This window comes from Brevibacillus sp. FSL L8-0520, from assembly GCF_037963895.1.
Classification (GTDB): domain Bacteria; phylum Bacillota; class Bacilli; order Brevibacillales; family Brevibacillaceae; genus Brevibacillus; species Brevibacillus borstelensis.
In genome coordinates this window covers 201,637-254,729 of sequence record NZ_CP150171.1, presented here as the reverse complement: position 1 = coordinate 254,729, position 53,093 = coordinate 201,637, and the positions used below count along the sequence as shown (strand labels likewise).

Here is a 53,093-nt window from a genome sequence, read left to right as displayed (position 1 = left end):
CAGCAGCAATAAGTGCGATTACGGCGGCTATCACCAAGAGGATCGGCCATAGAGCTGAAAGTGAAGCTATTCCGAACCCACCCATGGCAGCGGACATGGCTGCAAATCCAGTTTGTACCGGCATCCATATTCCAGCAAGGAATACAAGTGGAGCAGCTAACAATGCAAGTGCTGCAACAACCATCAAAAATCCAACTGCTATTTTAGTTATTAACGGATGTTCCTTAGAAAAATCTCCGATGCCCTTTGTAATGTCTGCTAAAAGTTTTACGATAGGCTTGGCAATGTCAAGGACAGCGTCCCCTACTGGTTTAAAGGCAAGCTGCATTTCATTAGCCATGGCCAGCCAATCACTTGCCACTTGGTCGGCAATCACTTCTGACTTTCCAGCGAAATCCTCAAGTGGGCCTGCATTAAGCATTGCCATTAATGCATCACGACCGACATCTTCATATTGTGTGCCAAACACTTTGGATAAGACGTCGTCCTGTAACCCTTGGTCTTTAATTGATGCTATACCAGTTGTTATCGCAATAATAGCCTGCTCCGCTTCTTTACCGCCTGCTTTAATTTGATCGAGCATCTTGAACAGTTTATCCTTACCGAATATTCCCTCAAGTGCACCCAATGCGTTTTCATCTAAGGCCTTATTCAAGCGGATACCAAAGGATTCTTTGAAGGCATCCCCGAGTTTGTCAAAATTAAACGCCTTATCAGCACCCGCCACGAACATCCCCATCATTTTCTCTGCACTGATACCAGCCTCTTTAAATTGCGGCGAGTATTCCCATATGGTATCAAGTAGATCGTCAGCCCTATCATTTGCAACATCATATGTTTTTGCAATCATATCGAGGCCCTTAACTGCGTCAGTTCCCCATTGATTTTGCATCATATCAAGTGCCTTAGCGATACTGTCTTGATCGAGGTCCCCTAACGAGATTTTTTCAAGAGATACCGCGCCTTCAGCAACTTTCCGAATATCATCATCGGTTCCCTTTAATAAATCACGAAACCTCCCGAATGACTCCGCGGCCTCCTGTGGTGTTTCCACCAATCCCGATGTAAAAAGCTGTTCTACGGACTTGGACATAGAAACCATTTCGGCGTCTGTAGCTCCGACACGTGCCTGCAGAAGATCGAGAGAGTGATCCATATCGTATGCGGATACAGCAGCAGCAGAAAGTCCGGCTGTCACGACGGCGCCTCCCGCAGCCATTAGACCACCAATTTCCTCCATGTGCCCGGCAACCTTGTCGACGTATTCAAGCGACTCTGCTGCTTCGTCCCCTGCTTTCGCTGCCTCACGAAGCGCCTTTTCTAGACGGCTAATTTCTTTGGAGTCAACAGCATCAACTGCACCCTCAACGAGGTCCACTTTTTTTGCCGCCTTGGCTGCTTCATCGTGAACATCAGAGAATGCATCGAACAGGTCAACCACCGGGATGTGGTCAAGATGGTCCAGTGCCTGCTCGAAATCCGAAGCAGCATCTTCTACTTCATCCAAGGAGTCAAGAACACTGCCCAGATACTTTGTAATCGAGGAGAGTTGCTTGGTCATCCTTTCTTGAAACGCCAGCGTAGTGGTTAAAGCCATTTGCTATCTCCTCCTTCCTCTTGTTCGGCGCCCGGTGTTCCGCTGGATTTTTTTCGCTTGTTCCGCCTTACGTTCCATTTCCATGACAGTGGAAACCATGACAAACTGTTTTTCGCGTTCAGGAAGGCTTAGGATCTCAGAGGGCAGTTTGTTTTTTTCCTGCCAGATGTAAGAAAAGAGAGCCAGCTCAGGGCTCTCTTTTATGAGTTTTTTACCTCTTCCTCCGCCTCCTCGTCTTCGGCGAAGTCGCTGATTTCGGCAATAGCCTCATACAACGAATCAATTTCATTTGGTCGGAAGATGCACGGAACAACATCTACAGCAGCAAGCTTGCCAAACTTCGCCAGAACCTGCGGAGAGTCGATTCGAAAGTTTGTCCGGTCAGTATCGATACCGGCGATGATAATGTCGGACTTATACCGCAAATCGTCAAATTCAACTTTACGTTCCGATTTGTTCTTCTTACCTGCTACAGAAACCTTCAGCGCAGCTTTCCTGGCCTTGTAGTAAATATCACCCGGTACAGACCGGATCGGGAGCTTAACGTTGTTTCGTTTCCACTCCCACTCCCCCTTTTCGGCAGCCTGTGTATTCATCCCCAAAAATTCTTCCATGGTCAAAAATTCACTCATTTGAGATACCTCCTGCGGGTCCGGAACCCCTGTTTTAGATGAATTCGTAATCGTCAACTGTTCCTTCCAGGCTTGTGTCCTCGTCAATCTCACCGTGTGCCCACTTTGCAAGGGCCAAGGAGTCTGGAGAGAAGCCCTTGACGGCAACACGGTACTTTCCGGCCACTGGGTCATCCAGTTCTCCGATAAAATTGACTTTCTTCTCTGGATTTGAAGCCAGTTCCTGAATGAGGGCTTGTACATTAGATGTTCGCTCGAATGTTGCCGTCATACTTACCGTAGAACTGACAACTCGATGCCCCTTCCGGAGTCGGCCAGCCCTTTTGCTCTCCGCCTTGTCAAATTCCTCGTTCAGTTCGAAGCCAATGCACTCGTTCAACTCATTCCCGTTCTTGTCGTAGAAATGACCATGTGTACCAGAATAGGTTTGTGCGTCCTTGTTCACGTCGCGTCACCTCACTTCGCTTTGTTGTAGGTGTAAATTTTCTCAAGTGCATCTTGATGACGGAATCCTGCGATAAAGTGCCCCGCATTACGGGCCGGTGTATAGATCGGATCGGGACCGTGATATTCAGGATCTTCGATGTATTCGTAATCGGGTGCAATCACTTCAATTGCTGCTAGTGGCCTTAGTACCTCATCCTTGATCATTTGGCAAAAGGCTGCTCGTTTGGCCGCGCTATTGCTGTTCGGTTGCTGGCGTACCCACTCTTTGCCCGCCTCCTCTTCCGCATACATGATCGAATGGAAGGTATCCACCACACGGATTTTCCCGAAGTCCTTGGATTGATCGGGTCCCGGAGTAGAGAGCGTATTTACCGGCTCCTGGATGATTACCTTGCCATTGTCCATGTTGAGCATCAGCGTACCGGACTGAACCAGTTCGATCAGATCAGTTTCGTCCCACTCTTTGGTGAGTGCTTCAAACTTGGTCACATAGAGGGCCATTGTGTAGTTAAGAGGCATAGCAGCCATCAGCGAGCCAATAAACACGGCTGTTTTTGCGCTTGGGTAGGTCTTGCCTCTCCACTTGAAGCCGCTGCCGACATTCACCACAACCATGTTGTTTGCATCAGTTGCTGCCTTTTTGATCGCCGCTTTGTCCTGATCACGTGTGGAATCTCCGCCGAATACAAACTTGATGTAATTCCCGAGCACGTTCTGCTGATCCGCCCAATCCTGAGCGGCTGCATTCAATGCTGCATCGGCAATCCCCAATGTGAAGACGCCAAACTTCCCTTTTTGGGTAGCCAGAGCGTTTTGATAAGCGGTATATTTGGTGGCTTCCACACTCTTCCCGCTGTCTCCGCCGATTAAATTCGTCCCCGCGGTTGAATCGGGCATCTGATCCGCCAGTTTGGTCAGTACGATGTAATCGCTGAAAGCATACGCAGCGACCAGCTCGTCGACTGTTCCGCCTGTCTGACTGTCCACCAGCTCCGCGTCTTTATAAACCAGCAAATCGCGCTTGGTGTTGTCCAAAAGGTTCGGCTGAACGACTACTTTCAGACTGTTGCCAAGCTCGCCTTTATACTTCGCATCAATTTTCAGGACGTCAGTTGCACCGTTTTTCAATGTAGCACTCGCAGCCTTCGCGCTTTCGCCCGTCACACGATAAAGCAGCACCTCGGTTGGCTGCGGGTCTGCCGCCCATACCAAGTCAAAGTCATCGACCTGGCCGAATATCTTCTCTGCGGCCGTTTTGTTGCGGACCGTGATAAACTCTCCGACCGGGCCCCAATCAGACACGATCGGCAGCGCGAATTTTCCACGCAATCCGGCTGTGGTTTGCTCCTCGATAAACGATTTGAGGAAAGAGTAGGCGCCAGAAAGCACCTTCTCATCCCCCGGTTGGTATTTGCCAGACATCTATTCCACCGTCCTTTCCTTGAACTGCTTTACAAACTGTTCCGCCTCCTCGACCGTCATATCGTCAGGGGCATTAAAAAAGGCAGCAATTGCTTCCGTCCGATTCAAGCCGAACTTCTGCTCTGCCACCTTCACGATTTGCTCCTTCGCGTATTTTACTGCTTGTTGGTCGCTATCTTGATCAGTGCCTGTTCTACGTGCCACTTGGCTTCCCTCCTTCCTTCAAGGTAGGATCATATCGGTTATGAATCACTTCCAGCGGGTCATATTCGATCGGCGTGTAAGGGATGTAAACCAGATACTTCAACTCCACTGAGCGATCCAAGCCGTCAGGCCTACTCATTGTCAGGCGACATTCCCGTAGGTACCCAACAAGCGTTCTGGCGGAGTTGTAGAGGGGCAACGTCCACCGTCTGTCAGCGAGATCCTGTCTGATCTGTTCTGATATCTCCGCCAGTTGGATATGGTCTTTGGCGAGAAGGACAAAGTTCATCGTCCCCTTCTCCCGGTAGAAATCAGCCCGCCGTGGTTCGGGAATGCGCTGCGGTTCCTCAACAAACCACATGGGGCGGATGAAATCTTTCGGCTTTCGGAGCACGTCCGTCTCGATGCCGGTCAATGAATATAGCCAGTGACGCACGGAGAGAACATCATCACCCATCGGGAAACAACCTCCTCGCCAAGTTTTCCAGTTCCTCAGCAACCAGTTCGTCCATTATAGACTCAACCTCTGCCTCCGAACGAGCCAGGTATCTCACACCAGGAATGCGTTTCCCCTTGAGCACCATACCGGCAGGGTATCCTGGAACATAGACGAACTTCTCATCGTCCCAGTAGCCAGGCACAAACTGTCCTGGACGTTGTGTGAAGCCCTCTTCAACGTACCGGGCGTATTCCAGACTGGTACCCACCGTGATTTCTGCACGCATTCCTCGCAGAACCAAATCGAATATGTTGTGTTTGTTGCCGATAATCAATGATGCCTGAAGCAGACCACCACCCGGACTGGCTGGCGCCCTATCTTGAGCTCCGCGTAAAACTTGCAAACCAGCTGCGCGGGCAACACGATCCATAGAAGCCTCTACTTCTTGCCTGCTTTGTTTTTTTAAACGGCGGTACTGACGCTCCAAGTCTTTTTTGTTTACCTTGGCCATCAGATTTCCGGATCCTCCCCCGTTGCTGTATCGATCAGGCTAATCACCACCTCATAGTGATGCAGGCCAGCGGCACCGTAAACGGGATAAGGCAATCCAACTTGATAGACAAGCCCGGAAAACTCAGGCTGTTCAAGTTGAATTCGCATGCCAGCTCTTATCCCTCCATGAAGGGTATGCAGAAGGAAGTCCTGAGACGTAGCCTGTCGCCCTGTAAGCCACTGAATTCTTCCGGGGGAACCAGATACCCTGCAAGGCACGTTCTGGGCTACTGTGCGCCATTCTGGGCGGTCTTTACCTCCTGTAAATGGGTCAGCCTCTCCTCCGACATCCAGAAGGGTAAATGAGTGGCACAGAAGCTGTTTGTATTCACTCAAATCATCCACAGCTTCTGCCCCCGTTTCTTACTGTATTTCAAGAGAATATCCTGTACCTTCGGATCGTTTGACGAGTAAGATATTGACTCCTGATAGTCCCCTTGCTTCACGCTGGTTACACGCTTTTCCTGCGCCATATCCTTCGCAACCATGGCCGTAGCCAATCGCAATTCGTCAGGCACCGGGTCAGGAAGATTCACCTGACCCAGCACATAAATGTTTGCATTTATGACGATGGAACTCAGCTTGTCCGACGACAAATACGCCAGTTCAGGAAAATGAGCCAGCAGCTGCTCGTTACTGAGAATTGTCATCGGTCGTCACAGCCTGACTGCCGCCTTGGTCATCTCCGGATGGGTCATCCACAATCTTGTATTCATGCTGGGAGTAGATGACCTCATATGCTTTGCGACTGACTTTCAGTTTTTCTTTACCCTTGCTGATCACAAGGATGTCATTCGGCTTTTTCATTGTGGAGCAACTCCTTTCTCACTGAAATGATTAACTTACGAAGCCGGCAGGACGCAGCACGCCAAATGCAGCTTCCTTGACTACCAGGAATGCTACTTGGAACGTAGCTTTCAGCGCAACCATGTCCTGTTCAGCAAGAGAAAGAGGCTTACCATCTGCAGCATTGACGCTTTGCAAGGTAGCCTCTTTCAGGATTTCGTATTCGATTTGTTGCAGAATGCCGACCTTGGACTTTTTGTAGTCTCCGGCGATGAGATCCGCTTTTGTTTTGTCCCATGCTCCATTGCGGCAGTATTCGATCGGCAGAGCGTACAGGGAATCTTCGGCAACCCCTTCACGGACGGAAGTGAGATAGAGCGGATCGCCCTGGCTGTTTTTCAGACCGCGCAGAGAGGATTTCAAGCCAAAGTGGGCAGCGAATGCGCGCGGCTCTTGATCATCAGCTTCAATCAAGGCCATAACGCTGTTCACGTCATCCGCAAGGTTTTGCCCAGCTACCGATCCACGGGTAAAGGTATTGCCGGAGTTTACCGCAGCGGACAGGATGTTGGTTGCAAACGGCGACTCCGTACCGATGAAGGCGGCTGCATCCAGCTTGGTGTAGAACGCTTCGGCGATGTAAGGCTTCAATTCCTCGAAAACGTCGATACGCGGGCGGTTGAGTGCTTCCTTCGACATCGGAATGATGACACCCAATTTTTTCGCCTGCAGCGTTACCTGTGCCCAAGTTGCTTTGGATGTTTTGATTCGCTCTCCTTCACCGACCCAGTAGGCACCCGGGCCATCGAGCAGGACGGGAATCTTCTTTGTGGCCGTGGTCATTGGTTCCAAATCGGCAAGTTTCATGATCGCAGAGCCGCGAACCACGTCCTTGACGATGTCCGTTGCGGTTTCATCAGGAATCAAGCCGGTCAGTTCCGTGCTGAGGGTAGCCCCTTCGGCAAATTTTTGAATGTCAAACGAAAAGGCTGCGGTCATAGCCATTACCTGCATAACGCTCATTTGTTTTTTCATCATGGATAGGTTCCTCCTTAGATACGCTGCATTTTTCGCAGGTCAGTAATGTTTGGAATGGTTGATTTTTGTTGCGTTGGCGGTTTGGCCTGTGGCGTGGTGCCCCGCGTGGTACCGTCTGATTTGAGCCAAGGTTTCGATGTGATCAACTCAGACACATGCTTGTCGATGTTCTTGATCTTTCCGCTGTCGGTGACTTCGACTTTGGTCAGCTCAGCCAACCGGATCGCATCAGCTAGTTTGTCAGGATCAACGCCTTGTTTAATGGCTTCCACGATAAAGGCATTTTCAATGCGCAGGGATTGAATGGTCCCATTGGCAGTTTTCAGGTCGGTTTCTCGCTCTGCCAGCTTTTGCTCCGCGGTCTTTTGAGCTTCCTGCTGCTGTTTATGGGCATCAACAATCCCTTTCAGATCATCCGCTTTCTCAATGCCCAAGCCTTTCAAGAAATCGCTGACTGCTCCTTGCAGAGCGGAATCGTATTCCTCTTTTGAGGAAAAGGCTACCGCAGGTTTACTCCCTTCCCCTCCCTTATCGCCTCCTGCAGCAGCTTGACCGCCTCCTCCATTGGAACCAGCATCTGCTCCGGTACCACCACCACCATTGTTCCCGGCCTGTCCACCTTGACCACCTCCATTCCCGCCGTCACCGCCGCCGGCAACACCACCTCCTTCGTTGAAGCGTTGAATTTTAAAGCTCCATTGTATCTTTTTCATGTTCACGTTCTCCTTCCTCAGATTGAATTTCCAAAAAAACATATTCGGGATATTGCTGTGCAACAGCTTGGATACCCAACAATGCTGTTTGCATAATGGTGGAGATTGCAGCACAGACGATGTCCTTCCCATGCTCTGCATAACCCGCATGGCCCTCAGCATGAATCTTCATTTCGCCATTATCCAGGTACGCTTTGATCTTGATCACATCGATGCCCCCTCCTTTCAAGGCAACAAAAAAACACCTGATAATTATTAGGTGCGTTTAGGTTGCTATTCCCTTTGCTTTTGCCCATTCTTCGTAGTTGCGAGCCGATGTATAGCCGCGCTCGTTCCCGATTCGATATGCACGCTCCCGTTCCAACTTCTCCAGCACCTTCGACTTCATGACAGGGCGCCAATATGATCGGCAGTTAGGGTGATTCGGGATACGCTCTCCGTCTCGACCGGGGGAATTGGCGGTATCGTAATCCAAAGGAAATCGCTTCCCGTCCAGCTTTCGGCACTGAGAGGAGGTTCGCTTGTCCAAAGTGGCACAAAATTCTTTCTCACTGACGATGTCCGAATTGGCTTGATAGGCTATCGTTTGCCCTTGCGCTGCTGCCCGGTTTAATTCTGTTCTGGCCAATCGAAGCGCGCTTGACCAACTCTCAGACGTGCGCATGGTGATTTCCTTGGCTGTTCGAGATACACCCCAGCCCTGTACGGCAGCCTGGGTTATGACATCTTCCATGGATGCTGCGAGCAAATCTGTTCGCATCCGTATCCTTTTGGAGAAGTGCCTACCTTCCCACGGCCTTTCGATTGCGGACACTATCATGTTCGGATTAACCTGCGGTAGGGTAACACTAACCTTCAGATCCTGCTCTAGGAAATACAGGTGATTGTATACGCTCAGCTTAAACTCTTCCGTCCAGGTGCTCCGCAGTTCCTGTTCTTCTTCCTGCCCCAACTCGCGCAAAATCCCCCGGATGGTTCCCATGATGATATCAAGACGGGAAGCGTTATAGATCAACGAGACCAAATCCTCACCACTCTCGGCAAACCTGGCATACAAGTCGTTAATCTCGCCAATGATTCGGGCATTCGAACGATTAAACAGGCCGCGCAGTTTCTTTCCGTGCTTGGCTATTCGCTGCTCGAGTTCTTCCTGGTAGCGTTCCTCCCTACTCATGAAGCATCACCTTCGTGTGAATCTCCACCCTCAACCGGTAAATTCTCCTCGGGCAGTTCGTCATCGGGTTCTATGGCATCAGGGTCCAGCATCCTCATTCTGCGGGCAGCCTCTTCTTCTTGTTCGGCCAGCAGTTTTTCGCGTGAGGCTTTCGGGTCATCCACAAATGGCAGCAATGCCAGCCTTTCTTCGTGGGAGAGTTGGCCAATCAGTTTGCCCACGATCTCGACCATTTCAACCAGATTGACTGGCATGTTTTTGCTGAACTTTACATCGACAACCTGGTAATCCCACTGTTTTCGATACTTCTGATTCAGCATGCCTGTCAGAATCCGAATTCGATTCCGAAAACCTTTTCCGTACTGGCGCATTTTGATACCGGCCTTAATGTCGGCGTGGTAGAAGATGATCTTGAGTGCAATACCCGACGGCGCCGTCCCGACCTGATCCGGTCTGAGGTGTGGTGTGCCTGTTTGATCCAGGAGAGATTCGATCAGCCGATTGATGGTGTTTTCCTCATGTGTATCTTGAAGGTCCCACGTGATCGGGACTGCCTTACCACCAATAAGGATTTGAGAGGTTGCCCACATTTTTGCAAGATACTGTTTTTTCCTCTCTGTGTCGGTGATCAGATTCCCCTCTTCGTCATAAAGTAGTAACTCGTCTAAATCGAGGCCCTCAAACAACACCTTCGGATTCTTGAAATACTCCTGTACATCTACTTTTCCAGTGACAGCTTTGTTGATCGCGTCCATCAACGACTTCAGATCAGCCAGATCTCCCGTTCCTTCAATTAATCCATCATCGCGGTTCGCTTGGTGTTTCCGCCTCCGATTCACGTAATGTGTCCAAGGGACTACGGGTTTCTGAATGAACTTCCCGTCTTGATCCTTCGCGTGAACTGTGATTTTATGCGGAACGGGGTTTAACTCGCGGCTCGTATCCAGAACGAGCCGCGCCCCCTCTTGGCGGAGATACGTAATATCATGATCGTCATACACCTCGACGATCATGGTCTTTTGGTTACGAGAGACATCTGTCAACGTGTAGTACCGTATAACCGCGATCAGTTTGGCTTTTACAGTCGTGTCGTACACGGCGATGCATTCGTCTGCCTTGAATTCTGTAATACAGATTTGACCGTCCTCATCAAAGTAGTAGTATTCAAACACTTCGCCATCAATCGATCCGTCCTCGATGATGTCATAAGACAAACTTTCCTCATCGTTGTCCACCAGAACCGTTTGTAGTTTTTTGATGAACTCATCCGCTTCCTCCCCTGCTTCATTTGCCGAGTAACGGATTGGGTTACTCGCGATGTATGAGGTGCCAAAGTCGATGATCTTCCGTGCAAAGTTTAGTGCGATTTTGTTATTGGGTTTCCCTTTCTCCTCTGCCTTACGGAGAATATCCTGGTCTCCGTCCACGTACTTTCGCATCAATGTGTAGTCCCGGTTTTTGTGCTTGGAGATCAGATCCAATACCCACCGCCACGAATTATTGGCTTTGTTCTCTTCAAAGAACTGCTCCAATAGCATCGTTTGCATGCTTTTCACCTCCTTCTACTGGGTCCCGATAACATGTATTATGTTAAGTAGCGTTCAAAACTTGATTTTCGGCCAAATTCAGCCATTTTCGGAGATTATTCCTCTTTCGTTACCTGCAGAATGTCCACCACCCGAAGACAAAACAGCATTTTTAGGTAATATGCACGATCTCCATTTTGCTCAGAATTACTCCGTTTTTCTTACGCTGCTTTGTCAGCTATTTTCCAAGGAATTACCTTGAATCTGCCGATCAGCAGTTGATGGAAAACCTTACTGTTCCACACTAGGTAACGAAGCGCATCCATTGAGTGATCGTTTTCCTTCATTGGAACCTCTGCTCGGTCACCAGTTACCCCTTCAGGGTACCGATAATTGGTCAATTCTTGGATGATTTCTTTTAGGTGATCCGAAATGAAGATATTTGGCCTGCCGTTGTCACTCTTCACTTTGAAAAGCGTAGCGACTGCACGGATACCTTCCCTCAAATGCTTCTGAGCAGCCTTTGCTGGCAGCCCATTTGTCTGATACGTCTTGATGTTGCTGGCATCTTCCGAATCACACCAAAACAGCTTAATCTTCCACTTTTTCATGAGGTCCTTGTCCTTAGCCACCCAACAATCAGGACTGCCGGGCACAAGAATCTCCATCTGTGCCTTATATATGGCATCGACGATCCACAGTTCTCCATTGGCTGTCATGGCTCCTACCAAGGTAACGCCCGGATTGGTGAAGCCCCAATCTTTCCCCGCCTCAACGTGTACGAAATGACCATCGGCAAATTTTTGTTCACACAACGCCCGTGGCACCACATGTATTGAGCGGTCAAATTCTTCGTAGACCTGCCCGAAAAACACATCAAACCGGGCAAAAATCTCCCGGTCAACATATCGCTTCGGCATTGTATCAATCATGCGCTGTATATTCTTCTGCAGCTCCGGTAAAGGATTATCCTTGCTGGTCCAATAGAAATTCTGCCATTCGGGATCGTCTCGGTACTCGTCAGGATGACCACCTGCTTGGGTATGTTGGCCGTTTAGAACGATATCGTGATAGAACCAGTTCATACCTTCGGGCGTGGTCGTCCAAACGCTCCAGCCGCCTTTATCCGCGAGAGCATAGGAGAGATATCCACTCCATGTTTGCTCCTTCATCTTGGACGCCTCATCAAGCCACACGCCGTCCAGCCCTTTACCAACGAGCGTTTTCGGATTGTCCGCTGATTTAAACTGGATAAGCACCCAGCCCTTCAGCCAGATACGGTTCTTCGACGCGTCCCAGCTCTCGATCATTTCCTCCGGGATGACCGCCGCCAGCTCTTCCTGCTGAATCTCGGACATGGCATACGTTGGCGACACACACCAATATTCAAGGCGCGGCTTCGGCTTTTTCATGACTTTCAGATTGCGCGGCGGTTTGTATGGAAGGCCCTTGCCTCGCTCCAAATCAGCCAGTATGTTGTCAAAGAATTTTCGCGCGCCTACATTGGTTTTTCCACCGCGCCGACCGCAGTTCATGACGATGTTTCTCGCGTCGCACTGCATGACTTCGACTTGTTTATCGTGTGGTGTCCATCCCTCGAATGGATCAACGTACACAGTTTTCATGTCGACCACCTCCTCACCGCAACCTCTGTCGGACGCTCGTCATCGCCGGACTGGAGCTTACCTACCTCCATCTTCAACTTCTCCACCCGCAGGCGCTGCTCTTCGGTCATGAAGCCGAGGTACTTTTCGAGCTTCTCCAGCGCCTTCATTTTGTCGTGGAGTTTGACGCTCACGCCGTCTTTGCCTTGCTTGACTTCGCTGATGATTGTGCCGTCGATACTCTCGCTGTCCTTGAAGTCTACATAGTTCACCACTTTGGTTACCGGATTTCCTGCATCATCTGTCATCGGCCCGAACATGGTCATGACCGGGACTTCTTTTTGTCCGAACTCCAACAAATCAGTAATATCAGCGAAGGCGATCTTCATGTACTCCGCAATGATGCGTTGCACACTCACGCCAAGCTCATCGGCCATCGCTTCCTTCTGGCGCTTGATTTCGGCCTGAATCTGAGGTTTTCTCAAGTTCTCCCAGCCGATGGCGTACGCTGTTTTCTTGCTGTAGCCGACAGCCATAGCAGCGCGGGTCGCGTTAAAGTCCCGGAGATACTCCAAAACAAAAAGCCTCTGCTTTTCAGTCAGAGACCCGTCTTCGTTATCTATTTCTGGAGGCGGATCTTTCCGTTCCTCTTTCTGTTTGGAACGTTCCGTAACTTTTGGAACGTTTGGAGCGTTCCGTTCCGATTGATTGGAACGTTCCGTTGGTTTTGGGGAAGTATATTGACTTTTTGGCGGAGGATTGGGTGCTTCCTTCAAGAACACTTTTCGCGGAGCGCTATCCTCGAAAGGACCAACGACGCCGTTCCGCTCCATCTGCTCAATCAGCCTTGCTGCGCGTGTGTACCCAATACGCATGCGGCGCTGCAACAGACTGACTGTAGCCATTTGTGCTTCCACAACGATGCCTACTGCCTGATCGTACAACTCGTCGACTTCCGGCTCATCCTCAACAGCCAGAGCTTCTTGCGGATTATCTACCGACAATGACCATTTGTCCTTGTTTTTCCAGCCCCGGACCGTGCCTTCTGAGATACCGAGCTGATCCGCAATATCCTTCAGCTTCGTTTCGCCGTTGGAACGCTGCCATATCTCGAATGCTTTATCGCGGTTGGGGTCTCTTGCTCGCGCCATCTACATCATCACCACCACCTATTGAGTTTGTTTTGGAAAAGAAAAAGCACCGCGTGGGTGCCTATACTTGCGCTATTCTTGCTTCTATTGTGGTTAACAAGCGCTCAATTTCATTTACTCTTGCTTGAATTTCTCTATTTTTTATTTTGAAATCTGCTTCTTTTTGCTCTAGCGTCGCCCTTGCTCCACTCGCTTGTTTGCTAAAAGATTCGGCTGCTTTGGGGTCGCTAATCCTCCAAGACCAAGATGCAACTTCTAACGTGTCAAGACGGATTTTTAATCGTTCAACCTCTTCCTTAACCTCATTATTTATTTTTTCCAATTCCTCTTTTTCTACTTTTAATTCAACCTTCCATTTTTGCAATTCGTTGAGTTCCACTGACATAGTAACACCTCCTTTCACCTACATAGTTCGGCAAAAGGAAGGTATTCCCTGTTACTTTCTTACTAATTTTCAGGACTCTTTCTCCGATAACTTAAAGAGGGGGAGTGAAAATATGCCGGAAATAGAATTACTTACTGATAAGCTTGTTGGTGAACTTTTAACCTTTGTTTTATGGACTCTAGTCCCTCTTTTTGTAACAATGTTTGCGCTTGTGATCTTTTATCCACGCATCAACAAACGCCTTGCTACGCTGGTATCATTTTTGGTTGCTTTTGTGTTTTTCTTTATTCGGTTTGGAAGCTAGTAAAAATGCCCGCCCCGTTTCCGAGGCGGTAATGGAGGGGTGCGTGAATCTCGAATATGAGATGCACGGAAAGAGGCGCGACCTACCTCTTGCTTCGCGTCCCCTTGCGCTGCATCTCCTGTTTGCGTAACCACTTTCGTCTTTCTTTCTCTCTGTGTCTTTGCACGCAGTCTTCCCAGTCGACTAACTTTCCTTCGGGTGTTGAAGGCATCGTGATCTTGACTAAAGTCATTCCCATGGTTTCACCCCACGTAAAAAGCCACCCAGTTTCCCGAGTGGCTCGTCCTTTTATTTTACACTACCATCGTATCACCGGATTAACCAAACAACACGCCAATATCCCGCCAAAAAACCGCCATTTTGCCGCCACGATTTTTACGCACTCTCTTGCTCGACCACCTCAAGCCGCAACATTAGCGCCAGCATATAGAAAGCCCTGGCCTTCTCGCGCTCGTATGTCCGCTTGCTCATGTTCAGTTCACCGCATATGACGTAATCTACGGCATCCTCAGACTCCAAATAGCGTTTTCTTATGATTTCCCTTTGCTTGCTCGCAAGACGGCTCACCGCCCATTCTACGCGCTCTGTGAGCGTTTTAATTCTCTCCTCTTGGTCAACGTTCCAGGTTGCGCATGCTTCGGCTGGTGTGCTTGTTTTATTGGTCTGGCCGTGGAACCTTGGTTCATACGATGGTGTGCTGCCGATTTCCCGTCTTACAAACCCGATCTGGTTGTATACTCGCGCAGTCTCCAGGGCTTCCTCAACCCTTCTCTGTGTCTCTTTACGGTCGATTTTCGGCAGGAATGACATTTGTGTGCTCATCTTCGCTCCCCCTTCGCAGGTTGCCCATGGTATAATTTTCTTGGCGTAGAAAACGTTTGGGCTCCCTGAAATGGGGGGCTATTTTTTTGTTTTTATACTCGCGAAATATTATGTTAAATCTCCTAACGTTTGTTATCTTTGCTAACGTCACTTCTTTTGATTGTTATCCACTCATCAAGTCGCTTTTCTTCTTCCCGCAATCGATCCACTTTTGTTTCGCGTTCGGCAACCTCGTTTTGCATGTATACCAGCTTTGCACGTTGTTGTTCAACTTGATGTTCGAGAGACTTGGAAGCATCGTTCAAAGCTTGATTTTGTTTCTGCATTTTCTGTAACTCATCCTGTAGGGTCCTGAGGTGATTTTTCATGCTGTTTATCTCGGCTTGCAGCGCACCTTTAGTCTCTGGTGTGTTTTGGACAACAGACCTATGGATCTCACTCAAGACTTCTTGATTGACCGCCCATCCACGCTCAGCGGCCGTAAACAGGATGTCCTCAAGATTCCAAAGCCTACCACAAGACAGAACTTGCACGGGGTCAGGCAGGATGTTTCTGCTCGCATAGACGCCTGCCTTCCCCTTTTTCCACCCGAGTAACTTTTCGATCTCAGCATTGCTCACCATGATCATGATCATCTCTCCCTGTCGTTATCTTTGATAACATTATAATTCAAACTGTTATCAATTTCAACTATGGGGATGATCACAATTTCTCTTATGTTAAATCACCGCAGCCGCTTGTGCCCCGACAGGTCCTTGAGACAATGTTTACACAACTGAACCCCGGTCTTTTCGGCGTATAACGGCGGAATTGCGTTGTCGTATGCAAACTGAATGGTCATCTTGCTCTTATGGCACCAAGAACATTTTCCTCGTCCGATCAACCCTTTCATACAGACACACCCTTCGCCTTCAAATACGCCAGGCATATAGCGTGCGGAGCTGTCGGTACAGCTTCTACTGCTTCATGATGAATCTGATACTCACCGTTTTTAAAGATACAACTAACGCCATAATAGCCACCGTTCAACGCATGAGAATATTCAAGATAAATCTCTTCTTTCCGAGCCTCCTCCACCAATTCTCCCATCTTCCTCCAATCAGTGGAATAATTCCGAATAAGGATCCATCCATCGTTTTCTTTCAAGTGCTCGATGAACCCGGGCTCCCATCCTTTGAGCGCTCCAGCAACTAAGGCATCCAACTCACGTCCTGCTTGCATCAGATTCACCTTCCCCAGCGTTATGACTTGCAATCAGCCCTGTAATAGTTCCGTCCGTTCCTTCTGCTACCCATTCATCGCAGGAATCGTTTGGTCCGGTATCTCGCCAACCTGCTTCACTCATCTGGCCATTCTTCCAGCAGCCGCCTCCGATTAACCAATGTCCGCAACTCCAGCAGTTCTCGCCCTGGGCATTATCTTCTTCTGACCGAAATCCCCGGTGCGTTTCTTCAGTCACTTCAAGTCCTGCTTGCATCCCGTTCCCCTCCTACTTGACTTGCTTAATCAAGAACCCATACATCTCCATGTAGCCGTGAAAGATGTGTTTTTCTCCGTCTGCCATGGTCAAGTTGATTCCATTTCGCGTTCTTCGGATCTTGGCCCCGATATCCTTTGCGACCGCCCGGCATTCCCTTTGCGTTAGCTTGATCTGCATAAGATGAGCTTGACTAAGGTTTGCAATCACTATTTTCCCTCCCGTTGTCTATTCGATGCCAACGATTAATGTTGTTCTCTATATTCTGGATCATCGTGCAGATTGACAGGTAAACCATGATTGCCATGTATTCCTCGATGCGTTTCAATTCGAATCGTTTTGAGTAGATCGGGCCCAGACGCTTTTTCTCAGCTTTTAATCTCCCTAGTGACATGCTTGCCAAGTCGTCCAGTACTGGGATGTCTTGTCCGTCAATCCGGATGTACATCTGGTCATCCCTCTTCTCACAAGTAATGATGTGTTAAACACCCATCTTTTCTTTCAGCCTGGTCAATTGGGTGATAACCGCATCAATTGACTTAGGATTGGAAAAAGTCAGGTGTCCAAGCGTGCCGTTTTCAATTTCTTCATCCGTAACATCACAATCAACATCCACTGCTACAGGATAAGTTACGTTCCTTTTCACAAAAGCAATTCCGTTCTGCTGCTTATCCTCTCGATCCGAGCAAAACATAACCGCGATGTCACCTTTGCCCATGGAAATTAGCATTTTTATTTCCTCCCTTTTGCAAATCGTGTGTTTTGTTCAGTCATTCATGCCAGCAAAGTAACACGGGCCTTTCATAAACAAAGTCGTCACCCAACATTTCATCGACAAACTGCCCGAATGTCATGGTTTTGTAGTCGCCTGACTCAGTTTCAAAGCGCCCAACTTCATCCATTGCGACTACACTCACCTCTTCGATAGTCGCGTGAAATTCTTCATCGACGCGAGAATTGTGGTCTTGCAACGCCTCTTCTGGAGTGCGTGCAATGATATACTCCGCATAATCCTCTTTAACTTGGAACAGTTTGTATTCCATTCGCTTTTCCTCCCCGTTTTTCATAATTACCGTTAATCATCCGAATCTGCACCCCAGACCTTCAATTCACCTGTTTTGTGGTCTACATAGATGCGGACATATACTTGTTCATCCCACGAGATGCTTTCACCAACTAGCGTCATTTCACAATGCGGGCAAGAATCTAATTCGTGCCCATCGATCTCATGAAAAGGCTCATCACAACGTGGGCAGAACGATTTGTTCACTTCAATCAGTGTATTACTGGTCTTGTACCAGTCGATTTCAGGCTTAACAACGCTCTCAAACCGTTCCAACTCTTTCAGAAGCCTCTCGGCATCCAGTGCCGTTCCCTCGCCGTTCAGGACCCGGTGGCGCAACTCATCGTCTATCGGCCCCCACTGTACAAACTTTCCACTTTCGTAGTTATCTGCGTACCCTTCGTGAAATGCCAAAGCTAGGATGCAAATGAACTCATCGTCACCACCGTATTTACGAATCGTTTCGTCCGAGACACCAACGTCATTCAGTTTCTTGCGGTTTTCCTCGTTGTTAGCGACCAGGATATAAGCGTCTTCCCCACCGTTAATTTCCGCTACTTCCAGGCTGTTCAGAACGGCCAAAACTGCTTGTTTATTCATCGTTCTTTCCTCCCTTTTCTGAGTAACTATTGTGGTTAATTATTTTTGAAGAAGTACCTATTGCAACGTCTGCAAAAATTAAAGGATGGGTACTTCACCAACTCATGTCCTTTTACAGAACAACGAAGTAAGATAAACCAATATCTTAAGAGCAGGAACGGATACAGAATAATGACCATTATTGTGAATCTCTTTCCACCAAAATCGTTCCAACCGATCATCTAACGCACCTCCCTCTTATCTGAATAACTATTTGTTAAGACCGCCATAACCCGAGTTCTTTCAACGTGTTGCGGGCAAGTTCCCAATCACTCAATCCGATCTCTCTTCCGTCACTAGCGTACCACCGTAAAGCATGGACAAGTTTCTCGTATCCGGCTCCCGCAGCAGCTACCACCCGAACGTTCTCAGCTTTCAGGCGTTCGTTTTCAGCACTCAACTGCTTAATCTTATTCAAAAAACGTTCGCAGTCAGCTTCCATGTCCTTCTCGATCTGCATGTAAGACTCGATCGCTTTTACCAGGGCTTCGTTTTGTTCGTTTGCTGCCTTTTCGGCGCACAGTAAACGCATTAACGCCCTGTGTACTGAGCCATGCGGATTGTGATACGGCAAAAGAGTCTCGATATCCTTACGCTCCTCTTCTCTGAGCGGTCGATCCCACCCAAATGCCTTTCCTTCAGAATAGATGCTCATCCTTTCCCCTCCTGATAATCAAACTGAGCATTTTGTTAAGCCGGGCGGTCTGGACCGCCCGTTTACTTTGCAGGAAATACTGCGACTATCGAACACAGTTTCTTGTTATGAACTTTTGGCGATCCGATCTTCCCGTTATTCCACAAGGTTAGGTCTGTCGTCTCTACCCAAATTCGTTTGCCTTTCTCATCAAGCATCAGAACATACCATTTTTCCATATCTCATTACCTCCAACCGTCTCGTTTTGCGAGTCATTTATTGTCTTAATAATACAATGTCTCGTTTTGCGAGTCAATATCCTTTTGACACTTTTTCCGAGACAGTTTATACTTCCTATAAAAGGGGGGTTGGCCAATGAGATTATGTTCGAATCTGAAAACACTTGCTGAAACAAAAGGAGTTTCCATTCGTGCGATCGCGCGCGATATAGATTATCGTCTGGAATCCGTCCGCCTCTTGTACAACGACGAGATGGAGCGATATCCGCGCGATTTGCTCACAAAGCTTTGCACTTATTTCCAATGCAGCATTAGTGATATTTTGATTTTTGAAGATAATTCAGTAGATCAGGTTTCAGCCGAGGCAGGTCAGTAATGGCCTGCTATTTTACATAATTGAGATTGTGAAACTATAAGCTGAATCCATCCACGGCCTCGTCAATCAAATCCTGCGTGATTCCTATATAGCGCAGCGTGATCGCCGGGTGGCTGTGATTGAATATCATCTGCAGCGTCGCTATGTCCCTTGTCCGCTGATAGAAGTGGTACCCAAACGTCTTCCGCAGAGTGTGTGTGCCAACTTCGCTCAGCCCGATCTTACGGGCAGTTCCGTTCAGAATCTGGTAGGCCCGAACCCTCGTTATCGGCTGAGGCCTCTTTGACGACGCGAACAAGAACTCCTCATCGTCCATTCCCTGGGTGTAGCTTCTGATTGCTTCTTGTAACTGCTGGTTTAACTTGAATCGTTTTCGCTTTCCAGTCTTCTTTTCTGTAATCAACAGGTGTGACTTGTTACGCACATCCTCAACCTTCAAAGGCAGAATATCCGAAATCCGTAGCCCTGTGTTGATGCCGAACATCAGCAAAAATCCGTTCCTTGCCGATTGCTTTTTCAATAGTGCTTTCAGCTCTTCCAGTTTTGCTTTATCTCTGATTGGCTCAACAAAGTTCATACTGATCCCTCTTTTCTTGTCTCATCGGCCTGTGCTAAGCTTCCTGCAGGAGTGTGATCACATGGAAAAGTCTTTTTACTTTCCGGTACCTTGGGGAGACGTAACTTTTTTGAAAGAAGCTTTGAATACAATGGAGCTGCCTTTCTCTATAGAGCAGCCTTCCGATCGCTTGGAGTTAGCCGCTGGTGAAGTGGGGATTGTCTTCCCAGACCTCCATGTTCGTCAATACAATGCTGTCCGTGAGCTGTTTGGAGAGCATGGAAAACGGTATCCAGGGTGAACTACCTCCGTCCATTCCAAGACGGCCGGCCGCCGCCCACTTTGTAATTGTTTAGGCGACCGATTCCGCTTTCGTTCCTTGCCCATTCAGCTATTTTCCTTGGGACAATTACAGGTGCCTGACGCTTTGGCTTTTGTGGATTGCTCATCTTCCACACGCTCCCTCTTTTACGCCGCCTCGCCTATTAGCTTGTCTACCCATAGCAGGTAATCCAGCGCGGCCCTTTTTGTGTTTTGTACGGCATATGCGTAGTACTCGAAATCGTCTTTTGGAATGCTTTTGCGTCCGCCAGTTTGGGCGTGAAGCATGTAGTGCCGAATCGTTGACAAGGGGACAAAGAATACTTCTTGTGATTTCGCGAACTCAATTAGGAAGAAGCAAATAGCCCCCTGTTGTTCGGCCCTTTCCAAGTGAGTGATTTGATGATGCTCAATATTATCCAGGGGGAAACGAGTCTCTTCTCGGGTAGATTTAGCCTCGAAGTAAATTGCTTTTCCTCGGTACACCCCGTCATAATCCACTGTCGATTTTTTCTCAAAGGTTGCAATGAAGTGGAATCCCTGTTTGCGGAGGGGCTTCATAGGTGTAGGGCGTTTGTGAATAAGCGCGATACCGGCCCGTTCGTACTGGAGATTCGTGAAGTTCAAGAGTTGTTCAAATGCTTGTCCACGGTTCGCTTGGCTTGTCCGAATTCCCATGCTTTTCCCTCCTATGCTGTCCGTCGTGGCATCCACGCATCTACGTAGCGTAGTACTTGTTGCAGTTCCGTCCTACGTACATCCCGGTAACTTGCCACTGCCCACCGATCCTTGATTTCCCGATGCAGTTGACGGAATAGTTCACGGCGTCGCTGCTGATCGCTCTCGATCTCATACACTCGACGAGCAACTGCCTTTTGAAGCGCTCGCTGTTCACCGTGATCGATGGTGATCTGCTCATCCACTTTTTGCTCAAGCTCAATGATTTTTTGGCTATGTGTTTGTGCGATCGTTTTGACTTCCTCAACCTCTTCAGCCAGCTCCGCGGTCAACTTGAGTGATTGAATCAACGCCTGGCGTTCGCTGAGGGGGACGACTTTGTTTTGATCGACAGCGTATGCCCCAGTCTTACGAATAGCAGGGATAACATCGTCAAAAATCCATCTTTCAAAACGCTCTGCCTTTTCTTTGATCTCGGTATTTCTGCTTTGATCCGCAGCTTTTACTATAAGCCTGTATATATCGCCTTCCGGAATCGCTTTTACTTCCTGCTCCCCGCCATCTGTAAGGACACGGTAAGTTACCGCCCCCTTGCAGTGAGTAGTAACTGCTTCATATGGCCTTGCATATCCAAGCGACTTTGCAACGTCATTGCCGACAGCATGAGGTTTGCCATTTATTTCGATCATTCTGATTTGGCCGAACTCAGAGTTATCAAAGATCCGAAGTTGTTTCATTGTTTCATCCCACCTTTATCCGATTTTCAGTTCAATGAATGATATGTTAGTAGGCAGTTCCACAGTGAGCCGACCAGCAACTGCTAGTCCCCGTTGCGCATCATAAGCTTTCATGTAGCGCATTAGCTGCCTTAGAGCCTTATTGTCAAAGGCATCCAATTTGACCTCAACTGGTATGACTTCATCTCCCAACTTAACAAATGAATCTGGCCAATGCTTTTTTAACCTCGGAACGCTAACGATCTCTGCCTCTGGTGATATGAGTTCCTTGACGCGCGATTTAAACAGATCCTGCAGAGCAAATTCATTTGTGGAAATATCAGAAATCCATGTGAGATGAGTGGCCATCGCTCCGTAAAGATTATTGAAAGTAGTTATGTTTTTTGGTCCCTTCCAAGAGTGGTACATTGTTGATGCAAGCTTCATGCATTCCCAAGCTTTTTTCTTGTTCTCCCTGGAATATTCGCTGATGATTTCTCCCGCAAGAGACAAAATGTCAAAAACATGGACATATAACTTGTCATCAAAACTTTTGCTGATCTCCAGAACCTCGCACACATCGCGCGCCACAAACCATGGTTCTCCATCCTTCACGACAACCCGTACCTGCTTTTCTTGAAAACTGAAAACGTTTTGAAGTGCTTGCATGATCGCTCCTCCTATCGGGCTTGTTTTTGTTTTTGGCGAAGTTGCTCAAGCATGGCCTTTAACTCGGGATAATCTTCGATCGTCTTAGGTTCTTCGGGGCCCATATGCTGCTGTACGCTTTGTTGCTCAAGCTGCCATTGAACGGACGCTGGAAGCTTGTCCACCATTGGTACGACATTGTTTCGTCTCTGTCTTGGCTGAGGATGACTACGAACAGGCATTGCTTGCGCGTCTTTTCCATTCCCGATCGCTCTGCTTCGTTCTAGCTTTTTCCATGCAAATGTTAGGCAATAGTTGATCGACGTTATCTTGTCATTTGGATACCGTGGCTGATACTGTTCAAAAGCTTCGTCTATAGCAGCGAGGAGCATGTCCACTGTTCCTCCGCTGAGAAGGAACGAATGGATATTTTTGGGTTCCTCGCCTTTCAAGTAGTACATGCGCCCTGTTTTCGCGATCATCTTTTCTTCCACACGCCTAAATGCCAATTCCATTTCATTCAGTTCAGGCTCTTCTTCCGAAACGGTGTCATTAATGCCGATCTCGGTATGTATCTCGTTCGTAGAAGAAGATATTTTAAAAGATTTATTTAAAAGACTTTCTTTAGACCCCTCTTTACTCTTAGAGCCACAAGAGTTTGAAGAGTTATCCCCATCATATTTTTCATTGTCACTTGTCATATTTTTTGTTGTTTCCGACAATGATTCGTTGTTCGCATCAATGTTTTGTAGTAGCGTCGACAACAAAACATTGGTGACTTCAATGTTTTGTAAGCTGTTGTTAACCAGCTTTTTCATGTGTTCCGATGATGTTTTTTTCTTGCGTGCTATCGTCCAATCGTCAAAATGTTTGTTGAACATGATGATTCGATGTTCTGGAAACCACTTAATAACTCGGTTCCTTTCCAGATACTGCAGCTCTTCGCTCACTACATTTCGATACACGCCAACAGCCTCAAAATCTGCGTATCCGTCATACATCCATGCTTTTTTACCGCACCCCCAACTCAACCTCAGCACCAAGTCAATGATGCTTCGCTGACGCTTTGAGAAGTCTCGCATGGCGATCTCTTCGAAGAGTGAGTGTGCTAATCTAAGGTGTGCGTCTGTGGGTTGTGGACTAACCATTTTGCAAAAACGCCTCCTCCCGTTGAACTTTCATCACCAATTGTTATCCGGATATATCTTTTGGAGATAAGCGATTTCTTCGTCATGGATGCCTGTTATTTTCTCCACAATCTTGAGTGCATCATAAGCACACTTCGATGGTCGATCCCAAATCTCCGAACCAGTAAAACGAAGCACCCGGTATTCCATGGATTGCAAGTCTCTATCTCGTTGCTTATCTCTTGCCGCTTGTTCTTTCGTCTTTTCGTGGAAATTATGACCATCACATTCAATAGCAAAGCTGTGCTTTTTCCCCTTAAACGAGCAATCTAAAGCAATGTCTATTCGATATTTTTTCTTTCCTCGTTCTACCGTTCTTTGTGGCTCGATGGTTATTAGAGGGAAGTTATCCCACTGTTTGTATTCCTGCTCACGCGCCTGAAAATAGTGCCTTAACCACATAAGCAGGATTGACTCGATCGGAGATTCGCACTTCGATATTTCCATCACGTGTAGGTATGCAGCGTCAGTCAGTATTACCTCTAATTCCTCGCGGACTTTGTCATCCAATTTCGAGAGTAGATTTAGAGCCATCTCCTTGTATCGCTCAATATCAAAACGGTTATGACTCATCCATCCCCCTCCTCTCCGCCAAAACTCTGTAATGTTTGATCTTGATTGGTTCCCATCCCGGGTAGTACCGCAGCATGTAAGCTGCGGCAAATCGCTTTAGCGTTTCTGGATCGTTTAGCGTGCGGTACAGATCCGGGAGGAGAAACCATTGAGTCCGTTCGTTCATCTCGATCCAAACAATGAGTCGATCTCAGCAGGATCAAATTCTGTCGATTCTTGATGATCTTCTCGGCTTTCTTCTGATGGTTCATTTGTTTCAGAATCTGGCCCCGATTCGTCGTCGATAACTTGGAAATCCGTATCGATCACGACGGAATTCGTTTCAGCGGCCATATTCTCTTGTGGCTCGGATTCTTCGGTATATGCTTGCTGCATCTCTATGGAGAGAATGCCCCACTTGGAAAGCATGTTGCGGATGACGGTCTTTTTAGCCATCGCGTCGTAATCGTTTTTCCAACCGAAATCACTCTTGGAAAACTTCTTTCGGTGGGCTTCAATCTGTTCTTTTGTCCAATACACCGTCTTGCGAAATCCGTTGATAAGCTCGAAATATCCGGCGTAACCGATTATTGATTCCGACTTTTTCTTTTCAAAGTCGATTACCAGTTCTTCCGTCAGCGGATTCCACTTTTGCAACTCGCCCTCATGAACCTCAATTACGTTGATCGCTTTGTATTTTGCGGTTCGTAATGCCAGTTGGATGTATCCTTTGTAGCCCAACTGAAACTGTGCGATCTGCCTACCGGACTTGTCTTTGTACGGGACCACCCAGGCGTAGCCAAGGTTTTTGTCAATAGGTAAGTCCAACGTTGCGGCTACCATTGCCGATGAAATAACGCTCATCGGCTCGCATTTTTGAAGGTAACCATCAGACGCATAAAGATTCACAATACTACTCATGAACTGCGGCGCCCGTTTGTCCATGATTTCTTCAAAGCGCTTCTTGATGCTCGGAGAATCCAGGAACGATTTGATCGTGGCTGCAGGTGACGGTTGTTTCGTTGTGCTGCCCTGCAGTTGGGTTTTCAGACTTGCGTTTGTTGCCATGCACTCTATCCTCCTTATGCAGTTGGCTTTATGCCGAACCGGCGCGATACGGATGGTTTGAGATACTGCCGATATATTTCTGGTTGCTCTTTCGCTAGTCGTTTGCTGTCGACTCGCTCTGATGTTACGGTTCTCCATGTCACGACGTGCGTTCTGGAAACACCGACTTCATTCTCACCCAGCAAAGCCTTGAGCCTGTTTTCTAACTCGGTGACTCGTTCCTCCGCTGTCTTCAGGTTGGCCTTCGCCACTTCCCACTCGGTGATTAGAAGTTCGGCATCAGAGGGCAAATGTATTTCACTACCGGCCACCGCGACCGGGTACATCTTTTTCAGCAGCTCTGTCGATGCTTCCGTACCGTCTACCATCGGGGGAACCTGAGGCACCACGTGGTTGTTCCAGAAGTCTGATTCCAGACCGATCAGGAACTGGATGATCTCCTCGTCTCGTTCGATCTTTTTGTAAACAAACTTGTTGCCGCCAATCAGGACGGCGATCCACCAGGCATCGTACCCGGTTACCGCCATATAGTGCTGGCATTGAAGTAGATAAGGAGCAGGTATCTCTTCTCCTTCCCATTCGCTCTTTAGGTATTCACTGGCCGTTTTGCACTCCAGGCCGACACGCTCTCCGACAATCAGCCGGTCAACGTTTGCCAGCATAAAGGGATAGTCAGGATGCTGGAGGATGGCATTTCGCCGCTTTACTTTCAAACCTGTACGCCTACTGAACTCTTGGGCAACCACGTCCTCCAGGATCGTACCGAAATGAGCTGCTTCACTTTGAGCCTCTTCGAGTGGAGCTTGTCCCGTCTTTTCGAGATAAACTGCCACTGGTGACTTCCATTTGCTCAGTCCGGCGATTGCAGCAGCGTCGCTACCGCCAATTCCCTTCCGGCGGAACTGGAGCCATTGTTCGCGGCCCATTTCCTTTGTCGAGGTAACTGCTAAAGCCATCAAAATCACTCCCTATTGATTTGTGAGGGCTGATAAGCTACGATTGAAGTAGATTCCCAATCGTGATTTATCAACCAAAGATCCCGTTGCCGCGGGGTCTTTTCTTTTACCGAGACGATCTCTCCCATTCCTCCTTCCTTTAGTCACGAGGCTGCCAGCAGGCCTTCCCACATCTGCCGGCCGTTGCAACCCTCTGTTGCTCCACGATCTTTTGCCTCGTTATGTATGTAGCGACGTGCCGAACAACCGTGGTCTGCCACGCCGCCACCATTGCTGGAGGTTCGATCCTCCGTGCAAAACCAGCAGTACTGATCCTGCACGCAGGGCCGAAGCCCTGTTACCTCAACAAGCGTTTTGCCTGCTCTCGTACTTCCTCGTGGAAATCTTCTGGCGTCATCGTTGCCCGTAAATCAACCAAATACTCCAGTTCTTCGATTACATCCCGAACGGTCCACTCCAGGTTGTCATCGTCTATATCAAATACCAGAGGTTTCTGCAGCTTTTGTCTGGTTGGCTCAGTTTGCTCGACGTACTCGGGGAAGTCAGGCAGTTGCGGCATGTCGTGTCGCCTCCTGCAGCGCAGCCAGTTCCCTGGTACGCCACTCGATCTCGTGAGACAGCTCGCGTTTATGGACATCCAATTCCTCGCGTTGTCGTTTAAGCCGGACGTATTCAGCATCAACTCTACGCCAATCGTCATCTGCTTCGCGGCGCTCGCGTTCCAGGTTGTTAAGTTCACGCTGTAGATCAGCTATCTGAGAAGAAAGAAGTTTCATATGCTTGTCCTCCTTAAAGCCGTGTGATAACCTATCTGTAGGTGATTTTTTTAAGCGTCTACTTTAGGCGCTTTTTTCTTTTTGTCTGATCTCGTCTGTGATCCGGCGAGTGATCTGCTTGTATACTTCGTGAGCCACCAAGTCGCCGGCCGTTTTGGCAACCATCATCATCCTCTGGTAAAAGTGCAACTGCATTCGAAGCGTTTGTTCTCTCATGCTGTTACCTCCCTCCCCCTACCTAAAATCAGCTTCATCCATGACTCCTCACGCTGCCGTTTGATTTCCATTACCTTTTGTGCTGTTATCCGCTTCTTCCGAGCATCTAGTACCATCCCTTGCTGCTCGCTTCGTTTGGCAGTATCCAGTAGAGCATCGATAATGTGGATCAGCTGTTCCTCGTCCAGACATCCCAGACAATCTGTCATAGCAACGTCCCTCCCATCATCAGAGCCTCTTGTCTCTCTCGGCGAATTAACTCACGCGGATCACTGACGACAATTTCCAACGCCTTCGCTTCTGCAAGCCAGTTGTGTTGATGTACAACCGGGTCGATCCCGTATCGCTCGTCCATCAAGATATGTACATCGTCACCAGCCTGAAAAAGATCCTCGATTTGCTTCCCAAGATGTTGCAGTGTTCGTTCGTCGTCAGATGTGACTGCCTGCCATGGACGCCGCGTTCGTTCCCACTCAATCACTACCTCTGCTTCCTGGATTACATCCCGACACTGTTTGATCAGATTGTTGAGTGAGACCGTCAAACTGCCCATCAATCGAGGATCAGTTGGCGGTGGAGCGTCTCCGTAGAGGTGTTTGATCATCCTGATAGCGTAGTGATTGCCGCAGGCTTGTACAAAATCCTCGGCATCCTCCCTCATCGGGGTGGCTCGTCCGTTTATGACATCTGAAACCCATCTGGCCGATCGTCCGATCTTCTTTCCAAGTGTTTCGTACGTCAGGTGTTCGCCTGTACGCTGATGCTTGAACGCATACTCGCATATATCACTTATCCGTGATCGTGAGTATAAAGAGACTTGCGTGCTACTGTTCCCCATGTGTTCCCCTCTTCTCTATTTGGTTATCAAGGTATGATTGGTACATGCTCATCTTCCAGACTCTCCCTCGGTCACGACGGGGAGTTTTCTTTTACATGAACACGAAGTTGGTTAAAAATCGCGTTATCCTGCATCAACACGCTTCGCATAAGCTGATCGGTCTGCCCCTTTAGTTCGGGTGCAATCTTAGTCACTTCATGGCAGTAGTTGACCAAGGCTTGCTTCAGTTCATCAGCAGCTTGTACATAGTCCGGATGACGACTGATCGACATCATGTGTCACCTCGCTTTCGCTCACACAACTGCATGCAGCGTCGAGTCCTGGCAGTGACCCTACCTTGACCTTGTTCTCCTTACCCGGCAGAACTGGTGGTATGTATTACGGCGCGGCTCCCTGCTTTTGCAGATCAATCGCTCGCTCCCGCTCTTCGGCGCTCTATGCAGTTGTGTGACATGGATATTAAAGCGGTATTACAGCATCACCAGCAGGAACGTGTAACGACCGTTTCGCTTCTCGATGTCGTACAACGTCCATCCCTTCTGGAGTAGGTCGTTTGCTTCTTTTGCACTGTTGGTTTCGTGAAGACCGTTGATTTCTGAGTAGTCCACTGGATCAACTCCCTTCTATATCAGGCTGGATACGGTATATGTCCGCGATGATCGGAGCCAACTTCCGGGTCATTTCTTCCCGGGGGACTAACTTCACATAAACCCGGATATTGGCTGGATCAGAACGACCGATGTGGAACGTGTAGTCCTGTTCCTTGTGAGCCAGGTTGCTTCTCAATGGTCATCTTCCTTTCAGGGTTGTAGGATTTTCTACCTTATCTACCGAATCTGTTTGTCGGAAGAACGTGAACTTTGGCGAGTGGCGTTCTTCAGAAGATAGAAAAGGAAGGTGGTGAATTTATGTTTGATACAATTAAACCCATCCGAGTTAGCGACTATAAACTTGCTGATCGTCAGTACGAGATTCTCATGGAGTCCATTCGGGAGTTTGAGTCTGACCTAGACGAAAAGCACGAAGTTGGAGTTAGACTCGCATCGTTTGGGCAATCGATCCTCATGCATGTAACCGGAATAGGTTACAGCAATCCTTCCCTGATTCATTTTTATGGACAGGTAAATGGAAAGGATGCAGAACTAATCCAGCATGTTAATCAGTTGAACTTTCTTTTAATGGCAGTTCCTGTTGAAGACGGGCGCTCTCCGCGTCGCATAGGTTTCTCAGTAGATCATGATGAAGACGAAGATGAGGCATAATCACTTCTTCGATGTATCGAATAATCTGTGATTGCTGAGGATCCACCACCGTGCGAATTTGCAATTGAGGTGGCTGTACCTTGTGTGCAGCCAACTCCTCCTGCACAATTTCGCGGATGCGTTGCTCAGTCAGTTCCATAGGTTCACCTCCTTTCATCGTCCTTTCAGGCTGTCTGTGGTTCGTCATCCACATCCGAATGATACGTTTCGTCGCAATCATTCTCAAAAAAATTTAGATCTGGTTTGACTTTAAGAGCCTTTGCGATCTCCTTCATTTGTTCGATACTCGGGTTGTGTCTCCCGCGCTCAATGTGAGCGTAGTTAGCTCTTGTCATTCCTGCACGTTTCGCAACATCTTCTTGCGTAAGTTTCAAAGCTTTGCGACGCATAAGCATCTGTGTTCGCATCTACATCACCTCTCTTGCGACGTTTTGTATCACTGTTAACCTAATCATACGATACACATCGTAGCAAGTCAATAGAATGCGATACATTTTGTTGCAAATATTTTTATGATACATTTTGTAGAGTAGAATGGTTCATAGGTGGTGATAACATTGGCGTACGGAGAACGCATTTCTGAACTTAGAACCAAAATGAAACTTACCCAAGATGATCTCGCAAAGCGTCTTGGTATTACCCGTGCAGCCCTATCCCACTATGAAAAAGATAGGCGAGAACCGGATTATGAAACTCTTGAAAGAATCGCCGATTTTTTCGATGTGCAAGTCGATTACCTTCTCGGGCGGACGAATGATCCCTCCCCTTCCGTTAAAAAGGAAAAGCCCGTGAACCGAGCTTTCCTGGAACTTCCAGAGGATGTAAGTGAGGAAGAGAAGGAGTTTCTCCAGGCTCAGTTGGATCTGCAGTTGGAGATTTTCAGGAAGTTGAAAGAGAAAAACAGTAAACAATGACACCACGACACAACATCACGACACACTTTGTAGTGGTGTTTTTGTTTTTTCTAAGGTTTTAGAATAATCACAAAATTGTCACTAAACTATAGCCTTTTAGCATAAATGGAGGGAATTTCATGACATGGGAAATGCCAGCACATACACGTGCTAAGCACGTAATCTTAAGAAATTATTTGAATGCTTGGTTTCCGATCATGGCTTTTACAAACCCGAGAATTGTATATATCGATGGTTTTGCTGGTCCGGGACGTTACACAGGCGGTGAAGATGGTTCACCCATAATGGCCTTAAATATCGCCAATGATATTTACAACACGCATAAAGCGAAACTACAGAACAAAGAATTCGTATTTTTGTTTACAGAGGCCAGTAAGTCCAATTACGAATCTTTGATTGAAGAAATTGATGACCTAACGCTTCCGAATAATTTTAAAGTTATGGTTGAACATGGTGAGTTCGCTGATGTATTAAGTGATGGATTGGACAAACTTGGCAAAAATAGTCTGGCTCCCACATTTGCATTTATTGATCCTTTCGGAACAAAAGGAGTACCATTTGACTTGGTAAAAAGAATCATGTCGTATAAAAGTTGTGAAGTATTCTTTAATCACATGTATTCTGGAGTTGTTCGTTCAGTACATACAACTGACCATACTGAACTCTATGGTACAGATGAGTGGAAGGAATTTGTAGATCTCACTGGGCCTGACAAACATGAAGCTTTTACTGGCTTGTATGCTAATCAGCTTAATACTGAAGCGAAAGTTAAATATGTAAGAACTTTTGATATCAGAAACACAAGAAATGCAACTATATTTGATCTTATTTACGCCACTAACAATGAGATAGGGTTAGATAAAATGAAGACCGCCATGTGGAAAGCTGATCCGCAAGGAAACTTCACCTTTAGGGATACAACCAACAAAGGGCAAATGGTCCTTTTTGAAGATGAACCGGATTTATCTCCACTTCGACGTGAACTTCTTGAGAATTTTGCAGGAAAAACTGTAAGTATAGAGACCATTGAACAATTTGTTATCACCGAAACTGCTTACTTAACTTCGCACATCCGACGAAAAACCCTGACTCCTCTCGAAAAAGAAGGTATAATTTCTGTAAATCGTACAGGTAAATCAGGATTCCCGTCAGGAACAAAAATCTCGTTCCCATCATGATGTAGAACGAATGTTCCCTGTGTGGTATAATGGTAACCGAAGGAGGGATGTTCAAATGGCCACCAACTCAACAATTGAGTGGACAGAGGCAACATGGAATCCCGTAACTGGATGCACTAAAATTTCCGAAGGTTGCCGTCACTGCTACGCCGCAGCTATGGCAAAAAGATTAGTCGCTATGAATAATCCTCGTTATAAGAACGGGTTTAACGTGACGTTACACCATGATCTGATAGAGCTGCCTCTTAAATGGAAAAAGCCTAAACGGATCTTTGTAAACTCAATGTCTGACCTGTTCCATAAGGATGTGCCTGATGATTTTATCCTTCAGGTATTTGAAACAATGGAAAAGGCATCTTGGCATACGTTCCAGATACTTACGAAAAGATCTGATCGTCTTGCTGAACTGGCTCCTCACCTCCCTTGGCCTAAAAATGTTTGGCAAGGCGTAAGTGTGGAAAACGAAAGCGTATCATTCCGTATCGAGGACTTAAGAAAAGTTCCGTCGCATGTTCGTTTTTTATCACTAGAACCTCTTCTGGGTCCGTTAGATCATCTTGACCTGACAGACATTCATTGGGTTATCGTGGGCGGTGAATCCGGTGCAGGAGCTCGGCCAATGCAAGAAGAATGGGTAAGAAGTATAAGAAACCAATGTGACGAGCAAAAAGTTGCTTTCTTCTTTAAGCAATGGGGCGGGGTTCAAAAACACAGAACCGGACGTTTGCTAGATAATAGGACATATGATGAATATCCAGACGAGATATTGATGGTTAGATAAGCCCATAAAGGGCTTTTCTATTGCACATCTTTTCGAACGTATGTTTGTATATATGGAGGTATTTATGTTCGAATTTTACCAAACCACCCCACTTGAGCAATGGATCCAAACTCGATACAAGTCAATTGGAATCCAATCTCCTGCCGACCTCGTTATGGACGTGATTGCGCATTCTTTTGGTATTGATCTGTTTTACTTACCAAACGCCAAAGAAGAAGCGATTTGGAATGACGACAATGCTGCAATTTTCCTTAATCCAAACAAATCAATCGAGGAAATTCGAGAAGTCTTTTTTCATGAATTATGCCATCCGCTACGCCATGCTGGTGATCAGTTGATGCTTCCACGGATCTTCCGTGAACTTCAGGAGACGCAGGCTAATCAATTCCAACTATACGCAGCTATGCCCTTTTTCATGGTAAAGGAGATAAAACTTCCGCTCTATAAGAATGAGGCGGTAGGCATGCTGGCCCAGCAGTTCAAGGTTACACCCCCTTTCGCCAAACGCAGATTGGAGCAAATCGAAAGGCGCATATATGAAGCTAAGTCCCGTCAAGAGTTTGTCCAGCAGATGCAAAGTCAGTACAGTAAGGCAGATCCGGCAAACTGGACAGATGAAACCAGGCGAATCCTCCAACAGCTTAATCGACAGTTAATTTCAAAAGGACAGAAAGGAATCGTGATTCCGTAATGGCTGAAATAAAAGTTTATTATGATTATCATGAAGGAAAACTGGTACCGTTGTGGTTTGTGTTTAAATTTAAGCCAGGGGTAATTGACTGGAATAAAAACCGGATCAATTTCCGGGTAGACGCCCCTTTCCAGCGCATGAATGCCGAAGACTTTGATCAATCAGCCCGAGGTGTTTCCATCATCGATTCTGATCTCACACTTGATGCGCTTAAACCGGGTTATTTTGGAGTTGACCTTCAAGCTGTTCGAAAACGGGTTGAAAAGCAAGGGTTTGAGGTTGATGAATTGGAACAGTTTGTTATCCAAGTGTCCGACATTGAAGAGTTAATGCAGATGAACCCATGGCGTTAGTTTGGGAAACCAATCAAAGAAAGGAAAATCAACATGCCCTACTATCCGCAAAATCTCCAAGACGTTGCCATCTACCTCCGGAAGTCCCGGGAAGACATCCAGGCAGAGCGTGAAGCGAGAAAGCGAGGTGAATCATACGATACGTTGGCTCGCCACCGCCGCGAGCTTCTGGACATCGCACACCGAAACAACTACACGATCGTGGACATTCTGGAAGAAGTAAAAAGTGGCGAGCGGATTGACGGACGGCCGCAGATGATGAAATTGCTGGAAAACATGCACAAAGGGATGTACAAGGCTGTACTGTGCATCGATACCTCACGCCTCAGCCGCGGTGGATTGAAAGATCAAGGAGAGATCATCGAAACATTCCAGGTGACAGAGACCATGCTCGTTACCGCTTATGAAGGCCTTATCGATCTGGAAACCGAGGAAGGAGAAAGCAGTCTTGAAATGCGCGGGTTTGTGAACCGACAAGTGCTGAAATACACCAAGAAAAACCTGCATGCCGGCCGGATTCGATCCGTAAAAGAGGGTCGTTATGTTTTCACCCGCCCTCCATATGGCTATGACATCGAGCCAAAAACACTGCGCTTGGTGCCAAACGATAACTTTCGGATCGTAAAAATGATCAAGGAGTGGTACTTGGAAGAGAATCTGAACCTTGGGACAGGAACAATCGCATCGAGATTGAATGGAATGCACATCCCTTCTCCTTCCGGTGATATATGGACTCACCATTCCGTTATCACGATACTAAAGAACATCCACTATACTGGATACCTCGCCATCGGCAAGAAGAAACGCCGAAAGTATTTTGATCATGAAAGTGGTCGTCAGCGCGAGAAAGCACGAAAGGTTCCGGCAGATCAGTGGCAGCTAAGCCGTAATCAGGCCCACCAGGAGGCTTGGACGCTGGAGGAACGAGAGAGGATCTTGGCAAAAATGAATGCAAACCTGCCAATCAAACAATCATACGAACTGCAAAACCCACTTGCAGGACTCATAAAGTGCGGTCATTGTGGACGAATGATGCGGAGGAAAACCAACGCCAGAACGCCAGCGCTTGTTTCCTGTGTGTGCAAAAAGAACTCTTCTACATACCTTCACATCGTAGAGGAAAAAGTGCTGCAAGAGCTTAAACACTGGCTCGAAAATTACACAGTTACGATACAGGAAATTCAGAGTAGCTTACCAAGCCGCGACGAAACGGGTACATCGGCAATACAAGAAATGATCAGGCAAAAAGATAACCGGCTTTCTCAGCTGGAGAAGCAAAATGCCCGTACCCATGAGTTACTGGAAATCGGCGAATACGACTTGGAAACCTATCGCGAGCGTAAGAAGGCGATATTGGAGGAGATGAACCGTGTTCGGGAGGAAATCGCAGCTGCTCACGAGGAACTGGGAAGGGTTAATCAGGTACGCGAAGCAAGGCAGGAGATCATACCAACGGTAGTGCATGTTCTGGAGACTTATAACAGGGCCAGCGTAAAGCAAAAAAACAACTTGCTGAAACAGATTTTGGAGGAAATTGTATACACAAAAGAGAAACAAAAAGAAGTCAGATTGACTCTCTACATCAAAATTCCCGAGCTTGTATAGGTATCATGTAAGCTCGTATCCGTAGGAGCTCACTCCGATCCCCAGAACCATCACGCATGCAAGAAAGATAAAAAACATTTTTGACATAACAGACACTCTCCTTGTTTATTTTTGTTTGAAGCAATCAAAATTTTGGCCATACCTAACACATCTGTTTTTTAATCGCATTTCACTTACGGAATAGCTTGATCAATCCAGTTGACCGCTCGATCGCGCAAACCGCCATCGCTGACTATTGACTCGTTAACCGACGACATGCTTGCTACGATGATTCCCAGTGTGAAAACAATACACATCAGAATCGAAAACAACTTGCTCATACCTATCCCTTCCTCAAGTCAGGTATTTGTCCAAAATTTCCGTAAGCAGCTTATACCAGGGAAACATAGCTACGAGTAATCCCATATAAAATGCCGGATAAACAATGACACTGTAGCCGATCCCCAGTGATTTGATTTTCTTTCGATGCCGAAACATCCGTCGATGATCGACAGCCCACTCCAATCGCTGCATGGTCAGGGCAACCTGACTTTCACTCAAGTTTTCAACAGTTCTCATACTGGACACCAGAATAACCGCATCTTCAACTCCCAGTTTTCGCTTGAATGTTTCCAAAGCTTCATCAGGATCCTTGTTCCATTCGGAAAGACTAGGAACATATTCCTTTAACAGACGGGTCGGCCGTGCCGCCTTTAGCATGGCACTGTATACGGGGACCTGATTCTCCAACAAATTGACGTATCTGTTGATAAAACGGGCAATATCGGTACTCAGCACCTCCTCCCGGTACCCGGCCCACACTTTCAATCCGATATACGGCAGCATAAAGCTGAGGGTAGAAGCGATCAGCAGCGTCCATAGTGGAAACGACTGCGAGCGGCTAAACATTGCAGCGAACAGAATCAATAAGCAGACAGTTGTTCCACTGACCAACTGGGAGAACACCCACTCAGGCTTGCCCCATCCAAACGGCCGTCCGGCGCGTTCGAGAAGCTTCTCCCATGCTTGATCTTCAGTTGCGTTCACCGTTTTTGTCCAAATATCTCTCCAGGGAACGGAGACAAACAGCTTGGGACGTTGAAGGCCAATCAAGCACCTCCCTATAAACAGACAACCAATAAAGACAAAGACTGCACCCAAGGTCAAAGTGACATACATGTAAACCTGTGGCATTAGCGATACCTCCTTCCCCAGATGAATGCCAGCAGGATGGAGATGGACCAGACGGTAACTGCCAGCGATAAAATCGCTTGTCCATCATTGGTAAAGAAGTATAGTCTGTAAGAATCTTTAAGCAGACTCTGATTGTAAGGAATCAAACAAATACAAATGATGATCACCACAATCAAACTAATCCAGATCGCATGAATTTCGCTGTTTCTTTCCTCTTTTTCGTCCTGTTGTATAAACATTTCATTCGTAAGCCGGTTTAACGCGGTTTGAATATCTTCGGTTTCTCCCTCCAGTCCGCTTGCCACATAGGTTGCGAAATCAGAGGCCCACGGATGGTCCAACCGTTCCGCAAACTGATTCAAAGCAAGGACAGGATCTCCCCCATCCGACAGCTTATTGGTCAACAGCAAAAGGTCCGGCAATAAGTCTTTCGGGCATTCCTCAACCATATCCCGAAAAGAGAGAATAATGTTTTTTCTGCTGCTGTAATAGCGAGAGAACAGGTCGACAAAGCGACAAAATGACATGATTTTTCGGTTGATAAGTACGGTATAACGGGCGTACAGCAAAAGAGTTGGAAGCAATAACAGCAAAACAAACAGCGAGAGTGAGACGACGATATTTCCAAGGAGGATGCCGGAAGCAAAGCCCGCCGCAGACCCAACCACGGAAAGAATCAGGTATACTTCTGGAACTCCCCCTGCCACCTGACACCATCGTTCGTACTGGTTGTATATGAATTGATTGGTTTTTCGCTGAAGCATTTTTTCCCGCCACGCTGCTACCGTTTTGGAAAAAAACACGGGGGGCGCGGACCATTTCTGATACAGATACAAGCCTAGCAAGTAAAACCCGATCAAAAGGCAAACAAACATGGGGATGAACAAAAATAGCTTCATATCAACCTTCCCATATCCGTCAGGCGCAGCTCTTTCAGGGTGTCCAAATCGGCCCTTCCTACATAGCACATGTATTCGACCAGGTGCCCATCGAGCTGCTTCCCTGTCCATTCGTACTCTCCGCTAATCCTGTTGCGATATACGAGCGGTACGGACTCGACTCGATTCATCAGATCATTCCATTCCGTCACGTGAATGGCATCAATAAAGCGATGTCCGTTGTTTCGATAAGTGAGCGAATTCACGAAATTGACGGCACGGCTGATCCTCTCCTGAGTCAGTTCGACACTTCGCCCGCCGTACTGATAAACCAGATCGGTCAAATCGTTTAGGGCTTTATGGGGAAACCGTTCATGCATCGCAGCGATCGTAGCGTCTGTTCCTCGCACTCCTGCATTGATAAAGTGATAGGCCTCGATCGGCTCCCTGATTTCTCCAATCAGGATCGTATTGGCGGTAGAACGATACATATCCTTAAAGGAATTCGCAAGTTCGATACCGATTTCTTCAACATTTTGCAGCTCAATGACTTCCCCGCTCCACACGTCTCCAAATCTCATTTCATGTTCGCTTTCAAAAATCGTAATGTACTCGGTTCGCGGGTCCTTTAGTTTGAGCATGCACAGCATTAAGGTCGTCTTTCCGGCTGCCATAGGACCAATGACCAACACATTTCCCCGGCCGTGCACTTGCTGCTCGATCAACAGTTGTACCTTTTCATCAAAGGTTGGCATCTCCTGTTTGCGGAGATCATCCAGCGAAAAGGCAAGAGTCGCAAAACGCCGTACAATGATGACAGGGACTCGGGAATACGGGAAGGTAAACATGGTCAGCCGCGCTTTTAAAGACTCCAGGTAACCACTAAGGCGCGGCTTCTTTTCATGGAAAGAAAGGCCTGCCGTATTAGTCAGCTTCTGTTGAAGCGTCTCTACCTCTTGCCATGTGGGCATATAGTTTAACGTCTTTTTCACTCCCTGCTCAATATAGGCAACCTGGCGGCCCGCAGAAACCCTCACTTCCTCTACCCACGGAGAGAGATGTAGTGTTGCGTCGATGATTCCCCACCCATATGTCGAGAAAGCAAGCCCTTCATAAGCATTGACATGAGGAAGAATTTCTTCTTTGACAGGGCGTTTCAGCACTTCTTCAAAGTAGTGTTGCAGACGAAGGATAATATGACTGTGGCTGTCACGGTCGCCTTTTTCCGCTAACGTTAAAATTCGCTGCATTTCAACCTTTTCTTCACGTGTAGAGCCAAAGTGGTTTAAATAATCGCGTGCCGCCTGTTTGATATCTTCGATGGTCTTTATCTCCGATGGATTCCATTGTCTGACCGCCTTATTCATCAACACACGACCGCTCCTCTTACCATTTTTTCAGTTTCCATAATGGCTTGCAGGCTCATGACATAAGGCTTGGGAGGAAGAAATTCCTCTACCAACACACTATGGGTTCGGTGTGACTGCCGCAGACGATCATCGGAAATGCGTGGAACCACTCCGTATACAGAAATACCTTCACCGATACGATGATTCTGCCCCTTATCGATATGGCTAAGCATGACCTGATACTCTACCCCGCGCTTCTCCCAGCTTTTTATCCATTCTTTTGCTCCCTCGATGCTAAACGGGTCCGATCGGACAAACAGCAAATTGCGATCGGCGGTGTAAATCAATCTCTGCATCGCATCTGTCTCGGGAAAGCTGTAGCCCCAGTCAATGTAGATGTAGTCAAACTGCTCCCGCAGCGATGCCATCAAATTGGATATCTCCATGCTTCTCCAATTGCTTGTGGCGTTTGCATAAAACAGGTTGGGCAGTTGGTTGCTTTGTTTGCAAATTTTTCGCCATGTTCGCAAACAAGCTGTACGCAAATCCAACAGGTCCGGTCTGAACTGGCTTAGTTGATGTTGCTGCAGCTTGAAAAACCGGGTCAAATCCTGCTTGTGAACATTCATATCAAGAACGAGAATCTGTTTATCAGGGTTTTGCTTCGCCAATAAAATCGGGTAGTTGATGCAAAAGGTCGTTACCCCTGCACCTCCGTGACTCATCAAAGCGTATATCATGCCCCGGCCTTCATATGGGCCAGCCGTATCGTCTTCATCGTCCAGGCTCAGGATTTGTCCAATCCCCTTTCGTATCTCATCCTGGGTCAGATTGGCGGAAAGTATGTAAACACCGCTCAGATCAGCCTTCTGTACCACTTCCTTAATCAAGCTTTCATTGTGGTAAAGTGGTACGACAACAATCGGTGTTTGAGGATCCAACGTACTCCTTGCCAAGGGCAGCCACTCCCAGACAGGTGTCTCAAACATCTCGGCAAACAGTACCGCTGCTTCTGGTTGATACAGTTTAGCCAAACGATAAAAATCGGCAGAAGACTCTGATACCAGGACCTGGCAACCCATGGGCATATACGTGTGAACAAGAGATTTTACCGGATAGCAGACGATCGTCTTCATGATGTTATCTCCACCTCCTGATTCGATAATTGACCAATCTGGACGATCCCGTATAAAAACGCCTCACTAATCGCGGTAAATTGTTGATCGGTCAGATTCAAACCGATAAAGGATGCAAGCGCAGTCGGCTGTGAACGGTAATCTTGGTAACGCTTTTCACCGTTTAGCAACGGTTTCTCTCGTGACCCATTAAAGACCGCATCCATATGGTCGGGAGATGGAAGGGGATTGGGCCTGATCGTATAAATTTCTGTACCATTGCTGTCTCTCACCGTTGCCAGCTGGGTCGTGAACAGTAAATCCGCAGTTCCATTGCTTTTCCTGAAATGACTTGGTTCAGGCAAATGTTCCAATTCGGAAGGTGGTTTATACGTGACCCATACCTTCACATAGTCGCCTTTTCTCAATTCTGTGACGGGATTAAAAAAAGTGAGAGGAAATTCATAGCGGGCCATTCCTTTTTCCGGGAGAAGCTGATTGTCCGTCAGCTTGCTCTGTAAAATCTGTTCACCCGAAAAGATCGTTTGCGTGCTGCGTTTTCCAAGGACACTCTCCAAGTCCCTGATTGCATCGGGCAGTATGTTGTCGATTCCCTCCTGAACCAATACGAGATCAGCTCTGGTTATCGGTTCGTACGGGGCAATTACCTTGCCTGGGGCTACCTTTACCACCGGGGCAAACAATCGCTTGAGAGCAATTGCATCAATATATCGAGTAGCCGCATAAAAGCAAGAGCCAGCCAGTATAAAAGAAATGATGCTAATAATGATTAACGTCTGTTTTTTCATAGCCCTCTTCCTTCGCTAATGTAAAAGTGAGGCAAAACCGCTCTCCTCTTCTGGAAACTGCTCTAGCAGCAGCATAGCCTTCGAGTGGGCTGCAAAGGTTTTATCACCATCAAAAAGCGGGATTACTGTATGGACTTGAGCAGAATTGCCCTCGTTCCAAAGAGACAGGGTTCCAGCCACTTTTTTCATAATGGCTGTGCGATTCCACTTTTCATTCCATTTATTCGCAACCATCCTGATCTTGCTTTGATTGCCTTGCCACCAGCTCGGAGCTTTTTCCGTCAAAATCATCCGGGTGAGCCGTGCTATATCAGAGTCAAATACGACCCAAATCTCATCAAGCATCGTCAGCAATCGCTCAATCTGATGATTTTTCCAAGATGAGGATATATCGATCAGGACAGTGGAGCTCTCCTTGCTCAAGCGAAATAGCCAATCAACAGCATCGCTGCAGGAATCCTTGTTTTTCAGCGGGGTATCAACATGGATGCGAAGACAATCATTTTGCATGTAGAGAGTGGAGGACAAGTCTTCTTGTGCAGCTTGATGTGCCCTCCGTTCAAAGTCGAGAGCAAAATACAGGTAGGAGCTTGTGCCAGGCAGTTCGCAAAGAGTAACAGCCGATCCGCTGCCTGCCATAGCAAAGGCGACATTGCCAGCCAAAAAACTGGCGCCAGCTTGAGGATACAAGCTCAAAACTGCAATGCATCGGCGATCCTGTCTACGCGTCTCTTCGATTGCCACGCTCGTCAGTTTCTCCTTCAGCTCTTCAAGGCGTCGCTCTTCTTCCGTGGTACGGATCAAATCTCTTTGCTCCAGTTCGCGAAACTTGCTGACAAATCGGTTTACTTGCTGAAACATCATTAGCCTGCCTGCGTGTCATTTTCGTTTTGTTTTGCTCGCAGGTATTCTTTGAATTTTTCTACCATCTCTTTCATCGTGAGATTTTTACGATGGTAGTAGTATATTTTCCGCAGCCTTTCTCGTTCCTGAAAGGTGAGATTTTGCTTGATCTGGCCGACCATTTCTTGCAATTGGGCCAGCTCGGCATTGTTTGGTCTGCCTCTTCGTGGAGGTTTGGCAAACAGCTGCTGCTGTTTTTTGCAAAACGCATGGGGCTGCTCCACCAGCCACATATCTACCAATGATTCAATATCCGCCAATGAACGTATTCCCAGCCGGAGCAGGTATTTAAAGTAGGCGGGGAGGTTTCGCTCACCGAGCTGTCCAGATCTCCAGCGGCGATAATAACCAGTCGGGGAGGTTAACATTTTCGTTACATCACGAACGAGGATATTGCGATCACCGGATTGATAATGTACGATCGTATCCTTTACCAAAGTGAAAAGGAGATCATGGTAATCGGCCTGCTGTTCATTTTTGCCGTGCTCGTACGTGTACCACTCTTCGACGGCCCGGTCAAAGTCTTTTCGGCAATTCGTGAGATTGATGCTGTCCAAATGTTTGTAAAAGTACTCCAGTCCATAGCGGGAAACAATCTCATCTTGATAGGGACCGAAGACAAACAGGATAAATCTTTCTTTTAATTCCTCTACTGACATTAGGCAATTCGTTTGTTCGTAGCAGCGATTAACCAGTTCTCTTGCGTTTTTCACTGTCACTTCAAATTACCCCCAATTATTACATATTTATACATTAGTAGACATTTTGCTACATATTTCACCATACGTCAAACCATTTTTGCTTCAATGATAGGGGCCCGCCTTGGACGCATCCGTACAAGGCGAGCTTGCGGGTTACTCTACGAAAAAGTAGAGCTCTTCCCCGGTTGCGAGCAGAAGAGCAATTCTTCCCCCGCGCTCAATGACAGTCGGAGCACTCTCCATAACCACGATCCCGTCATTGAGGACAATCCTTTCTCCGAATCGGTTTACGGACTCGATCCGAAAGGTTCCCTGAGGCATGCGGTCCACTGACAGATGCCTGCCGGGTTTGTGCTTTTGGTAACGCACGCGACGTCCCAAAAGCACATCCACTCCTGTAGAGCGGTCTTGGTGAGCTTCAACTGTTGCCAATTGCAACTCCTCCTTTTCTCACCAATTTTTTACGGCCGTTTCATACGCTTATAAGCTCATGAAACTATCCTTACCGTAAAAAAAGACAGCGTATGGATGCAAATAAATTTATCCATCTTCCCACAGGCGGGGATCGGCAAGCTCCGGGTACATGTCCGTAATCATGTCAAACGGGGAAAAGTACAGCGTATCTACAAGAATCTTGAGCTTGTATTTCCGCAAATAGTGGTAAGCCTGCTCCGTTTTTCCAAATATTCGCGGCAATTCGCGCAAGTCTTTAATGTTCATCAGTTTGTTGCACATATAGTCAAAACAAATTTTTGCCCTCTCCTCCCCCTTTACGCTTTGAAAGTACAGCGGGGGGAAATGGCGCCGAATGCCCGCAAGAACCTCCTCGTAAACCCATAGTATTTTTTGCTCCTCCGACGGCTTCGGAAGATACGGGTAGGCGTATTCCACGAGGTAGTAGACATCCTGAGCCTTCGCTTCAATAGGAGGTTCAACATATTCCCGAATCAAATGGAGCTTTAGTTCCTTTACATCTTTTATGCTCATCTCACGACGTGCCTGTTCCGGCGTCCACATTTTTACTTGCTCTATCGCATATCGAATGACTAGCTGAACTTTTTGTTTGCGATACTGCATATCCTCAAATTCGTACGGCGAAAAGCGCTTTTGTGCTCCACTCAGGATGCGCTTGTACCGCTCGACGATTGTTGACGGCACGGCTCACTCACTCCCACACTTTTGTAATTTGGAATTTGAATCCAAATTACCATGAAAAGGTAGGACAAAAATAACAGAGTTTACAATATCGACCAATCTAAAAGTCATACATTCCGGATTGCGACACCCTTCGGAATGTCACATCCGACTCTCCCCACAGATGATGCAGCTTCTGTCTGGCCTCTATTTTTACATGGTAGATTCCTTGTCCATACAAGCTTTTCCGTTCGCCCTTCTGATGCACCACGGTCACTGACTCCGCCTGCCGCTCCACTGCCGGGCGATTCAACTCCCATAGCAGTCCGGCCTCTTCGCGAGCTCCCCGGACAATATCGGCCTCGTACCGTTTGGCCTCGCTGCTAGTCGCGACCAGTATTTTCTTCGTTTCCCCGTCCGCATCCTGGTACTCCCATGCTCCCGCCGCTCGCGCTCCTTTTGACACAATGTCAGCCGTCTGCTGGACGCGCATGCTCGCCAGGCTCGCCTGGCCTTGTATGAGCATGATCGACAATAATCCTCCCATGCAGATGAGAAAAAAGAGCGCGGTAACCGTCATTGTCCCGCGCTCCTCAGCCAGCTGCTGTATCATCCAATTTTTCTTTTCCTCGCCCTTTCTCCTCATTGGCTGCCACCCTTCTCCGCATTTTCAATCATCAGATGATAGCTCTCTTTCAATTCAAAAGGCTTTCCGGTAGCGAGCAGATGAAACTTCATTGTCGCCTCAGCTTCAAAATGATTCCCTTTCTTCCATCCCCCTTGCACATAGAGGCGAACGCGGCTATCCGTCATACCGATCCCCTGCTTCAGCTCCGCTTGGCCCATCTCTGCCGCGTGATAGTTGGCTAAGCCGAAATTCGGCTGGACGGCAGCGATTCTTCCCGCCTCATAGGCTGCAGCCAAAACCTTTTGCCGGTTGTACAGGATGGAAAATTGATCAAATGAAAAGATAAACACAAACCAGAGCAGGGGTAGTGCAAGGATGAGCTCCAATATTTGCGTCCCTCGCTCATTGCGGATCAAGCCGAACCAATTTCTTTTCATTTGCTACCTCCACAAGTGCTGCACCAGATACGCACCCAAAAGGGGCACGGCATAGGGAAAGGACAGGGCTGCTTCTTTATTTCGGGGAAGCCAGATTTTCCGATGTGCGACCCAGCCTGCAAAGATTGCATGCATATTTCTGCCTAAACGCCTCCAGGTTCCAGGGAGAAAAACAACCACCGCCAGACAAACCCAGAGCGAGTGTAAAAAAAGCGGGTACACTCCCGACCAGCCCACCCAAGCCCCTACCGCCATCAGCAGCTTTTGGTCGCCCATCCCCATGCCGCGCAAAACAACCGGGACCACCGTCAGCAAAAAGGCTCCCGCAACTCCTGCAACGGCTGTCCACCCCATCCCCGCCTGCCATTGATAAACAAGGCCGGCAGCCAAGGCCGGAAACGTTACCGTATTTGGAATCTTGCGGCATTTCCAATCAAAGTATGCGGCGATACCCAGAAGCAAAAAGATTACAGCTTCCGTCATTTGCTGAGTTGGGTCTCCAGTTCCTGAATCCTCGCTTCCTCTACGCTGCCCAGATTTTGCAGTGTCGGAATCAGGACGATCAGAATAATGGCGATGATAATCACCATCTCCACAATCGTCACACCGTCTTCCTCCTTTGCAAACCGACGGATGTAATCAGTGATCAAGGTCATGGCAATCACTCCTTTTCAATTTGTACTTTTACTTTGTCAAAAGACAGAGCCCTCGGCAAAAAAACTTTACAAGCGTTCCCCGATTCCGATAAAAATAGGGCCCATGACCAGAAACAGCAACGGAACCCCCATCAGAACGATCACGAACGGAAGCAGACGCACATTAAGCCGATTCATGTGATCGGATGCCTCGTCCTCCTGCTGGCGGACCTGCTCCTCCACCTGCGCCGCGATCATCTTGGCGATGCTGACGCCCTTGCTCATCGCCTCATTTATTTCCATCGAGATCGCCGACAGGGTATCTACCTCCCAACGAAAAGCCAATTCCTCCAGCGCTTTTCTCCAGGTCCCGTAGCGTCTTTCCTCCACTTCCAGCCGCGCCAACTCCCTTCCCAGTCTTCCGTCAAAACGGCGTGCCGTCTGCTTTACGGCTGCCTGGATCGGCATGCCCGCCTCGACCAGAGACTGTACAATGCCAAAAAAAATCGGAACCTGCTCGCGAATCTCAGCCTTGGCCCGTTTGTCTGCCACGTCCAGCAGCATCGTCGGCAGCAGAAACAATAAAACCGCGATGATCAGCGGCAAATAAGCCGTAGTATTCAATGACTGACCCCCTGTGTACGCAATCGCCAGTTGGATCGCGACCGCCAGCATCACGATTCCGCCAACCGCCTTTGCCAACGCGACCTCTGCCAAGGAATAGCGCGAATTCAGCCGGAAGAGGATATCGGCTGTATGGGTACGGTTGATTCCGGTCCACTTGCAGACAAGCTCCAATAAATCATCATGCTGCTCCAGATAGCGGGCCAGCTTCCAGGGGGAGATCGTCTTGCCGAATGCACTCTCCAGATGTGAGTGACGTTCCTGCTCAATCCGTCCCAAAAGAGTCGGGACACCCTCCTCCCTTCTTTCCAAGCAAGCGGGCAATCCCCAGAACAATACCGCGATCCCGGCCAGCGCTCCCAGCCACCACATGGCTTCACCCTCCTCTATGAATGCCTTTATGGGCAAGGTGGCGTACGACCTCTCCGCCCATCAGTATCGACCCGAGGGACGCCAATATCAAAAATCTCCCGGAAAGGGTGGCTGTCAGCGGGTCAAAATGACTTGGGTTGTTCACGTACAAAGCGATGATAAACACGAACGGCATCACACTGAGCAGATTCACCTGGGCCGTAATTTGCGCCATGGCGGCTCGCTGTCTTCGCAGCGCCTGCTTCCTTCGGAGTATAGTCGATGAAGCTAGATCAAGCGTTTTGGCCATGTCCCCGCCCATCTCTCGCTGGATGTAGACGATCGTCGCCAGGTAGCGGACATCTGCTGAACCTGTTCGCTCGTAGAACATGTTCATGACTCGCTCCAGCGGCACTTGAGCACGCAACAGCTCCACGATTCTGCTGTATTCCGTCGTTACGGACTTGTCCAAATAGAGACTCGCTGCCACCTGCTCAAATGCATGCAGATAAGAAGGCGATGTCCGCAGAGAACTGGCCATCAAACGAATCGCCTTTACGTTGTCCACCTCAAATCTCTCTTTTCTCCTTGCCCCCAGAATGCTGACGATCCGCTCTACGAAAAGAACACCGGCGAATAAAGCGGGCAGCGCCAGAATCCATGACTGCAGGAGCTTTTGTGTCACGCCAAAGGAAACAAGTCCCAGCACAAACGCAAGTCCAACGTAGTGATTGACGCCTAATCCGGAGCCAGATTGCTGCAGCCTGACGCCAAGCCTGTCCCAGATCGTCTGTCGGTCCCGCCGAAGTTGGTGGACAATCTCGTGCTCGTCCTGATGCTCCCGGTAAATAAAAGAGCGCGGCACAGCCACAAGCACAATTCCCGCTCCCAGCCCTGCCGCAACCAATGCACTCTCCAATGCCACGCGCAACCTACCTCCTACATCGGAATCGGCGTCGAAAAGAAAACCCGGTCCCACTCTTCTGGCTGCAGTCCTTTTTCCGCCCAGCGCCGCACCAGTTTCTCCGGTTTATACCCTGTCCACCTGTACTGGCCTACTACCCGTCCGTCCTTTACTCCCGTAGGCTCGTATACGTAAATATCCTGCAAGTAAACGCGGTCCGGATGGATTTGCCTTACGTTGCAGGCTTGGCGGATGCGGTCCTCATGTGACTGGCCCGTCCCGATCACTTCGGTAATCGCCACCACTTTGCGGCTCCCGTCTTCTTCGAATCGCTTCACCTGGACGATCAGGTCCAGCGCCGACCCGATCATCAGATTTCTTTCCGTCGTATTGTATGACTCCTCCGCCTTGGCGAACAAAATCGGCAAGGTCGAATCGATCAATGCCCGCGGGGAGTTGGCGTGAGCGGTACTCCAGCTGCCCGGGTGGTCCGTGTTCATCGCCCAAAGCATATCCACGATTTCTCCTCCTCGCGTCTCCCCGACGATGATGACATCCGGCCGTTTTCTCAGAGAAAGCCGCACGCAATCTTTTATAGAGAAGCCTCCCTTGCCCTCATAGTTGGCAGGCTTGGCCAAAAAGCGCCGGACAAACGGATGCTGCAGCTTCATTTCCAGCACGTCTTCAATTGTAATAATGCTGAGGTGATGCGGGACGTACTGCGAAATCAGGTTGAGCAGGTGCGTTTTCCCTGAACCGGTCCCCCCGCTTACGATGCCGGAAGCGCGAGAGAGACTGATCGCCCATTTTAAAAACGTAAGCATAGGCTCGCAGATCGAGCCATATGCGAGGTAATCCGCCTCTGTCAGCAAATCGCGGTGCTTTCGAATCGTCAGCATGTGGCCATCCGGAGAAATAGAGCGATGGGTCGCCGCTACCCTGGAACCATCCGGCAGTTGGGTATTCAGCTCTGCCTTTGTCTCGTTAAACTCGCGGCCCATAGTGGCGGCCATCTGTTCGAGAAGCCGCAGCATCTCCTCTTCATCGCGGAAGACCGGTATATCCGGTACTTCCAAACGCCCCGTGCTCTTTCGCTCGACGACCAGGTGATCGTAGCGATGAAACATGATTTCCGTAATATCGGGGTCCTCCAGCAGCGGATCAAGCGGCCCCCAGCCAGTCAGGGAGCGGATCAGCCGCTCTACCTCCGCCTCAATTTGAACCGAAGCGAGCGGAGTTCCCGTTTCCAAAAGGAGGCGAATATCCCGTGCCAGCTCTTGCAGATAGGCTGCTTGTCCTTTTTCCTCCCACAAACGCTTTCCGTGCTTCTCCACGATCTGCGTTCGAATGGCTGCCTCTGCCTCGAAAGTCAGCCTTCTATCTACAGGAGCATGCTGCTTCATCTGCATTCTCTCCTGCAGCGTTTGCGATTCACGAGCAGATTCCTTTGCCTGTGTTCGCAGATCAAGGCGTTCACGGGTGACAGCCTGAATTCCGAGCAGAGTCTTTTTGTCAAAGTTCATCCAGCTCTCTTCCTCCTTCCTATCTCCTCAACCACTTCCACAGGGAGGCGCGTTCCTTCTCCTTCTTTTTTCCCGAACCGTCGGCCTCTTCTTCCAGAGGCAAAAGGGCTTTGCCTAGCGCTTCAATGGCATCCTTGGCCGCCAGCTTTCCCGGATGCAGCATGACAGGATTGCCCGTGTTGATCGATTTTTTCACTTCCTGGTCATCGGGGATTGGAAATATCTTTTTGCTGGGATGCAGTTGAAAATAGGCGCGTATCTCATCGAGGGTAAACATCTCTTTTCGCTGCAAACGGTTCATGCACAGAGAAATGCGTTCCTCCGGATAATCCGCCTCCCGCAAGAGCTTTAATATACGTTGAATATTTTCAATAGAATCAACTACGGGATTCCCGACCATCACGACCTGCTCGGCAAAAAACAGCGCCTGGATCGTTGCATCCGTCGTATCTGGAGCCGTATCGATCAGGATGACATCATAGTGGCTGTTCTTGAGCGCATCCAGGATCAAATACAGATGGTAGTCTTTGATCTCAAAGCTGTGCCGGATATCGCGCGGAGAGGTCAAAACATGCAAGCCGCTTGCCTCGTGGACAACGATATGCCTGTCCACTTCCTGCGGCGAAAGCTGTACACTACCGATCTGGACCTGCCACTCCTCCCGGCTCAAATCACCCGGTTCCCGGCCTTGGGAGCGAATCCAGTCATGCAGCCGCTCGTCGATATCCTGGACCCACGAATACAGATTGGGAGTACGCGGCAAATTCAATGCAGTCGCAAAGGTTCCCAGGTCCAAATTGAAGTCGACAGCCAGAACCTTCAGAGGATTTCCGCCAAGCTTCCGTTGTGCAAAATAGATGGCGAGCTCGCGGGAAAGAAAGGTTTTTCCGACGCCCCCTTTTGGACCGTATACGGTAATGAGCCGTTTTTTTGCCTGTTGGCCGCTTCCTGCAACATAGGGGTGGTGGGGCTTGGCCTCCGCGACTCCAGAAAATCCAGCCGCCTGCATACCTGCTTCCACGCCCGGAAAAGCCGCTCCGCCCATACCGTTGCTTGTCGTTCCGATACCGGTCAGACCTGTTCCCGTCCCGATCATTCCTCCCATCGCCGCACTGCCTGCCGGCATGCTGGCATGCATCGAGGACATGGCTGTCATGGAAGAGAGCTGCATCGCGAGCGCTTCCAATTGGCCAGAATGGATCGGCTTGGCGATCACCCACATGCCCAAATTGCGGAAAAATGGCTCCCATATCAGCTCCTGTTCACTACAAGCGGCGATAAACAACAGGTGCGGAAAAGCAAGTCTGAACTGCTGGCACAAAACCCCTCTTTCCGCTTCCTGCACTCCCCCGAGCAGCACGATGTCCGGTTTGTTTTCATGAAGGGCCCGCCACGTCTCCTCTACCCCTGTCGTTTGTCCGCACACCTCCAGCCACCGGCTTCCGGCCGTCTGTGTTTGCAAGGCTGCGCCGACAGCGGGATCATCATCCACGATCAGCAATCGCTTTTTCACTTACTGCTCCTCCTCTCCCCACCGTTTTTTCGTTTTCATCAGAGCCGCTGCAAAGCTCGCGTCACCGACTCCCGCACTGTTTTCTTCCTCCAGGAAAGACGCCTTTCCCAAGCGGATCTTTCCGTAATGAAGGGCATGGGTAAGCAAAACGGCTTCCCTCAGCTGCAGCGAAAGCGTGACCGCCTCCAGTCTGGGAATATCGCCGTCCATCTCTCTCTGCACCCCGATCACCGGCATGTTCCGCAGGAGCAATCCGGTATGCGCGCCGCTGTCGTCTTCAAACGATGCGTACACATGCACCCGTTCGCCAATCGCTACATGCGGATTAATGCCCGTGACGTTGTTGACCGGAATGCTGATGCCCGTCATCGACCGCTCCAGCTCCCGCCCTTTCGCAACTTCCCCCGCCTGCTCTACGTCTCCCGGCAAAAGCGGTCTTCCTCCTTCTACCCTGCGAGACAAAGGACGATTCAGATAACGCGAAGCTTCTTCCCACGGGATCAAGCCGAAAGCCTCCGCAGACTGCTCCCGGGCAAGGCCGCCCACCTGAATCTCGCCGCGCTCAAGATCGGATGCAGCCAGCTTTTCCCCGCTCTCCTTCGCCACATTTCCTCTCAGCTTGACAAAGACAAAGGTTTGCGGCTGCAAAAAGTGATACGCTCCCGCCGCTACGCAAGCAGCCAAGAGCAGGATGGCAACCAGCCGCAGAGGATGGATGGACATGCCTTTGCCTCCTTTCTCTGTTTTTGCCAGCGTACAAAGGATGGACGGGACAAAAAAAGCCGGCTTTCCAGCAATAGGGAAAGACGAGTCCATCTCCTCGGACTTTTGCTTCGCATATATGACATTAGATGTCATACCTTGGGAGTTATACTTAGGTCCATCTAGGGAATGAATGGGGGATTCGGTATGAAAAAATGGCTTCGTATTGCAAAATGGACTCTGTTATCTGTAACCTGCTTTTATTTTCTTTTCATTGGTTTCTTTAAATTAAATGGAAATCCGGACATTACACTCGCTTTTCAACAGTATGGATTTCCTTATTGGTTTCAGATCATAGTCGGTCTTGGCGAAGTACTGGGGGGCCTCGGATTGTTATTTCATAAGCTTTTCCGCTACGCAGCCTTCGCATTGGCTTTTATTACGTCTGGCACCCGATACGGCTAAAGAGTTTAACAAACGGCAGCGACTGTGGGCAAAAGAGGATCTGGGCGGCTTTACGAAATCGTTTACTGCCTCCCAGCAAATAATGGAGAGTGACGTTGTTCGGAGAACGGGACACGAACATGGCCGTAAAGCTGGCTACCTTTCTTGAACAGGGAGGGAAATCCACCGCCTTTGTCGTCATTGGCGCCGGACATTTTGTTTTTGAGAACATGGTAATTGATCAATTGAAACAAGAAGGCTATTACGTGGAGTTTATTGGGTAGCTTTTTTGAAAAAAAAGGACGCATGATTTCCATGCGCCTTATACATTGCTCGCCCCACCTATTCTTTTCCAAAACGCTATAAATGTAGACATGAATAAACTCTCTAAAACTTATTTTTTCGATTCTTTTCCGTTGTCTCCCATCAATACGATGGGTTACGTTTAACCCTTTTCCAGAAAAGGAGTAGCATAAACTTGCGTATTTGGATAGATGTCGCTATAAACTGTAGCAATCACTCTATCCTCGTCCTTGGAGTTGTAAAAATGAGGGGCTTTTTCAACTGAAACTGCTTTTCTTCTCCTGGTGATAACCCCACAATTACCACATTTCCCTTGCTTTCATTCTTTGAAACTGTAGTCCAATCTATGGTTGTTTCTGTCCACATCGTTTCAAATTTGATTCTTCGCTTTTTACGTCTGTCCGCTTCTTTACTACCTAAATGCAGGTTCCCAAGTTGTTCCAACTAACTTCACCGAGTTACCGTGGCCGTGAAAATACAGATTAATTTTATCTCTGCTAAAGCATTTTTTTGGCTTTGTACACTTTATGCATTCTATGTCCCATTTTCTACATTTCATGTAAAAAATGTATTTTTTATAAAGTTAATATATTACATTAATCCCATAACGATCAACAGGATAACGCATTCGTGAAAAAAGTTGACCCTTTTGTCAAATTAGACGCCAACACTATGCGTTTCTTCTTAACAAGTGATGCAAAAAAACATTTGTCTTCGAATGAGTATTCTCAAGCAGTAGCAGCCATTAATCAAACGAATGCTTTGATTAAAAAGAACAAAAGCAACTTGATAGCAAATGGTAAAAAAGTATCAATTAACCAAAAGATGGTTGCCAATTCAATTGATACTAATGCATACTGGGATTACGAACTTTTCTGGTGGGGACACCGCTTTTATCTCTCTCATGAGTTATGTCAAGACATTCGAGCTGAAGCAATGGGAATTGGTGGAGCTGGCACCATAACGGCAGGAATCCTTGTAGGTTTAGGGGTTCCGGGTTGGGTGGCTTCAATCATCGTTGGTTCTGGAGTACTAAGTCTTTACGTCGTCACCAAGATTGACAAAGGAAATGGAGTTTATATTGATACCTTTCATGTAGGGGTTCCGGGTGTTCCTAACGTGTACTCTGCTTAATATTTTCGGTTAAATGGGTAGAACACTCCGTTCTACCCTTCATACATAGAAAGGGGGTGACGGTACTTGATAGCAACCCGCTTTATCACTCATAACGTATTTGGCTTTCTTGCCATTTTGCTAATTTCTCATTTACCACTTTCCCCCTTTCTCGGAGTCCTCTTGGTAAGTATAATATGGATGGTCTCTGCTGCCTTTTTTACAATGGACTATAAAGAAACTAAACAAATTAAAGGAATAGTTCTTGCCGCACTAACACTTTATGTCATTATGGATCTATTGGTCCTTATAACGCTTTTGGAAAACTGAAGCCCATAATAGGGATGCCCTCTTGCAATATTCGCTGGAGGGCATTGGCTATTGTTTTTCTGTTATCCGGTCTAACATCGTAAACATAAGCCAAGGTGATTTGCTTCAGTATGCCTGCCGGATCGTCGGCTAATTGCTTTTTTCAACTGTCAGGATTGTTCAATAATCATTTTGTAGTAAGGCTATCGATTGCCTTCAATTTTACTTGCTCCCAGTCATCAAGCTTCAAAGTTTCTTTGTAAATCCACAATTTTATCCCCGACTTGTTGACAACATCGTATTGTATAACTCGAATTTTCTATCAGGCTGATCGCTTTTCGGGATAATTCGGATCGTTTGCGTAGCCGCCCTTCCAGATTGCTGGCAGGCCGTCATGTAATCTGCACCAAGTACGTCATAGTAACGTATGGCTTTCCCTCGTACCGTTCAGGATTAACTCGGAGAGATCAGCGATAGACTCAGCGCAAGGTTTTGTTTTCGTAAAAGTGTTTATTACATCTATGAATAGTGTAAATAATACACCATCTTCATCATAATATATTGGGGTATAATCCCTCTGAAAGGGAGAGTATTACATGAGACTCAGTAAATGGAGTAAACTACAACGCCTACTCGCCAGCGGCTTGCTCGGCATAACCGCGATACTCGGAAGCGTATTGACCGTACAGGCGAACGAAGCGCCTGCCGCAGCGCCTGCAATCAGCCCCTGGGCCGTCCAGACTCTTCACGAAGGCGAAAAATACGGAATTTATCCGCTTGCCTGGTATCAAGACGGCACCTTTCAGCAGCCGATTACCACAGACAAATTTCAAGCTTTACTGGCCAACACCGCAGCGAAGCTGGATAAGCTGGGCTTCAGCAAGAAGACTGATTTCAGCGGCCCGAAAGCAACAGATACAATAGCGAGAGAAATGGTCCTGAACTCGCTGTACGGCGTCCTCACACAGTACGAGCTGCCGGAAGCTTTCGAAATCGGCAAGCTTTCCCCGATTGATTATTTGCAA

Annotated in this window: 78 protein-coding genes (2 of these 78 only partly in view); 14 read left to right on the top strand and 64 right to left on the bottom strand. The window is 48.0% G+C overall.

Going from position 1 to position 53,093, the window contains the following annotated elements; genetic code table 11:
* From NSQ24_RS01465 to NSQ24_RS01380, 18 genes are all read right to left on the bottom strand, one after another.
* A protein-coding gene (locus NSQ24_RS01465; protein WP_339167092.1) for a phage tail tape measure protein crosses the window boundary here: on the bottom strand, positions 1–1,597 show its 5' portion. The gene continues 743 nt to the left of window position 1, outside the view; 1,597 of the gene's 2,340 nt are visible here — the first part of the coding sequence; it begins with the start codon at positions 1,595–1,597; the stop codon falls past the left edge of the window.
* A 200-nt stretch (positions 1,598–1,797) separates the two neighbouring features.
* Positions 1,798–2,229, bottom strand: a complete 432-nt coding sequence (locus tag NSQ24_RS01460) for a hypothetical protein (RefSeq protein ID WP_339167091.1) — start codon at positions 2,227–2,229, stop codon at positions 1,798–1,800.
* Positions 2,230–2,263: 34 nt separating this feature from the next.
* Positions 2,264–2,674, bottom strand: coding sequence for a phage tail tube protein (locus NSQ24_RS01455; protein WP_339167090.1), 411 nt, complete (start codon positions 2,672–2,674; stop codon positions 2,264–2,266).
* An 11-nt stretch (positions 2,675–2,685) separates the two neighbouring features.
* On the bottom strand, positions 2,686–4,098 hold the full coding sequence (locus NSQ24_RS01450; protein ID WP_339167089.1) for a phage tail sheath N-terminal beta-sandwich domain-containing protein: 1,413 nt from the start codon (positions 4,096–4,098) through the stop codon (positions 2,686–2,688).
* Positions 4,099–4,302: a hypothetical protein gene (locus tag NSQ24_RS01445; RefSeq protein ID WP_339167087.1), complete on the bottom strand. Its 204-nt coding sequence runs from the start codon at positions 4,300–4,302 to the stop codon at positions 4,099–4,101.
* Positions 4,292–4,759: a hypothetical protein gene (locus NSQ24_RS01440; RefSeq protein ID WP_339167086.1), complete on the bottom strand. Its 468-nt coding sequence runs from the start codon at positions 4,757–4,759 to the stop codon at positions 4,292–4,294. Before NSQ24_RS01440 ends, NSQ24_RS01445 begins: the two co-directional genes overlap by 11 nt.
* Positions 4,752–5,252, bottom strand: a complete 501-nt coding sequence (locus tag NSQ24_RS01435) for an HK97 gp10 family phage protein (protein ID WP_339167084.1) — start codon at positions 5,250–5,252, stop codon at positions 4,752–4,754. The genes NSQ24_RS01440 and NSQ24_RS01435 overlap by 8 nt, the downstream gene beginning before the upstream one ends.
* Positions 5,252–5,401 (bottom strand): hypothetical protein, encoded by a 150-nt coding sequence (locus tag NSQ24_RS01430; protein WP_339167082.1) that lies wholly within the window; start codon positions 5,399–5,401, stop codon positions 5,252–5,254. Before NSQ24_RS01430 ends, NSQ24_RS01435 begins: the two co-directional genes overlap by 1 nt.
* A gap of 224 nt (positions 5,402–5,625) precedes the next feature.
* A complete protein-coding gene (locus NSQ24_RS01425) occupies positions 5,626–5,943 on the bottom strand; it encodes a DNA-packaging protein (RefSeq protein WP_339167080.1) in 318 nt (105 codons plus the stop codon).
* Positions 5,927–6,100 (bottom strand): hypothetical protein, encoded by a 174-nt coding sequence (locus tag NSQ24_RS01420; protein ID WP_339167079.1) that lies wholly within the window; start codon positions 6,098–6,100, stop codon positions 5,927–5,929. Before NSQ24_RS01420 ends, NSQ24_RS01425 begins: the two co-directional genes overlap by 17 nt.
* 30 nt (positions 6,101–6,130) lie before the next feature.
* Positions 6,131–7,117 carry a phage major capsid protein gene (locus tag NSQ24_RS01415; protein ID WP_339167078.1) on the bottom strand — a complete coding sequence of 329 codons (987 nt, stop codon included), beginning with the start codon at positions 7,115–7,117 and terminating at the stop codon, positions 6,131–6,133.
* Between the two features lie 14 nt (positions 7,118–7,131).
* Positions 7,132–7,830: a hypothetical protein gene (locus NSQ24_RS01410; protein WP_339167077.1), complete on the bottom strand. Its 699-nt coding sequence runs from the start codon at positions 7,828–7,830 to the stop codon at positions 7,132–7,134.
* Positions 7,805–8,038: a ribosomal-processing cysteine protease Prp gene (locus tag NSQ24_RS01405; RefSeq protein ID WP_339167075.1), complete on the bottom strand. Its 234-nt coding sequence runs from the start codon at positions 8,036–8,038 to the stop codon at positions 7,805–7,807. Before NSQ24_RS01405 ends, NSQ24_RS01410 begins: the two co-directional genes overlap by 26 nt.
* Positions 8,039–8,095: 57 nt before the next feature.
* Positions 8,096–9,004 carry a minor capsid protein gene (locus NSQ24_RS01400; RefSeq protein WP_339167073.1) on the bottom strand — a complete coding sequence of 303 codons (909 nt, stop codon included), beginning with the start codon at positions 9,002–9,004 and terminating at the stop codon, positions 8,096–8,098.
* Positions 9,001–10,551 (bottom strand): phage portal protein, encoded by a 1,551-nt coding sequence (locus NSQ24_RS01395; RefSeq protein ID WP_339167072.1) that lies wholly within the window; start codon positions 10,549–10,551, stop codon positions 9,001–9,003. Before NSQ24_RS01395 ends, NSQ24_RS01400 begins: the two co-directional genes overlap by 4 nt.
* 200 nt (positions 10,552–10,751) lie before the next feature.
* Positions 10,752–12,155 (bottom strand): terminase family protein, encoded by a 1,404-nt coding sequence (locus tag NSQ24_RS01390; protein WP_339167070.1) that lies wholly within the window; start codon positions 12,153–12,155, stop codon positions 10,752–10,754.
* The gene (locus NSQ24_RS01385; protein ID WP_339167068.1) at positions 12,152–13,285 is read right to left on the bottom strand and encodes a terminase small subunit; all 1,134 of its coding nucleotides are present in this window, start codon (positions 13,283–13,285) and stop codon (positions 12,152–12,154) included. The genes NSQ24_RS01390 and NSQ24_RS01385 overlap by 4 nt, the downstream gene beginning before the upstream one ends.
* A gap of 61 nt (positions 13,286–13,346) precedes the next feature.
* Complete coding sequence (locus NSQ24_RS01380; protein ID WP_339167066.1) at positions 13,347–13,670, bottom strand: hypothetical protein; 324 nt, start codon at positions 13,668–13,670, stop codon at positions 13,347–13,349.
* Between the two features lie 112 nt (positions 13,671–13,782).
* Here NSQ24_RS01380 and NSQ24_RS01375 point away from each other — a divergent pair, with 112 nt between their 5' ends.
* On the top strand, positions 13,783–13,974 hold the full coding sequence (locus NSQ24_RS01375) for a hypothetical protein (RefSeq protein WP_339167065.1): 192 nt from the start codon (positions 13,783–13,785) through the stop codon (positions 13,972–13,974).
* 375 nt (positions 13,975–14,349) lie between these two features.
* Here NSQ24_RS01375 and NSQ24_RS01370 read toward each other — a convergent pair whose 3' ends face one another.
* The 9 genes from NSQ24_RS01370 to NSQ24_RS01330 form a co-directional block, all read right to left on the bottom strand.
* Entirely contained in the window at positions 14,350–14,796 is a 447-nt protein-coding gene (locus NSQ24_RS01370; protein ID WP_339167064.1) for an ArpU family phage packaging/lysis transcriptional regulator, read from the bottom strand.
* Between the two features lie 122 nt (positions 14,797–14,918).
* On the bottom strand, positions 14,919–15,425 hold the full coding sequence (locus tag NSQ24_RS01365; protein WP_339167062.1) for a hypothetical protein: 507 nt from the start codon (positions 15,423–15,425) through the stop codon (positions 14,919–14,921).
* 259 nt (positions 15,426–15,684) lie between these two features.
* Entirely contained in the window at positions 15,685–16,017 is a 333-nt protein-coding gene (locus NSQ24_RS01360; protein WP_339167060.1) for a hypothetical protein, read from the bottom strand.
* A complete protein-coding gene (locus tag NSQ24_RS01355) occupies positions 16,001–16,273 on the bottom strand; it encodes a hypothetical protein (RefSeq protein ID WP_339167058.1) in 273 nt (90 codons plus the stop codon). The genes NSQ24_RS01360 and NSQ24_RS01355 overlap by 17 nt, the downstream gene beginning before the upstream one ends.
* 12 nt (positions 16,274–16,285) lie before the next feature.
* Positions 16,286–16,483: a hypothetical protein gene (locus tag NSQ24_RS01350; protein ID WP_339167056.1), complete on the bottom strand. Its 198-nt coding sequence runs from the start codon at positions 16,481–16,483 to the stop codon at positions 16,286–16,288.
* A gap of 271 nt (positions 16,484–16,754) precedes the next feature.
* Entirely contained in the window at positions 16,755–17,003 is a 249-nt protein-coding gene (locus NSQ24_RS01345) for a hypothetical protein (RefSeq protein ID WP_339167054.1), read from the bottom strand.
* A 40-nt stretch (positions 17,004–17,043) separates the two neighbouring features.
* Complete coding sequence (locus tag NSQ24_RS01340; RefSeq protein ID WP_339167052.1) at positions 17,044–17,316, bottom strand: hypothetical protein; 273 nt, start codon at positions 17,314–17,316, stop codon at positions 17,044–17,046.
* A gap of 32 nt (positions 17,317–17,348) precedes the next feature.
* Positions 17,349–17,936 carry a hypothetical protein gene (locus NSQ24_RS01335; RefSeq protein ID WP_339167050.1) on the bottom strand — a complete coding sequence of 196 codons (588 nt, stop codon included), beginning with the start codon at positions 17,934–17,936 and terminating at the stop codon, positions 17,349–17,351.
* Positions 17,937–18,192: 256 nt separating this feature from the next.
* The gene (locus NSQ24_RS01330) at positions 18,193–18,630 is read right to left on the bottom strand and encodes a hypothetical protein (protein WP_311068179.1); all 438 of its coding nucleotides are present in this window, start codon (positions 18,628–18,630) and stop codon (positions 18,193–18,195) included.
* Between the two features lie 354 nt (positions 18,631–18,984).
* Between NSQ24_RS01330 and NSQ24_RS01325 the strand changes: the two genes are divergently transcribed.
* Positions 18,985–19,224 carry a helix-turn-helix transcriptional regulator gene (locus tag NSQ24_RS01325; RefSeq protein ID WP_122958954.1) on the top strand — a complete coding sequence of 80 codons (240 nt, stop codon included), beginning with the start codon at positions 18,985–18,987 and terminating at the stop codon, positions 19,222–19,224.
* 34 nt (positions 19,225–19,258) lie between these two features.
* Here the strand turns inward: NSQ24_RS01325 and NSQ24_RS01320 are convergent, their stop codons facing one another.
* Complete coding sequence (locus NSQ24_RS01320) at positions 19,259–19,801, bottom strand: site-specific integrase (RefSeq protein ID WP_122958953.1); 543 nt, start codon at positions 19,799–19,801, stop codon at positions 19,259–19,261.
* A 61-nt stretch (positions 19,802–19,862) separates the two neighbouring features.
* On the opposite strand from NSQ24_RS01320, the gene NSQ24_RS01315 reads away from it, so the two are divergent.
* Positions 19,863–20,081 carry a hypothetical protein gene (locus NSQ24_RS01315; protein WP_122958952.1) on the top strand — a complete coding sequence of 73 codons (219 nt, stop codon included), beginning with the start codon at positions 19,863–19,865 and terminating at the stop codon, positions 20,079–20,081.
* A 167-nt stretch (positions 20,082–20,248) separates the two neighbouring features.
* Here the strand turns inward: NSQ24_RS01315 and NSQ24_RS01310 are convergent, their stop codons facing one another.
* The 17 genes from NSQ24_RS01310 to NSQ24_RS01230 all read right to left on the bottom strand — a co-directional run bounded on the left by NSQ24_RS01310 (position 20,249) and on the right by NSQ24_RS01230 (position 29,405).
* Positions 20,249–20,779, bottom strand: coding sequence for a Holliday junction resolvase RecU (locus tag NSQ24_RS01310; RefSeq protein WP_339167046.1), 531 nt, complete (start codon positions 20,777–20,779; stop codon positions 20,249–20,251).
* 11 nt (positions 20,780–20,790) lie between these two features.
* Positions 20,791–21,516: a BRO family protein gene (locus NSQ24_RS01305; RefSeq protein ID WP_251255955.1), complete on the bottom strand. Its 726-nt coding sequence runs from the start codon at positions 21,514–21,516 to the stop codon at positions 20,791–20,793.
* Between the two features lie 15 nt (positions 21,517–21,531).
* The gene (locus tag NSQ24_RS01300; RefSeq protein ID WP_122957722.1) at positions 21,532–22,164 is read right to left on the bottom strand and encodes a BRO family protein; all 633 of its coding nucleotides are present in this window, start codon (positions 22,162–22,164) and stop codon (positions 21,532–21,534) included.
* Between the two features lie 11 nt (positions 22,165–22,175).
* Positions 22,176–23,291 (bottom strand): replication protein, encoded by a 1,116-nt coding sequence (locus NSQ24_RS01295; protein WP_122957721.1) that lies wholly within the window; start codon positions 23,289–23,291, stop codon positions 22,176–22,178.
* Positions 23,292–23,324: 33 nt separating this feature from the next.
* Entirely contained in the window at positions 23,325–23,903 is a 579-nt protein-coding gene (locus tag NSQ24_RS01290) for a DUF559 domain-containing protein (RefSeq protein WP_122957720.1), read from the bottom strand.
* A gap of 162 nt (positions 23,904–24,065) precedes the next feature.
* Positions 24,066–24,950 carry a recombinase RecT gene (locus tag NSQ24_RS01285; protein WP_122957719.1) on the bottom strand — a complete coding sequence of 295 codons (885 nt, stop codon included), beginning with the start codon at positions 24,948–24,950 and terminating at the stop codon, positions 24,066–24,068.
* A 14-nt stretch (positions 24,951–24,964) separates the two neighbouring features.
* A complete protein-coding gene (locus NSQ24_RS01280; protein WP_339167041.1) occupies positions 24,965–25,909 on the bottom strand; it encodes a YqaJ viral recombinase family protein in 945 nt (314 codons plus the stop codon).
* Positions 25,910–26,243: 334 nt separating this feature from the next.
* Positions 26,244–26,465 (bottom strand): hypothetical protein, encoded by a 222-nt coding sequence (locus NSQ24_RS01275; RefSeq protein WP_339167039.1) that lies wholly within the window; start codon positions 26,463–26,465, stop codon positions 26,244–26,246.
* Positions 26,449–26,682, bottom strand: a complete 234-nt coding sequence (locus NSQ24_RS01270; RefSeq protein WP_339167038.1) for a hypothetical protein — start codon at positions 26,680–26,682, stop codon at positions 26,449–26,451. The genes NSQ24_RS01275 and NSQ24_RS01270 overlap by 17 nt, the downstream gene beginning before the upstream one ends.
* A 63-nt stretch (positions 26,683–26,745) precedes the next feature.
* Complete coding sequence (locus tag NSQ24_RS01265; RefSeq protein ID WP_339167037.1) at positions 26,746–26,898, bottom strand: hypothetical protein; 153 nt, start codon at positions 26,896–26,898, stop codon at positions 26,746–26,748.
* Positions 26,895–27,107, bottom strand: a complete 213-nt coding sequence (locus tag NSQ24_RS01260) for a hypothetical protein (RefSeq protein ID WP_339167035.1) — start codon at positions 27,105–27,107, stop codon at positions 26,895–26,897. The genes NSQ24_RS01265 and NSQ24_RS01260 overlap by 4 nt, the downstream gene beginning before the upstream one ends.
* Positions 27,104–27,736 (bottom strand): helix-turn-helix transcriptional regulator, encoded by a 633-nt coding sequence (locus NSQ24_RS01255; protein ID WP_339167033.1) that lies wholly within the window; start codon positions 27,734–27,736, stop codon positions 27,104–27,106. The genes NSQ24_RS01260 and NSQ24_RS01255 overlap by 4 nt, the downstream gene beginning before the upstream one ends.
* A 71-nt stretch (positions 27,737–27,807) precedes the next feature.
* The gene (locus tag NSQ24_RS01250; protein WP_251255966.1) at positions 27,808–28,011 is read right to left on the bottom strand and encodes a hypothetical protein; all 204 of its coding nucleotides are present in this window, start codon (positions 28,009–28,011) and stop codon (positions 27,808–27,810) included.
* Positions 28,012–28,206: 195 nt separating this feature from the next.
* Positions 28,207–28,344, bottom strand: a complete 138-nt coding sequence (locus NSQ24_RS01245) for a hypothetical protein (protein WP_339167030.1) — start codon at positions 28,342–28,344, stop codon at positions 28,207–28,209.
* Between the two features lie 4 nt (positions 28,345–28,348).
* A complete protein-coding gene (locus NSQ24_RS01240) occupies positions 28,349–28,522 on the bottom strand; it encodes a hypothetical protein (RefSeq protein ID WP_339167028.1) in 174 nt (57 codons plus the stop codon).
* Positions 28,523–28,891: 369 nt separating this feature from the next.
* Entirely contained in the window at positions 28,892–29,137 is a 246-nt protein-coding gene (locus NSQ24_RS01235) for a hypothetical protein (protein ID WP_339167027.1), read from the bottom strand.
* A 25-nt stretch (positions 29,138–29,162) separates the two neighbouring features.
* Positions 29,163–29,405: a helix-turn-helix transcriptional regulator gene (locus NSQ24_RS01230; protein ID WP_339167026.1), complete on the bottom strand. Its 243-nt coding sequence runs from the start codon at positions 29,403–29,405 to the stop codon at positions 29,163–29,165.
* A 150-nt stretch (positions 29,406–29,555) separates the two neighbouring features.
* Here NSQ24_RS01230 and NSQ24_RS01225 point away from each other — a divergent pair, with 150 nt between their 5' ends.
* From NSQ24_RS01225 to NSQ24_RS01200, 6 genes are all read left to right on the top strand, one after another.
* Positions 29,556–29,912, top strand: a complete 357-nt coding sequence (locus NSQ24_RS01225; protein ID WP_339167025.1) for a helix-turn-helix transcriptional regulator — start codon at positions 29,556–29,558, stop codon at positions 29,910–29,912.
* A gap of 119 nt (positions 29,913–30,031) precedes the next feature.
* Positions 30,032–31,090, top strand: a complete 1,059-nt coding sequence (locus NSQ24_RS01220; protein WP_051353897.1) for a three-Cys-motif partner protein TcmP — start codon at positions 30,032–30,034, stop codon at positions 31,088–31,090.
* Positions 31,091–31,145: 55 nt separating this feature from the next.
* Positions 31,146–31,871 (top strand): phage Gp37/Gp68 family protein, encoded by a 726-nt coding sequence (locus NSQ24_RS01215; RefSeq protein ID WP_026557488.1) that lies wholly within the window; start codon positions 31,146–31,148, stop codon positions 31,869–31,871.
* Positions 31,872–31,935: 64 nt separating this feature from the next.
* Positions 31,936–32,562 carry an ImmA/IrrE family metallo-endopeptidase gene (locus NSQ24_RS01210; RefSeq protein WP_339167021.1) on the top strand — a complete coding sequence of 209 codons (627 nt, stop codon included), beginning with the start codon at positions 31,936–31,938 and terminating at the stop codon, positions 32,560–32,562.
* Entirely contained in the window at positions 32,562–32,915 is a 354-nt protein-coding gene (locus tag NSQ24_RS01205; RefSeq protein ID WP_339167019.1) for a hypothetical protein, read from the top strand. Before NSQ24_RS01210 ends, NSQ24_RS01205 begins: the two co-directional genes overlap by 1 nt.
* A 33-nt stretch (positions 32,916–32,948) precedes the next feature.
* Entirely contained in the window at positions 32,949–34,520 is a 1,572-nt protein-coding gene (locus NSQ24_RS01200) for a recombinase family protein (protein WP_339167017.1), read from the top strand.
* A gap of 173 nt (positions 34,521–34,693) precedes the next feature.
* Here the strand turns inward: NSQ24_RS01200 and NSQ24_RS01195 are convergent, their stop codons facing one another.
* The 19 genes from NSQ24_RS01195 to NSQ24_RS01105 all read right to left on the bottom strand — a co-directional run bounded on the left by NSQ24_RS01195 (position 34,694) and on the right by NSQ24_RS01105 (position 49,920).
* A complete protein-coding gene (locus NSQ24_RS01195) occupies positions 34,694–34,840 on the bottom strand; it encodes a hypothetical protein (protein WP_170208410.1) in 147 nt (48 codons plus the stop codon).
* A 13-nt stretch (positions 34,841–34,853) separates the two neighbouring features.
* Entirely contained in the window at positions 34,854–35,693 is an 840-nt protein-coding gene (locus tag NSQ24_RS01190) for a hypothetical protein (RefSeq protein WP_039070442.1), read from the bottom strand.
* A complete protein-coding gene (locus NSQ24_RS01185; protein WP_003390320.1) occupies positions 35,693–36,592 on the bottom strand; it encodes a hypothetical protein in 900 nt (299 codons plus the stop codon). The genes NSQ24_RS01190 and NSQ24_RS01185 overlap by 1 nt, the downstream gene beginning before the upstream one ends.
* A complete protein-coding gene (locus tag NSQ24_RS01180; protein WP_031933447.1) occupies positions 36,589–37,938 on the bottom strand; it encodes an ATPase, T2SS/T4P/T4SS family in 1,350 nt (449 codons plus the stop codon). The genes NSQ24_RS01185 and NSQ24_RS01180 overlap by 4 nt, the downstream gene beginning before the upstream one ends.
* Positions 37,938–39,056, bottom strand: coding sequence for a hypothetical protein (locus NSQ24_RS01175; RefSeq protein ID WP_031933446.1), 1,119 nt, complete (start codon positions 39,054–39,056; stop codon positions 37,938–37,940). Before NSQ24_RS01175 ends, NSQ24_RS01180 begins: the two co-directional genes overlap by 1 nt.
* Positions 39,053–39,844 (bottom strand): SAF domain-containing protein, encoded by a 792-nt coding sequence (locus tag NSQ24_RS01170; protein WP_122957707.1) that lies wholly within the window; start codon positions 39,842–39,844, stop codon positions 39,053–39,055. The genes NSQ24_RS01175 and NSQ24_RS01170 overlap by 4 nt, the downstream gene beginning before the upstream one ends.
* Positions 39,845–39,859: 15 nt before the next feature.
* Positions 39,860–40,588: a hypothetical protein gene (locus NSQ24_RS01165; protein ID WP_227278040.1), complete on the bottom strand. Its 729-nt coding sequence runs from the start codon at positions 40,586–40,588 to the stop codon at positions 39,860–39,862.
* 119 nt (positions 40,589–40,707) lie between these two features.
* Entirely contained in the window at positions 40,708–41,466 is a 759-nt protein-coding gene (locus tag NSQ24_RS01160) for a hypothetical protein (RefSeq protein ID WP_024984069.1), read from the bottom strand.
* Between the two features lie 135 nt (positions 41,467–41,601).
* On the bottom strand, positions 41,602–41,880 hold the full coding sequence (locus tag NSQ24_RS01155; RefSeq protein WP_003390314.1) for a hypothetical protein: 279 nt from the start codon (positions 41,878–41,880) through the stop codon (positions 41,602–41,604).
* A 108-nt stretch (positions 41,881–41,988) separates the two neighbouring features.
* The gene (locus NSQ24_RS01150) at positions 41,989–42,606 is read right to left on the bottom strand and encodes a hypothetical protein (RefSeq protein ID WP_003390313.1); all 618 of its coding nucleotides are present in this window, start codon (positions 42,604–42,606) and stop codon (positions 41,989–41,991) included.
* A gap of 97 nt (positions 42,607–42,703) precedes the next feature.
* Positions 42,704–43,228: a hypothetical protein gene (locus NSQ24_RS01145; protein ID WP_339167015.1), complete on the bottom strand. Its 525-nt coding sequence runs from the start codon at positions 43,226–43,228 to the stop codon at positions 42,704–42,706.
* Positions 43,225–43,647: a TadE/TadG family type IV pilus assembly protein gene (locus NSQ24_RS01140; protein ID WP_003390311.1), complete on the bottom strand. Its 423-nt coding sequence runs from the start codon at positions 43,645–43,647 to the stop codon at positions 43,225–43,227. The genes NSQ24_RS01145 and NSQ24_RS01140 overlap by 4 nt, the downstream gene beginning before the upstream one ends.
* Before the next feature lie 3 nt (positions 43,648–43,650).
* Positions 43,651–44,130 carry an A24 family peptidase gene (locus tag NSQ24_RS01135; RefSeq protein WP_003390309.1) on the bottom strand — a complete coding sequence of 160 codons (480 nt, stop codon included), beginning with the start codon at positions 44,128–44,130 and terminating at the stop codon, positions 43,651–43,653.
* Positions 44,127–44,303, bottom strand: coding sequence for a hypothetical protein (locus NSQ24_RS01130; RefSeq protein ID WP_003390307.1), 177 nt, complete (start codon positions 44,301–44,303; stop codon positions 44,127–44,129). The genes NSQ24_RS01135 and NSQ24_RS01130 overlap by 4 nt, the downstream gene beginning before the upstream one ends.
* Positions 44,304–44,369: 66 nt before the next feature.
* A complete protein-coding gene (locus NSQ24_RS01125; RefSeq protein WP_339167013.1) occupies positions 44,370–45,278 on the bottom strand; it encodes a type II secretion system F family protein in 909 nt (302 codons plus the stop codon).
* Between the two features lie 4 nt (positions 45,279–45,282).
* On the bottom strand, positions 45,283–46,182 hold the full coding sequence (locus NSQ24_RS01120) for a type II secretion system F family protein (RefSeq protein WP_243014859.1): 900 nt from the start codon (positions 46,180–46,182) through the stop codon (positions 45,283–45,285).
* A 14-nt stretch (positions 46,183–46,196) separates the two neighbouring features.
* A complete protein-coding gene (locus tag NSQ24_RS01115; protein WP_003390302.1) occupies positions 46,197–47,684 on the bottom strand; it encodes an ATPase, T2SS/T4P/T4SS family in 1,488 nt (495 codons plus the stop codon).
* Between the two features lie 19 nt (positions 47,685–47,703).
* Positions 47,704–49,197 carry an AAA family ATPase gene (locus NSQ24_RS01110; RefSeq protein WP_003390301.1) on the bottom strand — a complete coding sequence of 498 codons (1,494 nt, stop codon included), beginning with the start codon at positions 49,195–49,197 and terminating at the stop codon, positions 47,704–47,706.
* A complete protein-coding gene (locus NSQ24_RS01105; RefSeq protein ID WP_339167011.1) occupies positions 49,198–49,920 on the bottom strand; it encodes an RcpC/CpaB family pilus assembly protein in 723 nt (240 codons plus the stop codon).
* Positions 49,921–50,106: 186 nt separating this feature from the next.
* Between NSQ24_RS01105 and NSQ24_RS01100 the strand changes: the two genes are divergently transcribed.
* The 5 genes from NSQ24_RS01100 to NSQ24_RS01080 all read left to right on the top strand — a co-directional run.
* Entirely contained in the window at positions 50,107–50,364 is a 258-nt protein-coding gene (locus NSQ24_RS01100; protein ID WP_339167009.1) for a DoxX family membrane protein, read from the top strand.
* Between the two features lie 95 nt (positions 50,365–50,459).
* Positions 50,460–50,627, top strand: a complete 168-nt coding sequence (locus tag NSQ24_RS01095) for a TraB/GumN family protein (protein ID WP_339167007.1) — start codon at positions 50,460–50,462, stop codon at positions 50,625–50,627.
* Between the two features lie 649 nt (positions 50,628–51,276).
* On the top strand, positions 51,277–51,780 hold the full coding sequence (locus NSQ24_RS01090; RefSeq protein ID WP_339167005.1) for a hypothetical protein: 504 nt from the start codon (positions 51,277–51,279) through the stop codon (positions 51,778–51,780).
* Positions 51,781–51,846: 66 nt separating this feature from the next.
* A complete protein-coding gene (locus NSQ24_RS01085; RefSeq protein ID WP_003390296.1) occupies positions 51,847–52,089 on the top strand; it encodes a hypothetical protein in 243 nt (80 codons plus the stop codon).
* A gap of 575 nt (positions 52,090–52,664) precedes the next feature.
* Positions 52,665–53,093 carry the start of a TraB/GumN family protein gene (locus NSQ24_RS01080; RefSeq protein ID WP_339167004.1) on the top strand. Its footprint extends 969 nt past the window's final position, so only the first 429 of its 1,398 coding nucleotides appear in the window; its start codon is at positions 52,665–52,667; the stop codon falls past the right edge of the window.

Excerpts from the sequence above, each read along its gene's own strand:
- NSQ24_RS01425 (WP_339167080.1), bottom strand. The coding sequence starts at position 5,943 with ATGACAATTCTCAGTAACGAGCAGCTGCTGGCTCATTTTCCTGAACTG.
- NSQ24_RS01320 (WP_122958953.1), bottom strand. The coding sequence starts at position 19,801 with ATGAACTTTGTTGAGCCAATCAGAGATAAAGCAAAACTGGAAGAGCTG.
- NSQ24_RS01235 (WP_339167027.1), bottom strand. The coding sequence starts at position 29,137 with ATGGAACTGACTGAGCAACGCATCCGCGAAATTGTGCAGGAGGAGTTG.
- NSQ24_RS01415 (WP_339167078.1), bottom strand. The coding sequence starts at position 7,117 with ATGATGAAAAAACAAATGAGCGTTATGCAGGTAATGGCTATGACCGCA.
- NSQ24_RS01145 (WP_339167015.1), bottom strand. The coding sequence starts at position 43,228 with ATGAGGAGAAAGGGCGAGGAAAAGAAAAATTGGATGATACAGCAGCTG.
- NSQ24_RS01315 (WP_122958952.1), top strand. The coding sequence starts at position 19,863 with ATGGAAAAGTCTTTTTACTTTCCGGTACCTTGGGGAGACGTAACTTTT.
- NSQ24_RS01440 (WP_339167086.1), bottom strand. The coding sequence starts at position 4,759 with ATGGGTGATGATGTTCTCTCCGTGCGTCACTGGCTATATTCATTGACC.
- NSQ24_RS01365 (WP_339167062.1), bottom strand. The coding sequence starts at position 15,425 with ATGATCATGGTGAGCAATGCTGAGATCGAAAAGTTACTCGGGTGGAAA.
- NSQ24_RS01420 (WP_339167079.1), bottom strand. The coding sequence starts at position 6,100 with ATGAAAAAGCCGAATGACATCCTTGTGATCAGCAAGGGTAAAGAAAAA.
- NSQ24_RS01265 (WP_339167037.1), bottom strand. The coding sequence starts at position 26,898 with ATGAGAGAACAAACGCTTCGAATGCAGTTGCACTTTTACCAGAGGATG.
- NSQ24_RS01435 (WP_339167084.1), bottom strand. The coding sequence starts at position 5,252 with ATGGCCAAGGTAAACAAAAAAGACTTGGAGCGTCAGTACCGCCGTTTA.
- NSQ24_RS01195 (WP_170208410.1), bottom strand. The coding sequence starts at position 34,840 with ATGAGCAAGTTGTTTTCGATTCTGATGTGTATTGTTTTCACACTGGGA.
- NSQ24_RS01310 (WP_339167046.1), bottom strand. The coding sequence starts at position 20,779 with ATGGGAATTCGGACAAGCCAAGCGAACCGTGGACAAGCATTTGAACAA.
- NSQ24_RS01170 (WP_122957707.1), bottom strand. The coding sequence starts at position 39,844 with ATGAAAAAACAGACGTTAATCATTATTAGCATCATTTCTTTTATACTG.
- NSQ24_RS01210 (WP_339167021.1), top strand. The coding sequence starts at position 31,936 with ATGTTCGAATTTTACCAAACCACCCCACTTGAGCAATGGATCCAAACT.
- NSQ24_RS01215 (WP_026557488.1), top strand. The coding sequence starts at position 31,146 with ATGGCCACCAACTCAACAATTGAGTGGACAGAGGCAACATGGAATCCC.
- NSQ24_RS01100 (WP_339167009.1), top strand. The coding sequence starts at position 50,107 with ATGAAAAAATGGCTTCGTATTGCAAAATGGACTCTGTTATCTGTAACC.
- NSQ24_RS01355 (WP_339167058.1), bottom strand. The coding sequence starts at position 16,273 with ATGCAAGCAGGACTTGAAGTGACTGAAGAAACGCACCGGGGATTTCGG.
- NSQ24_RS01295 (WP_122957721.1), bottom strand. The coding sequence starts at position 23,291 with ATGGTTAGTCCACAACCCACAGACGCACACCTTAGATTAGCACACTCA.
- NSQ24_RS01325 (WP_122958954.1), top strand. The coding sequence starts at position 18,985 with ATGAGATTATGTTCGAATCTGAAAACACTTGCTGAAACAAAAGGAGTT.
- NSQ24_RS01400 (WP_339167073.1), bottom strand. The coding sequence starts at position 9,004 with ATGAGTAGGGAGGAACGCTACCAGGAAGAACTCGAGCAGCGAATAGCC.
- NSQ24_RS01115 (WP_003390302.1), bottom strand. The coding sequence starts at position 47,684 with ATGAACTTTGACAAAAAGACTCTGCTCGGAATTCAGGCTGTCACCCGT.
- NSQ24_RS01285 (WP_122957719.1), bottom strand. The coding sequence starts at position 24,950 with ATGGCAACAAACGCAAGTCTGAAAACCCAACTGCAGGGCAGCACAACG.
- NSQ24_RS01140 (WP_003390311.1), bottom strand. The coding sequence starts at position 43,647 with ATGAAAAGAAATTGGTTCGGCTTGATCCGCAATGAGCGAGGGACGCAA.
- NSQ24_RS01190 (WP_039070442.1), bottom strand. The coding sequence starts at position 35,693 with ATGCCACAGGTTTACATGTATGTCACTTTGACCTTGGGTGCAGTCTTT.
- NSQ24_RS01330 (WP_311068179.1), bottom strand. The coding sequence starts at position 18,630 with ATGAGCATCTATTCTGAAGGAAAGGCATTTGGGTGGGATCGACCGCTC.
- NSQ24_RS01410 (WP_339167077.1), bottom strand. The coding sequence starts at position 7,830 with ATGAAAAAGATACAATGGAGCTTTAAAATTCAACGCTTCAACGAAGGA.
- NSQ24_RS01260 (WP_339167035.1), bottom strand. The coding sequence starts at position 27,107 with ATGACAGATTGTCTGGGATGTCTGGACGAGGAACAGCTGATCCACATT.
- NSQ24_RS01205 (WP_339167019.1), top strand. The coding sequence starts at position 32,562 with ATGGCTGAAATAAAAGTTTATTATGATTATCATGAAGGAAAACTGGTA.
- NSQ24_RS01275 (WP_339167039.1), bottom strand. The coding sequence starts at position 26,465 with ATGCCGCAACTGCCTGACTTCCCCGAGTACGTCGAGCAAACTGAGCCA.
- NSQ24_RS01335 (WP_339167050.1), bottom strand. The coding sequence starts at position 17,936 with ATGAATAAACAAGCAGTTTTGGCCGTTCTGAACAGCCTGGAAGTAGCG.
- NSQ24_RS01340 (WP_339167052.1), bottom strand. The coding sequence starts at position 17,316 with ATGGAATACAAACTGTTCCAAGTTAAAGAGGATTATGCGGAGTATATC.
- NSQ24_RS01130 (WP_003390307.1), bottom strand. The coding sequence starts at position 44,303 with ATGACCTTGATCACTGATTACATCCGTCGGTTTGCAAAGGAGGAAGAC.
- NSQ24_RS01395 (WP_339167072.1), bottom strand. The coding sequence starts at position 10,551 with ATGCAAACGATGCTATTGGAGCAGTTCTTTGAAGAGAACAAAGCCAAT.
- NSQ24_RS01105 (WP_339167011.1), bottom strand. The coding sequence starts at position 49,920 with ATGTCCATCCATCCTCTGCGGCTGGTTGCCATCCTGCTCTTGGCTGCT.
- NSQ24_RS01385 (WP_339167068.1), bottom strand. The coding sequence starts at position 13,285 with ATGGCGCGAGCAAGAGACCCCAACCGCGATAAAGCATTCGAGATATGG.
- NSQ24_RS01370 (WP_339167064.1), bottom strand. The coding sequence starts at position 14,796 with ATGAGCACACAAATGTCATTCCTGCCGAAAATCGACCGTAAAGAGACA.
- NSQ24_RS01125 (WP_339167013.1), bottom strand. The coding sequence starts at position 45,278 with ATGTGGTGGCTGGGAGCGCTGGCCGGGATCGCGGTATTGTTCTGGGGA.
- NSQ24_RS01305 (WP_251255955.1), bottom strand. The coding sequence starts at position 21,516 with ATGAAACAACTTCGGATCTTTGATAACTCTGAGTTCGGCCAAATCAGA.
- NSQ24_RS01230 (WP_339167026.1), bottom strand. The coding sequence starts at position 29,405 with ATGCGAACACAGATGCTTATGCGTCGCAAAGCTTTGAAACTTACGCAA.
- NSQ24_RS01430 (WP_339167082.1), bottom strand. The coding sequence starts at position 5,401 with ATGCGAATTCAACTTGAACAGCCTGAGTTTTCCGGGCTTGTCTATCAA.
- NSQ24_RS01270 (WP_339167038.1), bottom strand. The coding sequence starts at position 26,682 with ATGAAACTTCTTTCTTCTCAGATAGCTGATCTACAGCGTGAACTTAAC.
- NSQ24_RS01185 (WP_003390320.1), bottom strand. The coding sequence starts at position 36,592 with ATGAAGCTATTTTTGTTCATCCCCATGTTTGTTTGCCTTTTGATCGGG.
- NSQ24_RS01200 (WP_339167017.1), top strand. The coding sequence starts at position 32,949 with ATGCCCTACTATCCGCAAAATCTCCAAGACGTTGCCATCTACCTCCGG.
- NSQ24_RS01220 (WP_051353897.1), top strand. The coding sequence starts at position 30,032 with ATGACATGGGAAATGCCAGCACATACACGTGCTAAGCACGTAATCTTA.
- NSQ24_RS01345 (WP_339167054.1), bottom strand. The coding sequence starts at position 17,003 with ATGCTAATTTCCATGGGCAAAGGTGACATCGCGGTTATGTTTTGCTCG.
- NSQ24_RS01135 (WP_003390309.1), bottom strand. The coding sequence starts at position 44,130 with ATGACGGAAGCTGTAATCTTTTTGCTTCTGGGTATCGCCGCATACTTT.
- NSQ24_RS01250 (WP_251255966.1), bottom strand. The coding sequence starts at position 28,011 with ATGATGTCGATCAGTCGTCATCCGGACTATGTACAAGCTGCTGATGAA.
- NSQ24_RS01460 (WP_339167091.1), bottom strand. The coding sequence starts at position 2,229 with ATGAGTGAATTTTTGACCATGGAAGAATTTTTGGGGATGAATACACAG.
- NSQ24_RS01255 (WP_339167033.1), bottom strand. The coding sequence starts at position 27,736 with ATGGGGAACAGTAGCACGCAAGTCTCTTTATACTCACGATCACGGATA.
- NSQ24_RS01180 (WP_031933447.1), bottom strand. The coding sequence starts at position 37,938 with ATGAATAAGGCGGTCAGACAATGGAATCCATCGGAGATAAAGACCATC.
- NSQ24_RS01380 (WP_339167066.1), bottom strand. The coding sequence starts at position 13,670 with ATGTCAGTGGAACTCAACGAATTGCAAAAATGGAAGGTTGAATTAAAA.
- NSQ24_RS01450 (WP_339167089.1), bottom strand. The coding sequence starts at position 4,098 with ATGTCTGGCAAATACCAACCGGGGGATGAGAAGGTGCTTTCTGGCGCC.
- NSQ24_RS01175 (WP_031933446.1), bottom strand. The coding sequence starts at position 39,056 with ATGAAGACGATCGTCTGCTATCCGGTAAAATCTCTTGTTCACACGTAT.
- NSQ24_RS01300 (WP_122957722.1), bottom strand. The coding sequence starts at position 22,164 with ATGCAAGCACTTCAAAACGTTTTCAGTTTTCAAGAAAAGCAGGTACGG.
- NSQ24_RS01390 (WP_339167070.1), bottom strand. The coding sequence starts at position 12,155 with ATGAAAACTGTGTACGTTGATCCATTCGAGGGATGGACACCACACGAT.
- NSQ24_RS01290 (WP_122957720.1), bottom strand. The coding sequence starts at position 23,903 with ATGAGTCATAACCGTTTTGATATTGAGCGATACAAGGAGATGGCTCTA.
- NSQ24_RS01360 (WP_339167060.1), bottom strand. The coding sequence starts at position 16,017 with ATGCAAGCAGGACGTGAGTTGGATGCCTTAGTTGCTGGAGCGCTCAAA.
- NSQ24_RS01375 (WP_339167065.1), top strand. The coding sequence starts at position 13,783 with ATGCCGGAAATAGAATTACTTACTGATAAGCTTGTTGGTGAACTTTTA.